We start from the raw sequence: 57,671 nt of genomic DNA, 5'->3' as shown, positions 1-57,671 counted from the left end.
TCCCCACCGCCGACCTGGCAGACACCGTCGAGTTCAGCGACGACGACACGAAGGTCACGATCACGCTCGACGAGCGCACGTGGTCGGACGGCGAGGCGGTCACGTCGGCCGACGTCGCGTTCTGGCTCGATCTCGTCAAGGCGAACAAGGACGTCTGGGGCAGTTACCGCGCCGGCGCGATGCCCGACCTCATCGAGTCGGTCGAGACGCCGGATGACAAGACCGTCGTCCTGAATTTCGACGGCTCCTACAACGAGGAGTGGCTGCTCGCCTCGCAGCTCACCCTGATCGTGCCCATCCCGGCGCACGCGTGGAGCATCACGGAGGACGGCGGCACCCCCGACCCCGAGCTCGCGAAGACCGAAGAGGGCGCGAAGCAGATCTGGGAGTACCTGATCGCGGAGGGCGAGGACCTCGGTGGCTACGCCGGCAACCCGCTCTTCGACACCACGAGCGGCCCGCTCGCGCTCGACAGCTTCAGCGACAGCGGCAAGGTGACCCTCGTCAAGAACGACGCCTACGACGGCGACGACGCCGCGCAGTCCGAGACGATCAACTTCCTGCCCTTCACCAGCGTCGATGCAGAGGTCGCCGCCGTGCGCTCAGGCGAGGTCGACTACGGCTACATTCCGACCAACGAACTCGACAACTCGGCTCAGTACGAAGACCTCGGCTATGACGTCGTGAACTGGGACGGCTGGGCCATCACGTACCTGCCGTACAACTTCAACAACCTCGAGATGGGTCCCGTCTACTCGCAGCTGTACGTGCGCCAGGCCCTGCAGCAGCTGATCGATCAGGACACGATCTCCGAGACGGTCTGGCACGGCGCCGCGAACCCGGGCTACGGCCCGGTGCCGCAGAACCCCGACAACAAGTTCCTGTCCGACGAGCAGCGCGAGAACCCGTACCCGTTCGATCCGGACGCCGCGACCGCTCTCCTCGAAGACAACGGTTGGACGCTCGGGTCCGACGGCATCTACGAGTGCGCCACCGGCGCCGACTGCGGTGACGGCATCGAGGATGGGCAGAAGCTCGCGATCACGATCCTCACTCAGAGCGGCAGCACCGAGACGGACAACATGTTCGCCACGATGAAGTCGACCTTCGAAGAGGCCGGCGTCGGCGTCACGATCGAAGAAGCCCCTCTGAACACGGTGCTCGGCTCGATCCCGTCGTGCGAGGCGGATTCGCCCGAGTGCACGTGGGAACTGCCCTTCTTCGGCACCGCGGGTTCGTGGTACTTCCCCGCCTACCCGACCGGTGAGCAGCTCTTCTCGACCAGCGGCGGCTCGAACTTCGGCTCGTACAGCGACGAGAAGATGGACGAGCTCATCGAAGCCACGCTCGCCGGTGGCGACGAGACCGCGATGCAGGAGTACTCGGCCTACGGCGCGACGCAGCTTCCTGTGATGTGGGTGCCGAACCCCGTCTACCAGGTGTCGGTCATCAGCCAGGGAATGACCGGCATTGAGCAGGACTCGCTGGGCAACTTCCACCCGCAGCGCTGGGGCTGGGAGAAGTAACCACCCGTGAGCTCGACTCCTGATTCGCTCCCCGCGACCGTCGCCGCGCAGGCGGCGGTCGCGGGCAAGCGGCCGCGCCGCCACCCGTTCCTGTTCTTCCTGCTGCGCCGCATCGCGCAGGCGCTCGTCGTGATCTTCGTGGTCACCATCGTCGTCTTCGTGCTGCTGCAGATGCTGCCGGGCGGCCCCGCGCGCGGCGTGCTCGGGGTGCAGGCCACGCCCGAGCAGATCGCGCAGTTCAACCACGAGCAGGGCTATGACCGCCCGCTGTGGGAGCAGTACTTCGCGTTCCTCGGCCGCCTGCTCACGGGCGATCTCGGGCAGTCGTTCCTGCTCAACATGTCGGTGGCCGACGCCATCAGCATGCGCCTTCCGAAGACGCTGCTGCTGACCGGGCTGTCACTGGTGATCGCGCTGGTCATCGCCATCCCCGTCGGCATCTTCCAGGCGGTGCGCCGCAACCGCGGCGCCGACTACACGCTCTCGACGCTGGCGATCATCGCCTACTCCACGCCGAGCTTCTTCCTCGGCATGCTGCTCATCATGATCTTCAGCCAGACGCTCGGCGTGCTGCCGGCGAATGCCCCGCAGGGCGAGACCGTCGCCGCCGTGCTGGCCGAGCCCGCGCGCCTGATCCTGCCGGTGCTCACGGGCGCGATCCCGCTCGTGGCCAACTTCAGCCGCTACATGCGCTCGTCCGCGCTCGATAACCTCAGCGAGGACTACATCCGCACGGCCCGTTCGAAGGGAACGCCGTTCCGTCGTGTGCTGTCGAAGCACCTCCTGCGCAACTCCCTGACGCCCGTGATCGCCATGCTCGGCTATCAGCTGCCGGTGATGTTCGGCGGCGCGCTCGTGATCGAGCAGCTCTTCAACTACCCGGGAATGGGCCTGCTGTTCTGGAGCGCCGCGCAGTCGAGCGACTTCCCCGTGCTGTTGGGCTGCGTGCTCGTCATCTCCGTCGCCACGGTCATCGGGTCTCTGCTGGCCGACATCATCCAGGCGGTCCTCGACCCGCGCATCCGGGGAGGCCTCGCATGAGCTTCATGAAGCGCTTCGCCCAGAACAAGTTGGCGGTCGTCGGGCTCGTCATTCTCGCACTGGCGGTGCTGTTCGTGACGATCGGGCCGCTGCTGTACCCGACGGATCAGGTGCACACCAACCTCGAGATCGCCGATCTGAAGCCCGGCGAGCAGGGGCATCCGCTCGGCACCGACGCGCTCGGCTACGACGTGCTCGGCCGCCTCATGATCGGCGGGCGCACCTCGCTGCTCGTCGGCATCTTCGCCGGCCTGCTGGCCACCGTGATCGGCACACTGTGGGGTGCGATCGCCGGCTACATCGGCGGGGTCGTCGACGCCGTGATGATGCGCATCGTCGATGCCGGAATCGCGATCCCGGCGATCTTCCTCCTGCTCGTGCTGTCGAGCATCGTGCAGCCGAGCGTCGGCATCATGATCGTCGTCATCGGGGTCGTCTCGTGGCTCGTGCCCGCCCGATTGGTGCGCGCCGAGGCCCTGTCGGTGAAGACCCGTGACTACGTGGTCGCCGCCCGCGCGATGGGGGCCTCCCACACACGCATCGTCGGCCGCCACATCGTTCCCAACACCGTCGGCACCGTCGTCGTCAATGCGACCTTCCAGGTGGCCGACGCGATCCTGCTCGTCGCCTACGTGAGCTTCCTCGGCATGGGCCTGCAGCCCCCGGCGACCGACTGGGGAGCGATGCTCAGCGACGGCCTCGGCCTCATCTACCAGAGCGCCTGGTGGCTCATCCTGCCGCCCGGTATCGCGATCGTGCTCGTCGTCTGTGCGCTGAACTTCATCGGCGACGGCCTGCGCGATGCCTTCGACGTGAAGGGAAAGACGGCATGACCGAGCCCGTTTCCGCGGTACTCCGCGTCGACGACCTGCGTGTGCGATTCGCCGGGCAGAAGGAGGATGCCGTCCGCGGCGTCACCCTCGACGTTCGTCCCGGCGAGGTCGTCGCCCTCGTCGGTGAGTCCGGGTCCGGCAAGTCGGTCACATCGTTCGCGGCGATGGGCCTGCTCCCGCGCACCGCCACCGCGAACGGATCGATCACCGTGGGCGGCGCCGAGGTGATCGGCACCGATGCGGCCACGATGGACTCGCTGCGCGGCCGCGTCGTCTCCATGGTGTTCCAGGAGCCGATGACGGCGCTCAACCCGACGATGACGCTGGGCGCCCAGATCGCCGAGGCCATCCGCAACCACACCTCTGCGACGAAGGCGGAAGCACGCGAGCGCGCGGTCGAGCTCATGGCCAAGGTGGGCATCCCCGAGCCGGAGCGGCGCGCCGCGCAGTTCCCGCACGAGCTCTCGGGCGGCCAGCGCCAGCGCGTTGTGATCGCCATCGCCCTCGCATGCGAGCCGAAGGTCATCATCGCCGACGAGCCCACCACGGCGCTCGACGTGACGGTGCAGGCCGAGATCCTCGACCTGCTGCGTCGGCTCGTGCAGGAGCGCGACACCGGGTTGCTGCTCATCACGCATAACATGGGCGTCGTCGCCGATCTCGCCGACCGCGTCTTCGTGATGCGGCACGGACGAGTCGTCGAATCCGGCACGGCGGCACAGGTGCTCACGGCACCGACGCACGATTACACGCAGAGCCTGCTCGCGGCGATCCCGGCGCTTCCGCCCGCGTCGTTCGGCGGGGTGGATGCCGCCGGGGCCGCACATGAGTTCGAGACGCCGGAATCGCCGGTCATCTCCCTCGCCGCCGTGACGGCCGGCTATCGCGTGGGCGGCCGGTACGTCCCGGCCGTGCACGACATCAGCTTCGCCATCGGTGCGGGCGAGTTCGTCGGCCTGGTCGGCGAATCCGGATCCGGCAAGTCGACGGTCAGCAAGCTCGCGCTGGGTCTGCTGCCAGCGGCATCCGGCGAGCTCACCCTGCTCGGCGAACAGATGCACCGCGTGCGCGGTCGTCGCGCTCGCCGCATGCTGCGCGACGTCGGCGTCGTGTTCCAGGACCCCGGCGGGTCCCTGGACCCCCGGATGACCGTGGGGGAGTCGATCGCCGAGCCGCTCGCGATCCACGAGCCGAGGATGTCGGGCCGCGACCGCCGCAAGCGCGTCGCCGAGCTGCTCGATGCCGTGCGTCTGCCCGCCGACTCGGCCGGCCGCTACCCGCACGAGTTCTCGGGCGGTCAGCGCCAGCGCGTCGGTCTGGCCCGCGCACTGGTGCTCAAGCCGCGCCTCCTGGTCGCCGATGAGCCGACCAGCGCGCTCGACGTGTCGGTGCAGGCGGAGGTGCTCGACGTGCTGCGTTCACTGCATGCCGAGCTCGGCTTCGGTTGCCTGTTCGTCAGCCATGACCTGGGTGTGATCAACGAGCTCACGGAGCGTGTCATCGTGATGCGGTCCGGCCGCATCGTCGAACAGGGGCGCACCGGCGACGTGCTGCGCGCCCCGCGCGAGCGCTACACGCAGGAACTCCTGGCATCCGTGCCTTCGCCCGACCCCGTTGCCCAGCGAGAGCGCCGTGCCGCGCGAGCCGGGCTCATGGAGATGTGACATGACCCTTCCCCGTATCGCCATCGTCGGCATCGCGATCGAGTCGAGCGCGTATGCGGCACACAAGGCCGACTACCGCGACTTCCCGGTGCTGACAGGAGACGCCCTGTTCGCACGGTATGCCTTCCTCACCGAGGGCGCGCCGCTGCGCGCGGCGGCCGAGTGGTTGCCGATCTTCATGGCGCGCGCCATCCCCGGCGGCGCCGTGCGTCGCGAGGTGTACGACGATTTCAAGCAGCGGATCGTGGCCGGTTTGCGTGAGGCCGGCCCCATCGACGGGGTGTACTTCGACATCCACGGTGCGATGAGCGTCGTCGGCATGGACGATGCCGAGGGAGACCTCGTCACCGCCGTGCGCGAGGTCGTCGGCGCCGATGCGCTGATCGCCGCGCCCATGGACCTGCACGGCAACATGTCGGAGACGCTCGCTCTCGCCCTGGACCTGCCGACCTGCTATCGCCTCGCGCCGCACGAGGACGCGTGGGAGACGAAGGAGCGCTCCGCCGCGCGTCTGGTCGAGTGGCTCGGCCGGGGCGAGAAACCGATGACGGCATGGGTGCGCGTGCCGATCCTGCTTCCCGGCGAGAAGACCTCGACGCGCGTCGAGCCCGCTCGATCCCTCTACGCGCAGCTCGACGACGTCGAGAAGAGGCCGGGCATCAGCGACCTCGGCCTTTGGATCGGCTACGCGTGGGCGGATGAACCGCGCTGCCACGCCACGGTCATGGTCACGGGCGACGACATCGACGTGATCACGGCGGAGGCCGAGCGGATCGCCGGCGAGGTGTGGGACGCCCGCGACGCGTTCGAGTTCGTCGGGCCCCCCGGCTCGCTCGACGAGGCGGTCGCATCGGCGCTGGCACATGAGGGTGAGAAGCCCTACCTGATCAGCGACTCCGGTGACAACCCCGGCGCAGGCGGATCGGGTGACGTGACGTGGACGCTCGCCCGGCTGCTCGAGAGGCCCGAGCTCACTGGCGACGATGCCCCCGTGACGTACGTCGCTTCGATCTTCGACCACGACGCCGTGCCGGCGCTCGCCTCGGTCGAGGTGGGGTCTGCGGTCGACATCACGGCTGGGGCCCGCGTCGACCATCGCGTTTCCGAGCCGGTGCGCATCACCGGTGTGCTCGAGTCGTTCCACGAGGGCGACCCCGCGGCCGGCCGCATCGCCGTGATCCGCGTCGGCGGCATCCGGGCGATCGTCACGGAGTTCCGCAAGGCTTTCCACGACGTCGCCGACTTCCAGGCGCTCGGGCTCGAGCCCGCCGAGGCCGACATCGTGGTTACGAAGATCGGGTACCTCGAGCCGACGCTGTACGACGTGGCCAAGGGCTGGACGCTCGCGCTGACGCCCGGGCCCGTCGACCAGGACCTCGAGCGGCTCGGTCACAGCCGCATCGCGCGCCCGATGTTCCCGTATGACGAGTTCGCCGAGCGGCCCGACCTCTCGGCTGCCGTGCTGCAGGGCCGCGACTACGTGCGCGGCTTCGAGGACGCATGAGACCTTCGGTACCGGAAACCGGCGGCCGGGCACTGAGCTTCGAACTGGCCGTGCAGGACGTGCGCGGCCTCGTCGTCGCGGCCGACGTCCGACCCGACCGGATGGAGCTGTGCACGGCGCTGTCGACCGGCGGCGTAACCCCGTCATCCGGTCTGATCGAAGCGGCTGTCGCCACGGGCGTGCCCGTGCACGTGCTCGTGCGGCCCCGCGAGGGCGGCTTCGAGTACGACGAACAGGAGAAGGCACTGATCGTGGCGGATTCAGCCAGGGCCGTTGCGCTCGGCGCTGCCGGCGTGGTCGTCGGCGGGCTCGCGGACGGTGCGATCGATGTGACGCTCACAACGCGGGTGAGCGAGGCCGTCGGGCACGCCGAAGTGACGTTCCACCGCGCGTTCGACCAACTCGCGGATCAGGGAGCAGGCGTTGACCTGCTCGCTGATCTGGGCGTGACGCGCGTTCTGACATCCGGCGGTGCTGCGTCGGCTCTCGAGGGGATCGGTACGCTTCGGCGGCTCGCGGGCCGTGCTCGCGGGCGCGTGCAGATCATGGCGGGCGCCGGCGTGACGTCGGCGAACGCGGGGGAGCTGGCCGAAACCGGCGTCGACGCCGTCCATGCGTCGGCGAAGAAGGCCGTCGTCGAACGGTTGGCGGTGGGTCTCGGAAGCGCGGCCAGCGCCGGAGAAGCCGTGTTCCACACCGCGGATGCCGACGAAGCCCGCGCGATCAAGGCCGTGCTGCGAGGAGAACGTTGAGCGCGCTGGGCATCGACTACGGCGGCACGCACACCAAGCTTCTGCTCGTCGATGACGGCGGCGCGGTGCTCGCGCGCGAGACCGTGCCGACGGGCACGCTGGCCGAACTCGGGGGTGCTGCGGGCCGCTTCATCGACGCGTCGCCAACGCCGGTGAGGTCGTTCGCTGTCACGGTGGCGGGCACGCTCGACCCGTCGAACGGCGTCGTGGGGCGCAGCGCGAACCTGCCGTGGCTCAACGGCGTCGCGCCGGCCGAGCTCCTGTCGGAGCAGCTCGCGATGCCGGGCGTCGCCGTGCAGGACGGCGAGGCGGGGGCGATCGCCGAGGCGCGTTTCGGTGCCGGCCGCGGCAGCGGCGACGTGTTCGTGATCGTGCTCGGCACGGGCATCGCAGGGGCTCACGTGCTGAAGGGTTCGGTGCATCGCGGCGCCCACGGCGGGGCCGGTGAGATCGGGCACGTGCCCGTCGCCGACAACGGCGTGAGGTGCTCGTGCGGTCAGCGGGGGTGCCTCGAGACGGCGATCGGCGGGCAGCAGCTGGGCCTTCGGTGGAGCGAGCGCGGCGCGGAGCGCCAGGACTCGAACGCGCGCGACGTCGTCGAGGCAGCGGATGCGGGCGACGAGGCGGCGGTGGCCGTGCTCGATGATGCGGCCCGCGCCCTCGGCCGCGCGATCCTCAACGTCAGCGCCGTGGTCGACCCGGCGCTGATCGTCGTCGGCGGCGGCGTCGCACGCTCACCCGAGTGGACCGTCGAGCCGGCCGTGGCGCATGCGCGCACCGAGGCGACATTCCACGTCCTGCCCGAGGTGAAGCTGGCATCCCTCGGCGTGTGGGCGGGAGCCCGCGGTGCGGCCGCTGTGGCGGCGGATGTGCTCGCTCGGGCGGGCGCGGCGGTGAACCGCGGCTGAGGCATGCGAACTACCGCAGCGAAGCGCCCTCGTGGTCGCCCGGTTCGGCAACGGCCGAGTGACCACGAGGGCGTCTTCTGCGGGTGTCGGGGAGACGACCCGTCGGCTGCTCACTCCTCCGCGCCGCTGGCGCCGAGGAGTTCGCGCACGCGTGCCGATACCCGGTGGAACTCCGGGGTCTCGAGCGTTTCCGCGTAGCCGCGACGCTTCGGCAGATCGACCGTGTGCTCTTCGATGATGCGGCCGGGGCGCGGGCTCATCACGATCACGCGGCTGGCCAGGTACACGGCCTCGGCAACCGAGTGCGTCACGAGCATGACCGTGGTGCCGGTCTCCGCCCAGATGCGGTTCAGCTCGATGTTCATCCGTTCCCGGGTGAGAGCATCGAGCGCGCCGAAGGGCTCGTCCATGAGCAGCACGCTCGGCTTGTGCAGCAGCGCTCGGCACAGAGAGACGCGCTGCTGCATGCCGCCCGACAGCTCGTGCGGCAGGGCCTTCTCGAACCCCGTCAGGCCCGTCATCTCGATGAGCTCGTCGGCGCGCTTGCGGGCGGCCGTCGAGTCCATTCCGCGCATCTCCGCCTGGAGGAGGATGTTGCCGCGTACGCTGCGCCATTCGAGCAGTGCGGCGCGCTGGAACACGTAGCCGATGTCCTGGCGCGGACCCTTCACCTGCTCGCCTCGCAGTTGAACGGAACCCGCCGAGGGCAGGGTGAGCCCGGCAACAGCCTTGAGGAGCGTCGACTTTCCGCAACCCGAGGGTCCGGCGATCGTGACGAACTCTCCCTGCTCGACGTGCAGGTTGATGTCCTGCAGGGCCGTCACCTTGCTGCGCTTCGAGGCGAAGGTGATGTCTACGTCGTCTACCGCGACGGCCGCGGTCTTCTGGGCAACTGCGCTCATCATCACTCCGGCTGGAACTCGTCGGTGTAGTACGTGTCAACCGTGGCGCCCTCGGCCGAGAGGCCTGCGCCCGAGAGCACTTCGATCGTCGACTCCCAGTCCTCCGCGGCGTTCGTGCCCGGCACCTGGCCGGCCGTGGCCTCGGTCTCGAGGAGCTTGATGGTCTCCTCCCACTGGCCCTGCAACACATCCGCCGAAGGCATCTGCGGATCCTTGCCCTCCATCGCCGCGACGGCGGCTGCCGGATCCTCGGCGGCCGCCGAGAAAGCCTCGCTGGTCGCCTGCATCAGCTCGTCGACGAGCTCCGGATTCGACTCGATCATGTCGTTCGACGCGATCATGCCGTTGCTGTAGAAGTTCAGGCCGGCATCCGAGTATCGGAGGTAGTTCATCTCCTTGCCGCTCTCCGCCGCGATCGTGGGCCCCTGGTCATGCGCGAAGCCGATCAGGCCATCGACCTGACCCGACAGCACGGCCGAGATCTTTCCTGCGGGGTCGAGATTCTGCTGCTTGACGTCGGATTCCTGCAGGCCCACCGCTTCGAGGTACAGCGGGAACGTCGTCGTCGGAGCGTCTCCGGCGGAGACGGCGATCGTCGTGCCCTTGAGGTCCTCGGGTGCTTCGATGCCCGAGTCTGCGAAGACCTGCACGGCCGACGGCGTGGTCTGGAGGAAGACGCCCGTGCTCTTGACCTGCACACCCTTGTCGATGTTCGCCATGACGGCGGGGCTGTCGGCCCAGCCGAAATCGACCTGGCCCTGGCCGACGGCCTGCGTGGTCTTTGTCGAGCCCTGGCCGGCCTCGATCGTGAGGTCGATGCCGTGCTCCTCGAAGATGCCCTGTTCGACGCCGTAGTAGAACGGAGCGTGCTCACCATAGGGGTACCAGTTGAGCATCAGGGTCACCGAAGCATTGCCCTCGGCGTTCTCTTCGACGGGAGCCCCCGAGCCGCCAGCGCAGCCTGCGAAGGCGAGCGCTCCGGCACCGGCGAGTGCGATGGGGGCGAGGATACGAGTCTTGCGGTTCATGATTGCCATCTCCTTCGATGGGTTGTCTTGAGTGCTATGCGCCCGCGCGGGCGACGGATGAGCCGGTGCCGCGCCGCGACGCGTGCCACGGGATGAGGAAGCGCTCGGCGATCTGGATGATCGCGAACAGCAGCACGCCCATGAGGGACATGATGATGAGCGCGGCGAAGAGCATCGCGGTGTCGAGGTTGCCGTTCGCCTGCAGGATGACGTAGCCGAGGCCCTCGTTCGCGCCGACGAACTCACCGACGACCGCGCCCGTGACCGCGAGCGTGGCCGCGACCTTGAGGCCGCCGAGCAGCTCGGGGAGAGCGGCGGGCAGGCGCACCTTGAGGAACGTCTTGATGCGGCCAGCGCCCATGGTCGACGTCAGCTGGAGGATCTCGGGGTCGACCGACCGCAGTCCCGAGAGTCCGGAGATCACCACGGGGAAGAACGCCATCAGCACGGCGACGAGGATCTTGGGCCCCATGCCGAAGCCGAGCCACACGATGAACAGCGGCGCGATCGCGATCTTCGGGATCACCTGGGCGAACAGGATGATCGGGTAGAGCGTCTTCTCCAGCCCGCTGGAGTAGACCATCACGACGGCGACGAGCAGGCCGAGGACGACGGCGATGACGAAGCCGATGACCGTCTCGTACGTCGTCACCCACGTGTTCTGCATGAGGTACGCCGGGCTGTTGGCGAACGCCGCCCAGGTGTCAGCAGGGGAGGGAAGGATGTACGGCGCCACCGCCCCCGATTCCGTCGCGATCCACCATGCGACGAAGAGCACGATCAGGAACACGACCGGGTGCCAGCTGTTGAGCCACCATCGGACGAGCAGAGGGGTCCGATTCGCCGGACGCGCGGCGGCTGTCGCCATGGCCTCAGTGGCGTTCTGTTGAGATGTCGTCATATGTGCTCCACATCGTCGTGAAGAGGCGGTGTCGTCGGCGGGATCCGACGCGGGAAAGCGTTATCCCGAGCCCATGCAAACATCGGGCAGAGGGAGTGTCAAATCGACTTCTGACCTACCCGAGCAGTTGCCCAGGGGGCGAGCTCGATCGGGAGCGGCGCGGATGCACGGGATCTCGGAATGCCCCTGCATCCGCGCCGCCTCGTCCGGTCGACTTCACTCAGCGGCTAGGTGAAGCACGCCGTCCACTCGGCGGGGGATGTCGGCACTGCCGTCGCGCAGCTCCTCTGGCAGGACCTCCTCGGGAGCGTCCTGCCAGGCGAGCGGGCGCAGGAAGCGGCGGACTGCCGTGACGCCGACCGATGTGTGCTGGGTGTTGGTCGCCGGCCACGGGCCGCCGTGGTTCATCGCCCACGCGACCCGCACGCCCGTCGGGTAGCCGTTGTACACGATGCGGCCGACGAGGTCTTCGACGGCGTCGGTGAGGGCCGCTCGTGTATCGACCTCGTCCGGTTCGGTGTGGATCGTCGCCGTGAGTGAGCGCGGTACAAGCTCGATGGCGCGGCGCACCTCGTCGATCTCTCGGTAGCGGACTAGGACGACGAGCGGGCCGAAGGCCTCCTCTGCGACGGCAGGGGTGACATCTGGCGCGTCGATCTCCAGCACGGCGGGGCTCAGAGAAAAGCCGGCGTCGCCCGTGCGGGGCGCGACCAGGCTGCGTGCACCGCCCTCGTCGATGAGTCGAGCGCGGATGTCGTCGAAGGCGCCGTGAATGCGCGAATTGAGCAGCGTCTGGGCTGCCGCGGACTCGGCGCGGGCGACGATGTCGGACACAACGGCATCGCCCGCAGGGCCCGCTGGCACGAACGCGATGCCGGGCTTCGTGCACAGCTGGCCGGCCGATCCCGTCACCGAGCCGAACAGTCCCTCGCCGATCGCCTCGGCGCGGGCGGCGACCGCGCCGCTCGAGGCGACGAGTGGGTTCAGGCTCGACAGTTCGCCGAAGAAGGGGATCGGGGTCGGGCGCTCGTCGATGATGCCCTGCAGGATCTTGCCCGTATGCAGGGATCCGGTGAATCCCACGGCCGTGATGTGCGGATCGGCGACCAGCGCCGAGCCCGCTTGCTGTCCGTACACGATGCCGAAGGTGCCGTTCGGCGCGCCGTACGCGTTCGCGGCCGCCGTGAGGGCGTCATAGGAGCGCTGCGAGGTCACGGGATGCGAGCTGTGCGCCTTGACGACGACGGGGTTGCCCGCTGCGATCGCCGACGCGGTGTCGCCGCCGACGACGGAGAAGGCGAACGGGAAGTTGCTTGCACCGAAGACGGCGATGGGGCCGATCGGAACCAGCATGCGGCGCACGTCGGGCCCCGGCCCGAGCGGAGTCTCACTCGCGTGGTCGATGATCGCCTCGAGGTAGCCGCCGTCCTCGACCGCGTCGGCGAATATCCGGAACTGGAAGGCGCTGCGCGACAGCTCGCCGTTCAGGCGGGCTTCGGCGAGGCCGGTTTCGCTCGCTGCCGCGCCGATAAGAGCCTCGCGGCGCTCCTCCAAGCCGTCGGCGAGCGCCCGGAGCAGGCCTGCGCGCCACTCGCGTGGGCGGGAGCGCAGATCGCGGAACGCTTCGCCCGAGCGAGCCGCGATCTGCGCGACCGTTTCCGCCGAGGTTGCCGTGATGTCAGTGTCGACGGTCACCCCAGTTCGGGGGTCTGTGGTGGTCAGGGTGGTCATGCTGTCGTCCTTTCGGGGCGGAGGAACGTGGTCGCCGCGCCTGGCGGGCAGGCGCCGGGCGCTCGGTCGGGGGACTGTGGGTGCAGGCTACCAGTGCAATTGCACCCGGGGATCACGGCCGGCGCCCACGGCCGAGCATGGAGCGTCCGTGGGCCAGGGGTGCGTGTTTCCGGCACGGAACGGCAGTGTAACGATGGTGTGATTGCACATTGCACTGTCACACCGCCGCTGTTACTGTCCCCGTATGCGACGAAGCTCAGCTGGTCCCAAGCGACCCACATCCCGTTTTCCGAAGGCGGCTCTGGCCGCCGTGACCGTCATCGGCTCTCTTGCTCTCGCCAGCTGCGGCGGCGGAGGAGGGGGCGGCGGTGAAGCCCCATCCGAGGGCGCCGGCAGCACGGGCACGCCCCAGGAAGGCGGCACCGTCCACATGCTGCAGAACACCGACTTCTCCTACCTCGACCCTGCGCGCGGTTGGGACGGCGGCGTGAACGCCTTCTACCGACTGATGTACCGCGGCCTCACGATGCAGGCAGCCGGTGACGCCGAAGACCCGAACGCGATCGTTCCCGACCTGGCGGAGTCGATGGGGACTCCGTCGGAAGACGGCCTCACCTGGACGTACACGCTCAAGGACGACATCTACTTCGATAACGGCGACCCGATCACCTCCGCCGAACTGAAGTTCGGGATCTCGCGCGCGTGGGACCCGCAGATCGGCATCGGGTCGCCCTACCTCAAGAACGTCATCGACGCGCCCGAGGGCTACGAGGGCCCGTACGTCAGCGGCGATCTGCCCACCATCGAGACCCCTGACGACAAGACGATCGTGTTCCACTTGAAGGCCCCGTACCCCGAGTTCGACAACGTGGTCGCTCAGGCGAACGCCGTGCCGTTCCCCGAGGGTTCCGGCGGCGGCGATGACTTCATCAACGACGTCATCGCGTCCGGGCCCTACACCCTCGAGTCGTACACGCCGGGCAGCTCGATCCACCTCGTTCGCAACGAGCACTGGGAACCCGAGAGCGACGACGTGCGCAAGGCGTACCCGGACGAGTGGGACTTCGAGATCGGCATCGACCCGGCCACGATCGACGAGCGCATGATTGCGGGCCAGGGCGCCGATCAGAACGCGATCGCGTCGAAGATCGGTACGGCAACGCTCGCGCGCATCCAGACGCCCGAGCTCCAGGAGCGGGCCATTACGGCGCCCGCGTACTGCACGACCTACATGGGGCTGAACACCTCGAAGGCGCCGTTCGACGACGTCAAGGTGCGCCAGGCGGTCAACTACGCGATCGACCGCGCGTCGGTGCAGAACGCCTCGGGTGGAACGCAGCTCGCCGACGTCGCAACGACGATCGTTCCGCCGAGCGTCACGGGTCACAAGGACTTCGACCTGTACCCGAGCGAGGACAACGCCGGCGACCCGGAGAAGGCGAAGGAGCTCCTCGCCGAAGCCGGGTACGAGGACGGCGTCGATTTCACGCTCGACATCCGGACCAACCCGGTCGCCCAGGCGCAGGCCGAGGCGGTGCAGGAGTCGCTCGCGGAAGCCGGCTTCGACGTGAATCTCAACGTGATCGACGCATCGATCTACTACGAGACGATCGCGACGCCGTCCGAACAGAACAACGCGGCGATCACCGGATGGTGCCCCGACTGGGCCTCCAGCGCCAGCACGTTCATCCCGCCGCTGTTCGACGGCCGGAACATCACCGACCGCGGCAACCAGAACCTCGCGCAGTTCGACGACGAGGCCGTCAACCAGCGGATCGACGAGATCATGGCGATGGGCCCCGGCGACGAGGCGAACGCGGCGTGGGGCGACCTCGACGAGCAGATCATGGAGAGCGCTCCGGTCGCTCCGCTCGTGCTCGAGAACGGCATCTTCGTGCCCGGCGAGAACATCGGCGGCTACTACCCCAACACCAACATGACCGACCTGACGATCGTTGGCCTGCTGGACCCCACGAAGGGCTGAGATGACGTCGGTCTCCTCTAGCCTGACCTCGGCTGCCCGCGACGACGGCTCTTCCTTCGAAGGGTTCGAGCCGTCGTCGCGGGCCCGCGGCCGCTTCGGTCGGGCGTTCGTCAAAGACGTGCCGGCCATGCTGTCGAGCGTCTTCATCCTGCTGATGGTTCTCATGGCGATCTTCGCCCCGCTGATCGTCAAGATCAGCGGTTGGGGTCCGTACGAATTCGATCAGGATGCGATCGACCCCAACATGGGCGCCATGCCGATCGGACCTCTGGGCGGGATCAGTGCCGAGCACTGGTTCGGCGTCGAACCAGGCAACGGGCGCGACATCTTCGCGCGCATCGTCTACGGCGCCCGCGTCTCGCTCACGGTCGCGCTCAGCGCCACCATCATCACCACCGTCCTCGGCGTCGTGTTCGGCATGCTCGCCGGATACTTCGGCGGCAAGGTCGACGCGTTCATCTCGCGGGTGATGGAATTCCTGATGGCGTTCCCTGCGCTCATCTTCATGATCGCGATCCTCTCGGCTCTGCCCGCGGACAACCGGGTCCTGCTGCTCGTGCTGGTGATCTCTCTGTTCGGGTGGCCGTATCTCGCGCGCATCGTGCGCTCGCAGACCCTGACGCTGAAGGAGCGAGAGTTCGTCGAGTCGGCCCGCGCATCCGGTGCAACCAACCTGCAGATCATCTTCCGCGAGATCCTGCCGAACCTGCAGTCGACGATCGTCGTCATGTCGGCGCTCGCGGTTCCCGGTTATGTCGGCACGGAGGCCGGCCTCTCGTTCCTCGGGGTCGGCGTCGTTCCCCCGACCCCCAGCTGGGGCCAGATGATCGCGTCTGCCGCCCCCTATTACGCGGTGGACCCCATGTACTTCGTCATCCCCGGCGCGTTCCTGTTGTTCCTCGTGATGTCGTTCACCACGCTCGGTGACCGGTTGCGAGCGATCGCCGAGGCGGGGGAGGTGCGCGGATGATCCGCCTGGCACTCAACCGCGTACTCGGCATGGTGATCGTGCTGTTCCTCGTCACGCTGTTCACGTACGTCATCTTCTTCGTGCTCTCGCCCGATCCGGCTGTACAGATCTGCGGCAAGAACTGCACGCCCGACCGGATCGACCAGATCCGGCACAGCCTCGGCCTGGACCTGCCGTTCTGGCAGCAGTTCTTCGACTACGTGCGCGGGCTGTTCGTGGGGCGCACCTTCATGATTGCCGGCGACGAGGTCGCGTGCGGTGCGCCGTGCCTCGGATACTCCTTCCAGACCAGCCAGTTGGTCGGCGACATGATCGTGCAGCGTCTCCCGATCTCGATCACGATCGCCCTCGGCGCGGCCGTGCTGTGGCTCCTCGGCGGGGTGACCGCCGGCGTGCTCAGCGCCGCGAAGGAGGGGAAGTTCCTCGACAAGTTCCTCGCAGGGCTCACGCTCGGAGCGATGTCGATTCCGAACTACGTCTTCGCCCTCATCCTGCAGTTCGTGCTGGTGGTCGCCCTCGGCTGGCTGCCGTTCCCGCAGGCGGTGCCGTTCGCTGACGACCCGGTGCAGTGGTTCCTGAACTTCCTGATGCCGTGGATCACGCTGTCGATCACCTATATGGCCGTGTACACCCGCCTTACGAGGGCGAACGTCATCGAGACGATGCAGGAGAACTTCGTGCGCACCGCGCGGGCGAAGGGACTCCGGCCGAGCCTCGTCTGGCGCCGCCATGCGCTGCGCCCGGCGCTCACGCCGATCGTCACGATGTTCGGCATGGATATCGCAGCGCTGCTCGGCGGCGCCCTGATCACCGAGAAGGTGTTCGGCCTCAACGGCGTCGGCAAACTCACGGCCGACTCGATCACGAGCAACGACCAGCCCGTCATCATGGCCGTCACCCTGTTGTCCGCCTTCTTCGTCATCATTGGAAACTTCGTCATCGACATGCTCTACTCAGTGATCGATCCGCGCGTGCGAACGGCGGCGCAGGCATGACCGCGCAGGCGGATGGGCCGCTGCTGTCGGTCGAAGAGCTCAGTGTCTCCTTCCGGACCGCCGCGGGCGAGACCGACGTCGTCCGCGACCTGTCGTTCGAGCTGCCCAGAGGCGGCTCCCTCGGCATCGTCGGTGAATCGGGGTCGGGCAAGTCGATGACGAGCCTCGCGGTCATGGGGCTGCTGCCGAAGGGCGGCACGAAGCGCGGAACGATCCGCTTCGACGGCATCGACCTCGGCACGTACTCGGAGCGGCAGATGCGCAGCTTCCGCGGCGACCGCGCAGCGATGATCTTCCAGGACCCGCTGTCGTCGCTGAACCCGTACTACAGAGTCGGCACGCAGATCGTCGAGGCGTACCGCTCGCACCGCGCGGGCGTCTCGCGCCGCGAGGCACGAAGGGTCGCGATCGAGGCCCTCGAACGGGTGCACATCCACGACGCGGCCAGCCGCGTCGACCACTACCCGCACCAGTTCTCCGGCGGCATGCGCCAGCGCATCATGATCGCCATGGCGCTCGCGATGGAGCCGGAACTGATCATCGCCGACGAGCCGACCACGGCGCTCGACGTCACGGTGCAGGCGCAGATCCTCGATCTCCTCGCCGAAGTGCAGTCGTCCACGGGAGCGAGCCTGATCCTGATCACGCACGACCTCGCGGTCGTGAGCGAGGTCACAGAGAACATCATCGTGATGAAAGAGGGCGAGATGGTCGAACACGGCACGACGGAGGGGATCTTCTGCGGGCCGCGGAACGACTACACGCGTCGGCTCCTCGACGCCGTGCCGCGCATCGACGACGTGATCGGGACGATGCGCACGACTGACACGATCGCGACCATGCCGGGAGACGACCGATGAGCGCCCACGAACCGCTGTGCCGCGTGACCGGCCTTGTCAAGGAGTTCCCCTCGCCCCGGCGCAGTCTCTTCGGTCGCGGGCCTGCGTTCCGCGCCGTGGACGATGTGTCTCTACAGGTCGACAGCGGGGAGACCCTAGCGATCGTCGGTGAATCCGGCTCGGGCAAGTCGACGACCGCGCGCCTCGTCGCACGGTTGATGGAGCCCACGGCCGGCACGATCGAGTTCGACGGCGTCGACGTGACGAAGCTCAAGAGCCGCCAGCTCCATGCGTTCCGAGGCGGCGTGCAGGTGATCTTCCAAGACCCGTTCTCGTCACTGAACCCGCGCCTGACGGTCGAGCAGCTGATCACGGGGCCGCTGATCTACCAGAAGCGGAAGATCCCCGGCGGCGCCCGTGCCTTCACGAGGCAGTTGATGGAGCGCGTCGGGCTGAACCCCGACCACTCCGACCGGCGCCCCGCACAGTTCTCGGGCGGCCAGGCTCAGCGCATCGGCATCGCTCGTGCCCTCGCCGTGAGCCCGCGTCTCGTCATCTGCGACGAGGCGGTCTCGGCGTTGGACGTCTCGGTCCAGGCACAGGTGATCAACTTGCTCCGCGACCTCCAGAGCGAGGAGGGTTTCGGATACCTCTTCATCGCGCACGACCTCGCCGTCGTCCGCCAGATCGCGACCCGCGTGGCCGTGATGACTCAGGGGCGGGTCGTCGAAACGGGCGACCGCGACGAGGTCTTCGGAAACCCGAAGCACCAGTACACGCGCACGCTTCTGCGGGCCTTGCCGCGCATCAACCCGGAGTGGGACGCACGTCGCCGCGCCGCGGAGCAGGCACGGACCGAGACCGAGCAGAACGGAGCCGGAGCCCGATGACGACCTACATGCTGCCCGGCATGCGAGTGGTCGAGCGGCGCGTGAATGCGCCGCTCGACTGGAGCGACCCGGAGCGCGAGAGCATTGAACTGTTCGTGCGCGAGTTGGTCGACCCCGAGAACGACCGCGACGATCTGCCACTGCTGACGTACCTGCAGGGCGGGCCGGGCGGCGAGGGGCCGCGCCCACTCCGCCGCGACGGCTGGATCGACGAAGCCCTCCGGTCGTATCGCGTCGTCCTCGTCGACCAGCGGGGGACCGGGGCGAGCACGCCGGTCGACGCGCAGGTCGTGTCCGAGCGAGGCGACGGAGCGGCGGGCGCCGAGTTCCTGTCGCACTTCCGTGCCGACTCGATCGTGCGCGACATGGAGCATGTCAGGAAGACGGTCTACGGTGGGCGCCGGTGGGCGACGCTCGCGCAGAGCTTCGGCGGCTGGATCACGCTGACATACCTGTCGTTCGCGCCGGAGGGCCTCGCCGCGAGTTGCATCTGCGGCGGTGTCCCAGGCACACCGCCGAAAGCGAGCGAGGTGTACCGGCGCACGTTCGACAGGGTCGCCGACAAGACGGGCGAGCTGTACCGGCGGTATCCGGATGACCGTGAGCGCGTCGCACAGATCGCTGACGCCCTCGCCGCGGGCGACGTGCGCCTCCCCGACGGCGACCGGCTCACCGTGCGGCGGTTCCAGTCGCTCGGCATCGACATGGGCATGAAGCCGGGCCACGAGCGCCTGCACTGGCTGATCGAGAATGCTTTCGTGCGACCAGGGCGCTTCTCGGAGAAGTTCCTGCACGATGTCATGGCGCTGACGTCCACGGCGGGGAACCCTCTGTTCTGGACCCTCCAGGAATCGATCTACGGCGACCCTGACCACGGGCCGACCGGGTGGGCCGCGCAGGCCGAGCGCGATCGCCGACCCGAGTTCGGCGAAGGCCGCCGGCCGCTGCTGTTCACGGGCGAGATGGCGTTCCCATGGATGTTCGATGAGATCCGTACGCTCCGGGGCTTTGCGCCCGCAGTCTCGGCGCTCGCGGAGAAATCCGACTGGTCCTCGCTTTACGACCTCGAGCGCTTGGCCGCGAACGAGGTCCCCGTAGCGGCGGCCGTGTACTTCGACGACATGTTCGTCGACGCCGGGCTCCAGCTGGACACACTGGGCAGGCTCGGCAACTCAGCGCGATGGGTGACGAACGAGTTCGAGCACGACGGCATCGGCTCGGGCCATACCTTTACGCGCCTGCGCGAGATCATCCGAGACCGAGGGGGAGAGATCCGATGACCGAAACCGACGCACGGCCGCCGTACGCCGGAACCCGCTACCCGCGCCTGGCCGAGGTCCCCGCATTCACCGAGTGGATCGCGCAGGGCTGGGGCGGATCGGCGCCGGCCCCCGACGTCGTTGACGGCACGGCCGAAGCGAGCGCAGACCACCGGCGACGGCTCAGCGAACGCTTCCCGGGTGCGACGCTCGTCCTCGCCGCAGGCACGGCGCCGACGCGCAACGACGATTGCGATTACGCCTTCCGCGCCGACAGCGCGTTCGTCTGGGCATCCGGGTGTCAGGCGGAAGACGCCGCGCTCGTGCTGCGCCCCCGACCCGGCGGGCATGACGCCGCGCTGTATGTGCCCGCGCCTTTCCGGCCTGGAGAGACCGGGTTCTTCGCGAACGCCACGCACGGAGAGTTGTGGGTCGGGCCGTCAGCGGGTCTTTCCGAGTGGAGCGAGGCGCTGGGCGTCGACGTCCGGCCGCGCACCGCGCTCGACGCAGAACTCGAGTCCGCAACCGACGTGCTGCGCTCCGGCGCGGCCGCCCGCGTGCTCGGCGGCACTGAGTCGGTCGAGCTCGAGCGCGAGTTGTCGCGGCTCCGAATGATCAAGGACGAGTGGGAGATCGGGCAGCTCCGACTCGCCGTCGACGCGACGGTGGCCGGATTCGCCGCGACCGTCGGCGAGGTGCCCCGTGCCATCTCTGACGGCCTCGGTGAACGGTGGCTGCAGGGCACGTTCGACCGCCACGCACGCACGTGGGGCAACGGCCCCGGCTACTCGACCATTGTGGGAGCAGGCACCCACGCGCCCACCCTGCACTGGGTGCGGTGCGACGGTACAGTGCGCCCGGACGAGCTGCTCCTCCTCGACATGGGAGTCGAGGCCCGCTCGCTCTATACCGCCGATGTGACGCGCACCATCCCGGCGGGGGGCACGTTCAGCGCCGCACAACGCGAAGTGCACGACCTCGTCGAGCGCGCCCACCGCGCCGGGCTCGACCAGGTGCGCCCCGGCGTGCAGTACCTCGACTTCCACTTCGCCGCCATGGAGGTCGTCGCGCAGGGCCTGCATGACTGGGGCCTCCTACCCGTCTCGGTCGACGAAGCCCTGTCGCCGAACGGCCAGCAGCACCGCCGGTACCTCGCGTGCGGCATCGGCCACCATCTCGGCCTCGACGTGCACGACTGCAGTCGGGCACACTACGAGGATTACATGGGTGCCGACCTCGAGCCGGGCGTCGTGATGACGGTCGAGCCGGGGCTGTACTTCCACGCCCACGACCTCACGCTCCCGCCGGAGCTGCGGGGCATCGGTGTGCGCCTCGAGGACGACGTGCTCGTCACGCCGACGGGGTCAGAGGTGCTCTCGGCGAGCCTGCCGATCTCGGCCGACGAGATCGAGCGCTGGGCGCGGGAGCACCTGGCATGAGGCACGCACCCGAGCTCGCCGCCTTCGCTCCGGGCGACGTGGAGCTTGGCGAGGGCAGCGTGTTCGCCCGCGCTAGGCGAGAGATGCTCCACCTGGCCCGCGCGTACCCCGCCGACCGGATCCTCGCCGTGTTCCGCAGGAACGCGGGCCTCGACACCCACGGCGCCGAGCCTCCGGGCGGCTGGGAGAACTTCGGTCATCCGGCTGAGGAACCCTGGGGCGAGCACGACTACCCCGGCGCAGAGGCCGCCCAGACAGCGAACCTCTTGCGCGGGCACTACGCGGGCCACTTCCTGTCGATGCTGTCGATCGCCGCCGCCGGCGAGCGCGATCCGGAGCTCGTCGTCAAGGTCGACCAGATCGTCGACGGCCTCGGCGAGGTGCAGGATGCGCTGGCGGCGACGGGCCGGTTCTCGCACCCCGGCTTCCTCGCCGCGTACGGCGAGTGGCAGTTCTCGCGCCTCGAGGGCTTCGCGCCCTACGGCGAGATCTGGGCGCCCTACTACACGTGCCACAAGATCATGGCCGGGCTGCTCGACGCGCACGAGCTGGTGGGCAGTGCGCGTGCGCTCGAGGTCGCCACGGCGATGGGGCACTGGGTCACCAATCGGCTCTCGCGCCTCGACCACGAGCACCGTCAGCGCATGTGGTCGCTCTACATCGCCGGAGAGTTCGGCGGCATGAACGAAACGCTCGCGCGGCTCAGCGCCGTCGCGGGCGAACCGACGTTCCTCGATGCGGCCCGGATGTTCGACATGGACGAGCTCATCGATGCAGGCGCGCGCGGCGAGGACGTGCTGACCGGGATGCACGCCAACCAGCACCTGCCCCAGCTCATCGGCTACGTGCACGAGTACGAGCTGACGGGCGAGCGCCGTTACCTCGACGCTGTGGTCGGGTTGTGGTCGCAGATCGTTCCCGGCCGCATGTTCGCCCACGGCGGCACGGGGGAGAGCGAGATCTGGGGGTCGCCGGGCACCGTCGCCGGCAACATCGGTCGGCGCAACGCTGAGACGTGCGCGAGCTACAACCTGATCAAGTTGGCGCGACTGCTCTTCCAGCACACGCAGGATCCGGCCTACCTCGACTACGCGGAGCGCGCTCTGCTGAACCACATCCTCGGTTCCCGTCGCGACGCCGCGTCCGACACCAGCCCTGAGGTGACCTACATGTTCCCGGTCGACCCCGGCGCTCTGCCCGAGTACGACAACATCGGCACGTGCTGCGGCGGCACGGGGCTCGAGAACCACGTGACCCACGAGGCTACGGCGTTCCTGGCCGCGGCTGATGGCTCGCCTCGCTTGTGGATCGCGATGCTGTCGCCCGCGCGGCTGCGCTGGCGGGAGCACGCCGCGAGTGTCATCGTGGAGTCGGACTACCCGTGGAGCGACACCGCCGTCGTCCGCGTCGAACCCGATGGCGAGGCGCTCGATGCGGAGCTGAGCATCCGGATCCCCTCGTGGGCCGCGGGCCCCGCCTCGGTGGCACTCAACGGCACGCCGGTCGAGACGGCAGCCGAGCCTGGCGGCGCCATCGTGGTCTCGCGCGCGTGGCGATCCGGCGATGCGCTGACGGTCGTGGTTCCGCGTGTGCTGCGCGCGGAACCGACCCCGGATGACCCGGACGTGCAGGCGCTGACCTACGGACCCGGAGTGCTTGCGGCGCGGGATGACCGGACCACGTTCCTGGACCTCCCCCTCGCCGGGCGCCGCATGCTCGACGGGCGGACAGCCGCCGATGGGCAGGCGGACGCCGGAACGGAACTGGCGCGCGAGGGCGAAGTCCGCATCGCAGGCACCCGCTTCGTTCCCGTGTGGGCGGGCGCCGAGGATCGGTACCACATGTACGTGCGTGCGACCGCGGGCGAGATCGCGTTCGCCGGTGAGCCGACGGGCGTTCCAGCGCGCGCGCGTGCGGACCGCGGGACGTTCTTGGACGACGTGTGGCGCGGGCCGGCACCCGCGACCGTAGCGGCGTTCCGCGACCGTGTCGCGGAAGCTGTCGTCTCGGCGCGGCTCGACGGACTGCTCACGCGCGACGAGACCGCCGTGGTGCTGGAGGCGGCGGCGCGTGCTTTCGCGCCGAACGTCGCGGCCGCGCCGGTGACTGAGGCCGACGTCGACGCGGCGTCGTGGCGCGAGCGCGAGGGCGTCGTCGAGTGGCGGCTCCCCGCCGGCCTCGGCGACGACCTCCCGCCGCTGGTCACGATCGAAACCACCGCCCCGCCCAGCACATCCGGATGGTTCACGAGCGCGCCTCTCGTGCGGGTCATCGCCCGCGACGCGACCGGTGAGTCGATCCCGGCGCTCGTGCGCATCGGCGGCGGCGAGTGGCGGGCGGTCGACGGTGAGCTCGCCGTACCGGGAGAGGGGCTCGTGCGCGTCGAGGCGCAGGCACGGGACGCTGGCGGTCGCATCGGGAGCGCGGCACGGGAACTGCCCGTCGACACCGTGCCGCCGGCGGTCGACGCGCGTGTGCGGGTGCTCGGTGGGAGCGCCGAGATCGACTTCAGAGCGCACGACGACGTCTCGGGTCTGGAGAGGATCCAGTGGGGAGGCGCCGGGACCTTCTGGGCGACGTTCCAAGAGGCTTTCTTGCGCACCCTCGCCGACGAGCCGCAGGCGATCGAATACACCGCGACCGACCGGGCGGGCAACGAATCCGTCCGCGGGCGCATCCTCCTGCCCGCGAAGGCAGAGGCCGCCGGATGAGGTCGCATCCGAGTGGACAAATCGATGGATCCCCATCTAATATTGCAATTGTACTCACGAAGACCGGCGCTCCGGCGCCTGAACAGGAGCTGTAATGCCCGACAAGAAGCCGTGGCACGGCGTAAATCTGGCCACGACGCTGCCCTTCAACGAAGACCTCTCTGTGGCGTACGACGCGTATGCCGAGCATGTGAAGTTCACGACCGACAACGGCGTGACCGGGATCATTCCGAACGGCTCGCTCGGTGAGTACCAGACGCTGACGGAGGATGAGCGCAAGCGCGTCTTCCTGACGGCGCAGGAGGCTGCTCCCGAGACGGCCGTCGTCATCCCGGGTGTCGGCGCATACGGCGCGCTCGAGAGCGTGCGTCTGGCCGAGCACGCGGCCGAGAACGGCGCGCCCGCCGTCATGCTGCTGCCCCCGAACGCTTACAAGGCGAGCGACGAAGAGGTGATGGACCACTTCCGCCGCGTGGCCGCGGTCGGACTGCCGATCCTCGCCTACAACAACCCGCTCGACACCAAGGTCGATCTGCACCCACAGCTGCTCGGCCGGCTCCACGCCGAGGGCCTGATCGTGTCCGTGAAGGAGTTCTCGGGTGACGTCCGCAACGCCTACGCGATGCGCGAGCAGGCGCCGGGTCTCGACATCTCGATCGGCTCCGACGACGTCGTGCTCGAGCTCGGCATCAACGGCGCCGTCGGCTGGGTCGCCGGCTACCCGAACGCGATCCCCTGTTCGACCGTGGAGCTGTACAACCTCGCCACTTCGGGCGATCCCGCCAGCTGGAAGCGTGCGCACGAGATGTACGTCGACCTGCATCCCCTGCTCCGGTGGGATTCGAAGCCGCTCTTCGTGCAGGCGATCAAGCTGTCGCAGGAGGTCGCCGGCGTCGCGCCGAAAGGCACGACGACCCGCCCGCCGCGCCTGCCGATCCCGGAGCCCATCCGGTCGCAGATCATCTCCGACACCGAGGCCGTGTTGGCCAAGGGGTACCGTTAGACAACCGCCGAGGAGGCAGCACCTGTGCGTACGAAGCACGTCTTCCATGCCGTCGACACCCATACGGAGGGCATGCCCACCCGTGTGATCGTCGGCGGCGTGGGGGTGCTGCCAGGCAGCACCATGGAGGAGCGCCGCCAGCGCTTCATGGTGAATCGCGACGGGCTCCGGACGTTGCTCATGACCGAGCCGCGCGGGCATGCTTCGATGAGCGGCGCCATCCTGCAACCGCCGACGCGCGAGGACGCCGACTACGGCGTGCTCTTCATCGAGGTCTCCGGTTGTCTGCCGATGTGCGGACACGGCACGATCGGCGTCGCCACAGCGCTCGTCGAGACCGGCATGGTCGAGGTCGTCGAACCCGTCACAACCATCCGGCTCGACACGCCCGCTGGTCTCGTCGTCGCGGAAGTCGCGGTCTCCGACGGCCACGCCGACAGCGTTACGCTGCGCAACGTGCCGTCGTACGTCGTCGGGCTCGACCGCACGGTGGACGTTCCCGGATACGGCACGGTGTCGTATGACCTCGCCTTCGGCGGCAACTTCTATGCTTTCGTGACGCTCGACTCCCTCGGGCTGCCGTTCGACCGCGCCCGGAAAGACGAGCTGCTGCGTGCCGGGCTCGCGATCATGGCTGCCATCGACGAGGCCGACGAGCCGGTGCACCCGCTCGACGCGGGAATCCGGAGCTGTCACCACGTCTACCTCGAAGCGCCAGGATCGACGGCGCGCCACTCGCGGCACGCCATGGCGATCCACCCCGGCTGGTTCGACCGGTCCCCGTGCGGCACAGGGACGAGTGCCCGGATGGCGCAGCTGCACGCGCGAGGTCTGCTCGCGCTCGACACGGACTTCATCAACGAGTCGTTCATCGGTTCGACCTTCACCGGGAGACTCGAGGGCGAGACCCGCGTCGCGGGCATCCCGGCCATTCTGCCCGTCATCACGGGCCGCGCCTGGGTCACGGGAACGGCGCAGTACATGCTCGACCCGTCCGACCCATTCCCTGAGGGGTTCCAGCTATGAGCGCCGGTATCCTGCGGGACGATGCGATGTCGGCGCCGGCGCGGAATCGGGCGCACCGAGACAGGGGGAAGAAATGACGGGCACGACGGAGTTCCGGGCGGTTCCGCTCGCGAAGCAGCCCAACATCCGCGACACGGTGAAGGAAGCGCTGCGTTCGGCGATCATCAGCGGCGAGATGCGACCGGGCACGGTGTACTCGGCGCCGAACCTCGCGAAGCAGTTCGGCGTCTCGGCGACGCCGATCCGCGAAGCGATGCTCGAGCTCGCACGTCAGGGCCTCGTGAGCGTCATGCCGAACCGCGGGTTCCGAGTCACGGAGGTATCGCGCCAGGATCTCGTGGAGGTCACGGAGCTGCGCCTCATGATCGAGCCGCCCGCGGTCGAAAGGGCGACTCCGCTCATCCCCGCCGATGCGCTGCGAGAGCTGCGCCAGCAGTGCGACCAACTCGTCGCCTACGCTGACGCCGGCGATCTCGTCGACTACCTGACGGCGGACAGCGAGTTCCACCTCGCGCTCATGCGCCACGGCGGCAACAGACGACTGCTCGACATCGTGGCGTCGCTGCGCTCCGAGACGCGTCTGTTCGGTCTGTCCCGGCTGTCGGAGGAGGGGCTCCTGCCGGCGTCGGCGCGCGAGCACGTCAAGATCCTTGACGCCGTCGAGGCCGGGGACGGGGCGCAGGCACGCGACCTCATCCACGCGCACATCGAGCACGTCCTCACCGACTGGTCCGATCCGGACCGCGCGTCCCAGAGCTCGGAGGGCTGACGTCGTTGGGAGAATCTGTCGACGTCGTCGTCATCGGTGCAGGAATCACGGGTGCGGCGGCCGCATACTTCGTTGCGTCCGCCGGGCTGAGCGTCACGGTGATCGAGCGCGGCTCGATCGCATCCGGAACGAGCAGCCACTGCGAGGGCAACATCCTCGTCTCGGACAAGGAGCTCGGCCCCGAGCTCGAGCTGGCACTGTACTCGCAGGACGTGTGGCGCAAAGACCTCGCCGAGCACGCTGCGACGTGGGAGTACGAGGCCAAGGGTGGCATCATGGTCGCCCCGGACGAGGCCTCCCTGACGAGCCTGCGCGCTCTTGCCGACCACCAGCGTTCGATGGGCATCCGGGTCGAAGACCTCGACGGGCCGGCGGCGCTGCGCGAACGCGAGCCGTATCTGAACCCGGCGCTCGCGGGCGGCGCAGCCTACCCGCAGGACGCGCAGGTGCAGCCGCTGCTGGCCACCCACCACCTGCTGAAGCTCGCACGTGAACGCGGCGCGACGATCATCACGCATACGCCCGTCACGCGGATCGACAGCTCCGGCGGCCGCGTCACGGGGGTGCGTACCCCCGACGGCGTTGTCTCCGCCGGCATCGTGCTGAACTGCGCGGGTCCGTGGGTCCGTGACGTCGCCCGTCTCGCGGGCGAGATCGACGTGCCCGTGATGCCGCGCCGCGGTTTCGTGCTCGTGAGCCAGCCGATCCCCGTGACGATCCGGCACAAAGTGTACTCGGCCAGCTACGTCGGCGATGTCGCCAGCGGTGACGCCGACCTGCAGGTCTCGCCCGTCGTCGAGGGGACTCCGAGCGGGACGATCCTGCTCGGGTCCAGCCGCGAGCGCGTCGGCTTCGACACGAGCTTCTCGCTCGACGCGGTCTCCAGGATCGCGCGCGCCGGTGTCGCGCTCTTCCCGGCGCTCGCTGACCTCCACCTGCTGCGCACCTACTCGGGGTTCCGGCCGTTCTGCCCCGATCACCTCCCCGTGATCGGCCCCGACTCGCGCATGCCGGGGCTCTGGCACGTCGGCGGACAGGAGGGGGCAGGCATCGGGCTGTCGGTCGGCATCGCGAAACTGTTGGCACAGGCGCTCACGGGGCAGGAGACGGATCTCGACCTCGCCCCGTTCCATCCGGACCGATTCCCTGAGGAGGCGGCGGCATGACGGACGAGGCAACAGCGGCGGGACGCGGTGCCCTCGCATTTGACGGGGAGCGCGTGCCGTTCCGCGCGGGCCAGAGCATCGGCGCCGCGCTGATGGCGCATGGCATCTCGTCCTGGCGCACGACGCGGCGCGAGGCCGCACCGCGCGGGCTGTTCTGCGGCATCGGCGTGTGCTTCGACTGCCTCGTCACCGTCGACGGCGAACGCGACCAGCGCGCGTGTCTCGTGCCCGCACGAGAGGACCAGGACGTGCGCACAGGAGACCCCGCTGAGCCGCTGCCGAACGCGGGGAGCAGTGATGACTGACGTCGATCTCGCGGTCGTGGGTGCGGGCCCTGCCGGGCTCAGCGCGGCCGCGGCGGCTTCTGAGTCAGGTCTCTCGGTGGCGCTCGTCGACGCCGGCAATCAGTTCGGCGGGCAGTTCTGGCGCCATCCGGACGAGGCCCAGCTGGCCGCGTTCGACGGCGACGAGTCGACGGGGCACCACCACTGGGCGAGATTCCGCGCGCTCCGCGACCGGGCTCGTCGCGCGGCGAGCCGCGGCCGCCTGCGGTACCTGCCGGGCCGACACGTGTGGCGGGCCGACGAGACGGGCGACGGCGTGAGGCTGCGCACCACTGTCGTGGCGGGAGCGGACGATCTCCGCCCCGAGGCCCGCGCAGTCTCGGCTCGTCGCTTGATCGTCGCGACGGGAGCGTACGACCGTCAGCTGCCGATCCCCGGCTGGACGACGCCGGGCGTGATGGCCGCCGGCGGCGTGCAGGCGCTGCTGAAGGCTCACCAGGTGAGCGCTGGCAGCCGTGCCGTCGTCGCCGGCACCGGTCCGTTCCTGATGTCGGTCGCCGCCGGTCTCGTGAACGCGGGCGTCGAGGTGGTCGCGATCTGCGAGGCCAATGCACTGACGCGCTGGGCCGCGACCCCGTGGCGCGCCGTGCAGGAGCCGGGCAAGCTGATCGAGGGCGTCGAGTACGCCGGCGCCTTCGTGAGGCATCGCGTGCCGCTCCGGACGCGCACCGCCGTGACGCGGATCGAGGGAGCGTCGCGTGTCGAACGCGTCGTCATGCAGAAGCTCGATCGCGACGGCGCGCCGCGGCCGGGGACGGAGCGGACGATCGACGTCGACCTCGTCGCGCTCGGCTGGGGCTTCACTCCGCAGCTCGAGCTGCCGATCGCGCTGGGCCTGGCCACGCGCGTCGACGTCGACGGTTCACTGGTCGTCGAGGTCGATGCGGACCAGCGGACGTCGTCACCGCGCGTGTACGCGGCGGGGGAGACGACGGGCATCGGCGGCGCCGTGCAGTCGTGCGCGGAAGGCGAGCTCGCCGCCGTGACGGCGTGCGCCGACCTCGGGCACCCGGTTCCCGGCGCGTCGGCCGCCCGGCTCAGGCGCCGGATCGCGCGCGGGCGGCGCTTCGCCGTCGGCATGCACCTGGCGAGCCCCGTGCCATCCGGATGGGACGCGTGGCTCGAGCCCTCGACGATCGTGTGCCGCTGCGAAGAGGTCACGGCCGCCGAGATCGACGAAACCGTCGGTGCCCTCGGTGCGGACGACGCCCGCGACGTTCGCGTGACGGCGCGCCCCGGCATGGGATGGTGCCAGGGCCGAGTGTGCGGCTTCCCGCTGTCCAAGCTGGTCGAGCGCCGCACCGGATGTGGCGCGCGGGCCGGCGACCTGGAGTCCCTGGCCAATCGCCCGCTCGCCTCGCCGATCAGGCTTGCGGAGATTGCGGATCTCGGGCCGCAGTAGGTCGCTTCGGGCAGGGTTCGTGCACGGAAGGCCTTGTGTCATATGTGAAATGTCACATACGATCCGATCATCGCGACGATGCGATTGTGAGGAGAAGGCGTGAAGAAGCGAAATCTGTACCTCGGAACGGTGGCAGCGGCGCTGATGGCGGCCTCGATCTCGATGCCGGCGACCGCGGCGGAGGCGGAAGCGGTCGACGTGGCCCCTGACGGCACCGTGGCAACGGACCCGTCCTTCGACGGGCCGCACGTGACGCAGGTCCGCGTCATCAACGAGGGCCAGTACCTCGAGATCTACTGGGACCGCTACGTCGACGAACTCGAGGCGGTCGATCCGGAGAACTTCACTCTGACGAGCGGAGGCGAAGAGGTCGAGCTCAAGCCGAAGCCGGAGACGGGGCCGACGGACACGATCTTCTTCGACCGCGAGAACCAGCAGATCGCGCAGACCGAGGCGAACAGCATGGCACGGCTCGACGAGAACCTGCACCTGTCGAGCATCGCCTATGCCGGCTCGATAAACCCGGACGCGCCGCTGGTGCTCACCATCGACGGCGGTGCGATCGTCGACCACGACGGCGCCGCGGCCAAGGACGCGGAGTACGTCGGCGTGCCGCTGTCGGACTTCTACACGCAGGAGGTGACGACCGGAACCGGGATCGTGGTGAAGGCGGGTCCGCGCGTCGAACCGCACGTGCTCGAGATGGCCGCCGAGCAGGTCGACGTCGAGCTCGGCAGACCGGAGACCGGCATCGCGGCGCGGATGGCCGAGTACGGGTGCTCGCTCGCGGTCTACGGCGCGTACGAGAACGCCTACATGGTGCCGGAGCACCGGGGCGGCTACGACCCCGAGATGTACGACGTCGAGGGCTACGGCGGCTCGACGCACAACGACTGCGTGTCGTCGATCTCATCGCGCAACGTCGAACGCACCGTCGACAGCGACAATGCTTTCGACAACACGAAGTATCCGAACGAGAACATCCTGGCGCACGAGTTCGGTCACGCGGTGCGCCTGGTCGGCATCGAGACCCTCGAAGACAGGACGCTGTCCGACGAACTGTGGGCCGTGTACGAGAACGCTTACAACACCGGCCTCTGGCCGAACACGTATGCGATCTCCAACATCGACGAGTACTTCGCGACGCTGACGACCATCTGGTTCGACAACATGGAGGAGATGCCCGACTGGTCGGACGGCGTTCGGAGCCCGATCAACACGCGTGAGGAGCTGAAAGCGTACGACCCACGGGCATACGAGTTCTTCGCGAAGATCTACGACCCGGTCGCGATGCCTGCGCCGTGGGATGAGCCGGGTCCGGATGTCCACCACGGCGACTTCACGCAGCCGCCGGAGCTCCCCGGGCGGGTGACGGCCGACGAAGTCGACTTCGGCGGAGATGCGTTCCGCATCGTCACAGACAGCCTCGGTGTCGAGTATCAGATCGATCAGTACGCGGGCGATGGCGAGCATCCGGACCGCGACATGGTGGTCTGGCCCAAGTGGGGAGAGGGCGTCTGGAGCATCGACTACGCCGACGGGTCCTACTCGATCACCACGCGCGACGGTTCCGCGGCACTCACGGCGATCAGCGATGAGGAGGTCCGCTACGAGGGGCAGTCGCCGAGCCCGGACGATGCGGCGCAGCGGTGGGAGTTCCGTCCGGACGTGGGCACCGAGGCCAACTACTATGACGGAGTGTTCGTGAACGCCGACAACGGCTTGGCGCTGACGCTCGACGGCCGCGCAGACACGGCTCAGTCGCTGACGCTCGCGGAGCCCGAGGACGCGACGCGGTGGGTCGTCGAGGACACGACGCGGACGTCGGCGCAGGGCGAGTCCGCGTACATCCTGCCGGTTGCCGTCGCGTTCAGTTCCGACGGCGAGGAGACGGTACGGTCGAGCGTGGCGCAGCAGGGCTTCGAGCTCCCCGCCATCGAGGCGGTGGCCGGCAACGACTGGTCGCGCGCGGACGCGGAGTTCGCGGGTTGGCGGATCATCGGCGACGAGGACGTTCTCGGCGACGACTGGCAGATCGAGGACGGCCGATCGGGGATCGAACTCGAAGCCGTGTGGAGCGAGCGCGTCGCCGTCGCCGCCACGCGCTGCCTCGGCCCTAACGCCGCGGTCGCCGTCACCGCGACGAACACCGGTGACAGCGCGACCAGCATCGCGGTCGAGACGGAGTACGGCACGCGCGCGTTCCCGCGCGTGCAGCCGGGTGCCTCGAAGTCGACGGCATTCAACGCCCACGAGTCGGAGATTCCGGCGGGTGAGGCGACGGTCATCGTCGGCGGCAAGGAGACCACCGCGTCCTATGAGGCGGTCGCCTGCGGCTGATCGGTTGCAGAGCCCGTGCCCATCGCGACAATTCGCCGTGGTGGGCACGGGCTCTCCGCTGAGCGGAGGAACGTCGATGGTCTTCGCCAGGCGGTGCCGAGAGGTGCCTATCGGTTCCAAGAACTCCTCTCGCAGCTCTTCGCCCGGAACGATCGGTGGGGGCGCCTTGTCGCTCATCATGTCCGCCTCAGCGGTGGTCGCGTCCAGCCCCTACGCTGGAGGCGACCACACCAATGATCGGCGGGGGAGCGCATGGGCCTGTTCGGACGGAAGAAGAAAACCGCAGCGGCGGAGGCGGCGGGGCAGCATTCGCCAGATCTCCTCGTGCCGCTCCTCGTCGGCGACGCGTGGCTGAGTGCGAACGAGGAGATGTTCGCACAGATCCCAGACTTCCCGGATGCTGCCAAGCCCTACGCGCGCCCGATCGCGAACGGACTGTGGGCGACATACGCATCGGACGCCAACGGGTCATGGGATCTCGTGCAGCGCGGCCAGCTCGACGAGGTCGGAGGGGAAGATGCCCTGCACGAGCTCGCTCTGACGAACCTCCCGCGCCGCGCCGGCGGTCTCCAGGTCGGGGGCGGCGACGGGCGATACGCGATCGAGGCGGAGGCCGAGCCCGACCTCACGGCGTCGCTGATCCTGGTTCCGGACCTCTGGCGTCGCACGATCGACATCCCGGGAGCGCTCACCGTGGCGATTCCGACACGGGTCGAGTTCTTCCTGTGCGCGGCCGCCGATGCCGACACGGCGGATGTCCTCCGCAAGGGTGCGCCCGCGCTCTTCGATGCCGCGCGGGCGAAGCCCATCACACCGGCGCTTTACACCATCGACGACGACGGTATCCGCCCGGCCGCCTGACCGGGCCCCGCGCACTCGACTGATCGGCGCTCGTTCATCGAGTGGAGCGCGAATCGATCATTGCGTACGGTGAGCGCCGCGACCTACGCTCCGCGGGGCGGCCGTCGAGCAGTGTTTGCGCGCGCCCGCCCGAACCGCACAGCGGCTGCCGCCCCGACCGCGCCGACGCCGACGAGCACGAGGGCCGCGCCGGCCATCCCGATCGCCGCGCCGATGACGCCGGCGAGCGGGTAGGTGACGAGGAAGCATGCGTGCGAGAGCGAGAACTGGGCGGCGAACACGGCGGGGCGGTCGCGCTCCGTGCTGTTCCGTCGCAGGAGGCGGGCGGATGGCGTGAGGATCGCGGAGGTCGCGGCGCCGAGCATCGCCCACAGCGCCAGGAGAGCGGCCCATCGGGCGGCGCCGTCGAGCCAGGCGATGGCGCCTGCCGCGGCCAGGAGGATCGCCGGCAGCACAACGCCGCCTGCGATCATGACCCTGCGGTCGGGCAGCGTGTCGAGCAGCCTGGGCATGCCGAGCGCGACCAGCATCGAGCCGCCGCCGTAGGCCGCGAGCAGCAGCGCGGCATCGGTCTGCGGCCTGCCGAGTTCGCCCTGCACGAGCACGACCGTGTTCACGATGACCATCGCCGTCGTCGACGCGACCACGAGGTTGAGCCCCATCAGGCCGCGCAGCTCCGGCTGGGCCCAGAACGCCCGGACGCCGCGGGTGAGGCGGTCGAAGAACGGCGCGGGCGGGGGCGTCTCGATGCGCGGGAAGCGCGTGGCGACGACCAGCAGGGCCGAGGCGAGGAAGCCCGCGACCGTGCCGACGAAGAGGTTGTGGAAGGTGAGCACGGTCAGCAGGGCCGCGGCGAGCATCGGGCTCACGAGCGACTCGAGATCGTAGGCCAGGCGCGACAGCGACAGCGCGCGCGTGTAGTCGCGCTCATCTGGGAGCACCGACGGGATCACCGCCTGGAACGCGGGAGTGAACGTCGCCGACGCGGACTGCAGCAGGAAGATGAGCACGTAGATCTGCCATGCCTCGCCCACGAACGGCAGCGAGACGGCGACGCCGGCCCGGATGAGGTCGGCACCGATCAGCACGGGTTTGCGCGGCAGCCGCGCGGTCAGCGCGGTCGCGATGGGTGAGATGACGACATAGGCGACCATCTTGATCGTCATGGCGACGCCCATCACGACGCCCGCGTCGCCGCCCGCGATCTCGAACGCGAGCAGCCCGAGCGCGACGGTGAGCAGGCCGGTGCCGAGTAGGGCGACGACCTGCGCCGCGAACAGCTTCGCGTAAGCCGGGTTCCGGAGAACGGCGAGCATGCCGCTACCCCCGCGGCGCGTGGTGGTGGGGCGGTATCTGCCCGTTCGCGACGGCGTGCTCGGCCTGTTTGATCGCCTCGACGACGAGCTTCGCCGCGTGCTCATCGGTCAGGCGGTAGAGCACCCGCGTACCCTCCTGCCGGGTCGTCACCATCCGGACCATCCGCATCCGCGCGAGGTGCTGCGACACCCCGGAGGGCTTCTTCCCGACCGCTTCCGCGAGCGCGTTCACGGGCAGCTCCTCCGCCTGCCGCAGCGCGAGCACGATCCGGATGCGGGTGGGGTCGCTCAGGATGCCGAGCACCTCGGCCGCGAGGTCGACGTACTCCGACGCGGGGTCCAGTCCGCAAGTCTGCTTATCCGCATCCATACGCAGATAGTAACAGTCGAACCGTTAGGCTGGGCGTGCTCGTTCCGTGCTCGCGGCGCCGAGCCGGTGTCGCGGCGGGCGATCGCCGTCGGGTGGGGACGCGGTGGGGTGCGCGGGCGCTCTCGTTGCGCCTATGCGCGTGTGTGCTGCCGCTCCCGCGCCGGCGTGCCGGTGGCGGTCGTCGACGCGGCCCGATCCCGCCCCGCCGCCTTCGCGACGCGGTCGAGCCATCCGGCGCGCGTCGCCTCGCTCGCGTGGCGCACGTTCGTGAACCGCATCACCCGGATGGGGCGGATGCCGCAGAACCGCAGGGTGTTGGCCGCGACCTGCTTCGCCGCCGTGTCGCCCGTGAACGGGAGGAGCCAGCGGGGCGTGTCGCTCGTGATGATCACGCGGCCGGCGCGCCCGCGGAGCAGGCCCTCCGGCAGGCCGTTCGACCGGTAGCGATAGGTGACCTTCGGCAGCAGGAGGCGATCGAAGAACCCCTTCAGCAGCGCCGGCGTCGACGCCCACCACGTCGGGGTGGCGACGACGATGCGATCGGCGGCGAACACGGCCGCGAGCGCGTCGGCGAGGTCGGGCTCGAGCGGCTGCTCGCCGCGGTAGCCGAAGTAGCTGATCGGGTCGAAGTCGAGGTCGCGCAGGGCGAGCAGTCGGGCGTCGCCGTGCTCCTCGGCGTACCGGCGCGCCAGCGCGGCGGTGAGGGAATCGGGGTTCGGGTGGCCGTCGATGACGAGCGCGGACATGGGGTCTCCTCTGGTCGATCTTGACACTGCCCACAATCTGGGCAATGTCAGGATTAACTAGAATCTTGCTCATGTCAAGATCGTCGGCGGGCTATCACCACGGCAATCTCCGCGCCGCGCTGCTCGACGCGGCCGACGCGATGCTGGCCGAGAGCGGGTCGGCGTCGCTGAGCCTGCGCGAGGTCGCGCGGCGGGCCGACGTGAGCCACAACGCCCCGTACCACCACTTCGCCGACCGCAGGGCGCTGCTGAAGGCCCTCGCCGAGCGCCACATGTCGCGCCTGCTCGACGCGCAGCGCGCGGCCGCCGCCGCGTCGGAGCCGGCGACGCGCCTGCGCGAGGTCGGCCGCGCCTACGTCGGCTACGCCATCGCCCACCCGCAGGCCTTCGGTGTCGTGTTCGACCCGGAGGTGTGCGTGCCCGGCCACCCGACCGAGACGATGGCGCCGCTCATCCGGGCGAACGAGGAACTCCTCGCGGACGTCATCCGCGAGGCCGCCCCCGAGCTCGAGCCGGATGCCCGTGCGAGCGCGGAGGCGGGCCTGTGGGCCTTCGTGCACGGGCTGGCGGAGCTCATCATCGCCGGCCACCTGCCGCCCGAGGTCGCGGAGTCGGCCGCCGACGGGCTCGCGGCGGTCATCGCCCGCTGAGCCGCGGCGCCGAGCGTAGGTGAAATCCTCGGTTGTAGGCGGAACCGGGCGGGTTCTTCCTCATCTCGGCGATTCTGCCTGACCTCGGCGCGGTGCTCCGCTCCGCCGAGGGCGGGGCCGCCCGCGCTACGCCGCCGTCGCCAGCGACTCGAAACGCACCGGGTGGGCCAGCTCCTCGCCCACCGCGATGCGGCGCAGCTCCGCGACCTGCGCGTCGATCATCCGGTCGACCTCGGTTCCGACCGAGCCCGCGATGTGCGGCGTGAGCAGCACGTTGGGGTGGTCGTAGAGCGGGTCGTCCGAGGGCAGGGCCCAGGGCACCGTGACGTCGAGGACGGCGTTGAGGTCGCCGCCCACGACCCGCGCGGTCAGGGCCGCCTGGTCGATGACGTCGCCGCGCGAGGTGTTGATCAGGGTCGCGCCCGGCCGGATCGACGCGATCAGCTGCGCATCGATCAGGTTCCGGGTCGACGGGAGGGACGGGGCGTGGACGGAGACGACGTCGCACCCGGCGCACAGCTCGGCCAGGCTCGCCGGCGTCGCCCCGAGCGCCCGGATGTCGTCGTCGGCGAGCGTCGGGTCGTTCAGCACGACCTCGACGTCGAAGGGGCGCAGCAGCTCGATCACCCGGCGCCCGATGCGGGAGGCGCCGACGATGCCGACGCGGCGGCGGTAGTTGCCGATCACGCCGAGCTCGGCCTGGTCGATCAGCTCCCGGCGCTCGCGGTACTCGCGCGCGATCTGCACGACGCGCTTGTTCGACATCAGGATGGCCGCGAGCGTGTACTCGGCCACGGGGATCGCGTTCGCGTCGACGGCCGAGCTGACCCCGATGCCGCGGCGCCAGACCTCGTCGTCGAGCTTCTCCTTCACGGAGCCGGCGACGTGCAGGATGTGCGTCAGGTTCGGTGCGCGGTCGAGCACCTCCGCGTCGATGCGCGGGGAGCGCCATCCGGTCACGAGCACCTCGGCAGCCGCGAGCATCCGAAGCTCGTCCGCGGTCCGGAAGGCGTCGACCGTGCCGAGCAGGTCGCCGTGCCCGGCGAGCTCCCGGGCGAGGTGGGCGGCCGACAGGGGCGCGAGCGCGCCGGTGCCGACGGCGCTGAGCACGCGCGGGCGGCGTGCGGGGGAGGCGGTCATGCGGGGTCCTTCCGGACGTCGGTTCAGGCTTCGACGGGCTTCAGCGCCGGCTGCAGCGTGTGCCGCGCCCCCGCCCACACCACGTACAGGCAGGCGGCGGCCGTCACGCCGATGCCGAGCGCGGGCGCGGCCACGACGACGGCGGCCTGCACGCCGATCACGGCGAACGAGGCGAGCGTGAAGGGCAGGCGGCGCACGGCCAGCAGCAGCGAGATCCGGATGACGTCGCGCAGGCGGGCGCTCGGGTCCTCCGTGAGCGCCGTGAGGCCGACGAAGCCGACGGCGACGGCCAGCAGGGCGATCACGACGAGGAGCGGCGCGAGCACGGCGCCGGCCCCGGTCGGCACGAGCACGAACACGTCGACGGCGGCGACCACCACGGCCGTCACGACGGCGCACGAGAGCGCGAGCGCCTTGAGCCCCGTGGCGCGCAGCTGCCGGATGAACGTGCGGAAGACCGAGCGCTCGCCGGAGGCGTGCTCGCGGAACGTGCCGAAGGCGGCGGCGATGCCGGCGCCCGCCGGGATCGCCGCCAGCGCCAGCAGCGGCCACGACAGCGACGGATCGGTCGTGACGAGCAACGCGATGAACGGCGAGGCGACGACGGCCAGCATCAGATTGACGCCGAGGGCGAGGTGCACGACGCCGAACAGCGTCGCGTACATGCCGTGCGAGATGCGCTTCACGATCAGCCCTTCATCCCGCTCGTCGCGATGCCCTCGACGAAGTACCGCTGGCCGAGCATGAAGATGATCGCGATCGGCACGACCGAGATCACGAGGCCCGCGAACAGCACGCCGTAGTCGGTGTCGTACAGGCTCGAGACGAAGTTGTTCAGGCCGAGCTGCATCGTCCACAGGCTCGGGTCGCGCAGGTAGATGAGCGGCCCGAGGTAGTCGTTCCACGTGTTCACGAACGTCAGCAGCGCCAGGCTCGCGACGGCCGGGATCGACAGGGGCACCATGATGCGCCACCAGATGCCGTACTCGCTCAGGCCGTCGAGGCGGGCGGCCTCCGAGAGCTCCTCGGGGATCGTCTCGTAGAACTGCTTCATCAGGAACACGCCGAACGCACCGAACGCCTGCAGCAGCATGATCGACCAGAGCGTGTTCGCGAGCCCCGCGTTCGACAGCATGATGAACTGCGGGATCATGTACGACTGCCACGGCACGGCGATCGTGCCGACGTAGAGCAGGAACAGCATGTTGCGGCCGGGGAACCGGATGCGCGCGAAGCCGTACGCGGCGAACGAACCGGTGATCACCTGCAGGGCCGTGACCGAAAGCGAGATGATCACGGTGTTCTTGATCCAGGTGCCGATGTCGCTGCTCTCCCAGATCTCGACGTAGTTCGACCAGACGAACACCTCGGGGATCCAGCGGACGGGGACCGAGAACACCGAGTTGGCGTCCTTCAGCGAGCTCATCACCATCCAGAAGAACGGGGTCAGCATCGCGGCCGCGGCTACGATCAGCACGATGTAGAGCACCGCGCGGCCGATGGTCCGGCCACCGCGGCCCGCGGGCCGCGAGCGGTAGCCCGGCTCGAGCGACGTGCGCTTCTTGCGCGCCGGGGGCGTGACGAGCGCCATTGTCTCGCTCATTTGGCGTCCTTCCGCTGGTTCCACGTGAACTGCACGATCGTCACGATGAGGCACAGGAAGAAGAGCACGACGGAGGCGGCCGACGCGTAGCCGAACTCGTTCTCCTCGAAGCCCTTCCGGTAGATGAACTGGCTGATCACGGTCGTCGACTGGCCGGGGCCGCCGTTCGTGAGCACCAGGATGAGGTCGAAGATCTTCAGCGAGTTGATCGTGAGCATCACGGTCACGAAGAACATCGTGGGGCGCAGGCACGGGAGCGTCACGTTCCAGAAGCGCTGGAAGACGTTCGCTCCGTCCATCCGGGCGGCCTCGTGCAGCTCGCGCGGCACCGTCTGCAGCGCGGCGAGGAAGAGGACCATGTAGTAGCCCATGTCCTTCCACGTCGCGATGATCACGACCGCCGGCATCGACCACTCGGTCGACGTGAGCCATCCGGGCGGGTTGTCGATGCCGATGAAGCGGAGGAACTCGTTGATGGGGCCGTACTCGGGGCTGAACAGCAAGTTCCACACGAGCGCGATCGCGACGATCGACGTGATGTACGGGAAGAACGCGGCGGTGCGGAAGAACGCGACGCCGCGGAGCTTGTTGTTCAGCAGCAGCGCGATGCCGAGCGACGCGATGATCGTCAGCGGGATGTGGAGCACCGAGTAGTAGATCGTGTTCCAGAACGAGACGCGGAAGCTGCCGTCGCCGAGCAGGCGCGTGTAGTTGTCGAGCCCGACGAACTGCGACGAGCCGAAGATGTTCCAGTTGGTCAGCGACATGTAGAACAGCACGATCACCGGGATGAGCGTGAGGATCGCGAAACCGAGGAAGTTCGGCAGGATGAAGCTCCACCCGAGCAGGGTGTTGCGGGTCCGCAGCGCGGAACGCCGGCGTTTCGGCGTCGCGGTGGTGGTCATGATGCTCCTCAGGAAGGTCCCGGGCCCCTCGCGGGGCCCGGGACGGTTGTGCTGCGGGTCAGCCGACCTCGTTCGCGACGCGGCCCTCGGCGTCCGCGATCGCGTCGTCGACCGACGTGGACTCGGAGAGGATCGCCGAGTGCATGTCGTTCAGGATGTTCTGCACGGCCGCCGTCTTGTCCGACGTCGGGTTCTCGGGCAGGGTCTCGTGCGTCTGCACCGCGAACGTCGACAGCTCGTCCTCCGGCGCGCCCTCGGCGCTGAAGTACGCCTCGACGACCGGGTCGGTCAGCAGGGCCGGCGTGATGCCGATCTCGGCGAGGGCCGTGGCGGCCTCCTCGCTCGCGGCGAACTCGAGGAACTCCTTGGCGGCGTCGACCTTGCCCTCCGCGATGCCGGCGTTGATGCCGAAGCCCGTCGGGTCGCCGAACGTGACGGGCGTGCCGTCGGTACCAGTGGTGGACTCGTCCAGCTGCGGCGCCGGGGCGATGCCCCACTCGAAGTCGTCGGCCTCGCCGGACTCCTGCTGCGCGACGAGCGTCGCGACGTACCAGGTGCCCATCGGCATCATCGCGGCCTTCTGCGTGCCGAACTCGCCCTGGTAGGTGAGCTGGTTCGCGCCGACGGTGTTGAACGACTCCTGCAGGCCGTCATCCTGCAGCCCGAGCGAGAGCTCGTACGCCTCCTTGAGGTGGCTGTAGTCGCCGTCGAGGATGTCGGCGCCGTTCTGCGCGTTCGCGAAGCCCTGCACGACCGACTGCCAGCTGTGCTGGTAGGCGCCCTTGGCGCCGTCGAGGCCGTCGGTCAGGTCGGCCGCGGCCGCACGGTAGTCCTCCCAGGTCCACGAGCCGTCGGGCTCCTCGACGCCCGCCTGCGCGAAGAGGTCCTTGTTGTAGTAGAGCACCCACGAGTCCTGGCGGTACGGCGTCGCGTACGCCGCGCCGTCGACCTCGTACGAGTCGGCGCCGCCGATCCCATCGGGGAGCGCGACGTCCGAAACGTCGAGCAGCTGGCCGCCGCTCTGGAAGGTCGTGACGTACTTGACCTCCTTCTGCGTGATGATGTCGGGGCCCTTGCCCGCGGCGAGGTCCGCCGTCACGAGCGTGTTGTACTCGTTCGGGTCGTAGTCGACGATCTCGACCGTGACATCCGGGTTCTTCTCGTGGAACGCGTCGGCGAGCAGCTGGAACTCGGGCGTCGTGTCGATGCTCCACCCCGACATCGTCAGGGTGATCGAGCCGTCCTCGGCGACGCCGTCGTCGGCGCTGCCGCCGCCGCTGCAACCGGCGAGGGCGAGGGCCGCGACGGCCGTGCCTGCCGTGGCGATGATGATTCGTTTCATGGGGTGCTGCTCCTTCGCTGCAAGGGGTGGGGTTCAGGCTGCGGGCGACGCCCGCGGAGGTCTCAGGGGAGGTCGACGCGGGTCGTCCGGCCGTCGGGCCACGTGATCTCGGCCGCGCCGCCGGCCAGGGCGACCGCGGCGGAGGCCGCGTCGGGTTCGCGCGCGAGAACGAGCTCGCAGGCGATCCACTCGGGCACGGCGTCGGTTGTGAGGGCGGGGACCGCGGCGTCGGGGCCGAGCGGGCTCGCGTCGCGGCGGGGGATCACCGCCGGGGCGCCGCCGGCGGTGAGGGGCCGGATGACGGAGGCGACGGGCGCCGCGGGCGAACCGGCGGGAGGGGCGGTCGCGGCGGCGGCCTCGGCGCCGCGCACGGTGCCGGTCACGGCGTCGCCGGCGACGGGCCAGCCGCCCCAGCGCAGGTGCCATCCCGGCCGCGCGCCGTCGACGCGGGCGAGGCGCACCTCGCGCTCGCCGCGCACGACCGAGACGGCGGTGATGCGGCCGGCGGCCTCGGTGCGGCCCGTCAGGCCCGAGCCATGGCGCTTCTGGTCGTCCTCGAACGCCACCGTGTGGGCGTCCCAGCTCGACGCGGCGATCGCGGTGTCGCCGGCGACGCGCACGCCGAGCGGGCTCATGCCGGTGCGGTGCGTGGCCTCGCCGGCCGGGCCCACGAGGGCGAGCGACTGCTCGAGCGGCTCGCGCCAGCCCCGCTCGTCGAGCAGCGGGCTCGTCGCGGTCGAGTAGCCGAGGCGGGCGTAGAGCGGAGAGTCGGCGGCCGCCTCGCCCGGCTCGGCGTGGTCGGTGCCGTGGTTGACGACGCGCACGATGCCGTCGGCGCGCGTGCCCGACACGATCCATCCGGGGCTGGGGATCGCCCGCACGAAGTCGCCCCGCTCGATCGGCAGGGGCTCGGCTGGCGCCTTCCAGACCGGGTGGTCCGCCGGGAGGGCGAGCCCGATGAGGCCCTTCGACGCCCAGTACGGGGAGCCGGGGCCCGAGTACGCCTGGGCGAGTGCGCGCCACTCGCGGTGCCACCCGAGCGTGAGAAGGTCGTCGTCGTCGGGGGCGCCGTTCGCCTCGAAGTGCGCGACGATGCGGTTCGCGGCGTGCCGCAGGGCGCCGGGCGAGAGCGAGGGGACCTCGGCGAAGACGCCGGCCCAGAACGGCGCGGCGGCGGCGAAGCGGTAGATCAGGCTGCGGCCCTGCACGAGCGGCGAGCCGTCGCCGCCGACGAGGTGGATCGCGTCCTGCAGGTAGCGGTCGAGGGCGGCGACGTCGCGCGCGTGCCGGTCGCCGGCCAGCTCGGCGGCCCCGGTCATCCGGTGCCACAGAACGGGGTAGAGGTGCAGCGCCCAGCCGACGTAGTGGTCGTACGAGCGGCCGGCGCCGTCGGTCATCCAGCCCGCCTCCCGCGCGAAGCTGTCGTGCAGCGCGAGGTCAGCCGCGACGTCGTCGGGCGACCAGGGGCCGCCGACCGAGCGCAGGAAGGTCTGCACGACGACGCGGAACCAGAGCCAGTTCGTGCGCGGGTAGGTGTCGTCGCCGACGGCGGGCGCGAGGTAGTCGATCACGCGCGCCCGCGTGGTCTCGTCGAGCTGGTCCCAGATCCACGGGCGCGTCATGTCGAGGATGAGCGCGAGCGATGCCGCCTCGACCTTGGCCTGGGCGTGCTCCTCGAGCCGCACCCAGCGGTCGGGCGCCGCCGGGTCGACGCCCGTGCGGATGCCGTCGCAGAAGAACTCGATCAGGTCGTCGACGCCCTCGCCCCGTTCGCCCGCGATGCGGAACCCCGCCAGCAGGAACGTGCGCGCGAAGCCCTCGAGGCCGTCGACGTCGCGGCCGTAGCCGCCCTCGGCGCCCGGCGGGATGATGCGCCCGCGGCCGGGGGAGGCGTGCGCCATCGCGCCATCGAGCAGGCGGTCGGCGAACGCGGCCCACTGCGCCCGCGACCAATCGGCCTGGGGCGTGCGGGGTGCGTCGTCGGCAGTCACGGAGGTTCTCCTTCGAAGATCCGTCGGGGGTGACGTACAGGAGCGTAGCAATCAGGAACGTTCGTGCCAACACCTTTTTGAAGCAACATGATCGGTTATGATCGCTCTGTCGCCGACGACACCGAGGAGGATGCTGTGCCGGATCCCGAACTCCCCCTGACGGGTGCGCTCGCCGCGCTCGCCGGGGTCTCCGCCGCGTCCCTCCCCGCCGAGCTCGCGCGGCGGGTGGCGGCCGCTTCGGCGGGCGGGGCCGCGCCGGGCCTGCCTGCCATCGACCTCTCGCACGCCGACGCCGCGGCCCTCGCGCTCATCCGGGAGCGCGCCGGGCGTGCGCTGGGCACACCGTGGCCGCAGCCCCTCGCGAGCGATGCCGCGCGCTTCCACCGCGACGGCGACCGCGTCGCGTGGGAGACCCCCGCGTTCGCGCGGCAGCAGCGGCTGACGGACGCCGCCGTGCTCGCGGCCGCGACGGGTGACGAGCGGTGGCTCGCCGAGGTGCTCGACGGGGCGACGCTGCTCTGCGAGCAGTCGACGTGGTGCTGGCCCGCGCACGACGACGCGCGCGAGCGCCACGGCTCGGTGCTCGGGGTCGTCACCGACCCGTACGTCGACCTCGGCGCCGGCGAGGCGGCGGGGCAGCTCGCGTGGCTCGACCACGCCGTCGGCGCACGTGTCGAGGCGGCGTACCCGGGTTTCCGCGCCCGCCTGCGGTACGAGGTGCGCGCCAGGGTGATCGAACCGTTCCTGGCGCGCGACTGGTGGCGGTGGGTCGACTTCGACGGCCGGGTCAACAATTGGAACCCGTGGATCCACGGCAACCTCCTCGCGGCCGGCCTGCAGTTCTCCGGCGGCGACGAGCTCGCCCGCCTCCTCGCGCGCATCGTCGCGGGCCTCGACGTCTACGTCGCCGCTCTCCCGGCCGACGGCGCCGTCGACGAGGGCTACGCGTACTGGTGGAACGGCCCGTGCCGCCTGCTCGAGGCCCTCGACCTCCTCGCGCACGCGACGGGGCTCGACGCGGCGCGCGAGATCCCGTCGCTGCGCGAGACCGTCGCGTTCCCGCACCGGATGCACCTGGGCGGCGACTGGTACGTCAACGTCGCCGACGGCCAGGCCCGCCCCCGCGAGGCGCAGCCGTGGCACGCGCTGCACCGCGCGGCCCGCCGCCTCGGCGACCCGGACGCGGCCGCGTTCGCCGCGCGGCACAGGGCCGAGGCCGCCGTGCCGCCGCGCGACGGCCTCGGCCGCACGCTGCGCGGCCTCGCCGACGCCGAGTGGGCGGCCGCCGAGGGCGGCGACCCTCTGCCCCGGCGCACCTGGCTGCCGTCGACGCAGATGATGATCCTGCGCGAGCGCGCGGGCTCGGCATCCGGTCTCGCGGTCGCCGCCAAGGGCGGCCACAACGGCGAGAACCACAACCACAACGACGTCGGCTCGGTGATCGTCGCCTCGGGCGGTGTTCCCGTGATCGTCGATGCGGGCCGGCCCACCTACGATGCCAGGACCTTCGGCCCGGGCCGGTACGAGCAGTGGCCCATGCAGAGCGCGTGGCACAGCGCGCCGTTCGTGCGCGGGGCGGGCCAGCCGGACGGCGAGGCCTGGGCGGCCGAGGTCGTGGCCGCCGGCGGCGCGGAGCTGACGCTCGAGCTCGCCGGCGCATACGACGCGCCCGCGCTCGAGACCTGGCTCCGCACCGTCGCGCACGAGGGCGACGACGGCATCCGGATCAGCGACCGGTGGCGGTTCTCGGGCGATGCGTCGGGTTCCCCGACCGAGATCCGCTTCCTCATCGCCGGCGACGTCGAGCTCGCACCCGGCCGTGCGCGGATCACACCGCTGGCGGGCGCGCCGGCGATCGAGCTCACGTGGAACGAGGCGGCGCTTGCAGTGCTGACGCCCCGCGACCTCGACGACCCGATGCTGTCGGAGATCTGGGGCGCGCGCCTCGTCCGGCTCGATATCGATATCGCCGGCCTGACGGCACTGGATGTGCGCGTCCGTCAGAATGAACGAATCGGAGGGACCCACTCATGACCGACCAGACAGCTCGCCTCGCGGCGTCGCGGCGCGACGCGATCCTCGACGCCCTCGCCCGCACGGGCTCGGTCAGGGCCTCGGAGATGACCGCAGAGCTCGGCGTCTCGCCCGTCACGCTGCGGCGCGACCTGCAGCAGCTCGAGGAGGAGGGCCTCCTGCAGCGGGTGCACGGCGGTGCCGTCGCCCCCGCCGGGGGCGTCCCCGCGCGGCAGGCCCCCGCGGGGACGGCGACGATCGGCGTGCTCGTGCCGTCGCTCGATTACTACTGGCCGCAGGTCGTGCGCTCGCTCGAGGCGGAGTCGCGCGCCAGGGGCATCTCGGTGCTGCTGCGCGGAACCTCCTACGAGCTGCAGGACGAGCGGCCCGCGCTCGAGCGCATCGTGGCGCAGGGCGATGTCTCGGGGCTCATCGTCGCGCCCAACACCGACACCGAGTTCGCACCCGACGTGATCGACTGGCTCACGGCATCCGGTCTGCCGTTCGTCCTGGCCGAGCGCGACGCCGTGCGCCGGCCGAGCGGCGACCCCGTCGACTCCGTCACGACCGACCACGCCCTCGGTGCCGTGCTCGCGGCGCGGCACCTCGCCCAGCTCGGGCACCGCAAGGTCGGGCTCCTGATCTCGCGCAACTCGCCCACCTCGCGCAAGATCATCGCCGGCTGGACGACCGCGTGCCGCGAGCTCGGCCTGACGCCGGCCGACCACGTCGAGCGGGTGCTGCCCGACCGGGGCGACCCCGGCTTCTCGGCGGCCGTCAACGGCGTGCTCGACTCCGTGCTGGGGGCGGGCGTCACGGCGCTGCTCATCCACGCCGACCGCGAGGCCATGGCGATCGTCGACCTCGCGCTCGCGCGCGGCGTCAGCGTGCCGGGCGACCTGTCGGTCATCGCGTACGACGACGAGTTCGCCGAGCTGTTCACGCCGGCGCTCACGGGCGTCGCTCCGCCGCGGGCCGCGCTCGGCCGCGCAGCGCTCGAGTCGCTGCTCGCGCGCATGGACGACCCGTCGCGCCCCGCGCACCGCGTCACGATCAGCCCGAAGCTGAACGTGCGCGCGTCGACGACGGCGCCGAAGTGAGCCGGCTCCCGGATGCCGACATCCGGGAATGAACGGTTGTGAACGGTCTGCAAAGAGTGAACCTTGACGACCGTTTGCGAATGGCTATTGACTGAGTCGCGCAGTGCTCCACTGCACGCGCCCACCGCCGGGCGCGCCCCTCGAACGGCATCGCCGCCGCTTCCCGATGGAGATTCGCGACATGACTCTGAAACGACGTTCCTCCCTGCCCTCCGACAGACGCTCGCGCGGCCGCACCGCCGCGATCGGCGTCGCGGCCGCGCTGACGGCGGGGGCCATCGCCGCGCCCGCGGCCGCGAGCGCCGCGCCCGCCGACCCCGTCGAGGTCACGGTGTCGGGCGACGCGGTCGCCGCGGCGGCCGAGAGCCGCAACGGCCTCACCTTCAAGGGCTTCGGCGTGCTCTCCGCCAACTCGACGAGCTCGCTGCTGATGGACTACAAGGCCGAGCACCCCGAGAAGTACTGGGAACTCCTGACGACGCTCTACGGCGGCGACCACCCGATCATGACGACCGTCAAGATCGAGATGGGGAACGACCGCAACACCTCGACGGGGCCGAACGCGGCCACGATGCGCAGCCGCGACGAGTACCCGAACGTGATGCGCGAGCCGGGCTTCCAGCTCGCGGCCGACGCGCAACGGGTCGCGGAGGGCGACGTGCACCTCAGCATCCTGCGCTGGCGGACCCCTGCCTGGGTCGCCGACAAGGCCGATGAGTACCTCTGGTTCAAGAACACGGCGCTCGCCGCCTACCGCGAGTACGGCATCATGGTCGACTCGATCAACCCCGACTACAACGAGACGCACGACCCCGACGAGGGCGCGATCATCGACTTCTCGGCGAAGCTCGCCGCCGACGAGTCGGGCTACGAGGGCGCGACGGCCGACGACCCGAACAACGGCTTCGCGTCGGAGGAGGAGCGCGAGCTGTTCCATGCCATCCGGACCGTCGCGGGCGACACCGTCGGGACCCCGCCGACGAGCTTCGGCGACCAGCTGACGAACCCGGATGACCCGGCGCTGCGCGACGCCGTCGACATCGTCGGCTTCCACTACTCCAGCGCCGACGACGCGAACGGCAACATGACCAGGGCCGCCGAGGAGCTCGACCTCGAGGTCTGGAACTCGGAGGGGCAGGCGACGTTCTCGAACTCCGCCGACCGACCGCACAACACGAACGACGACGGCGCCGGCGGCGCGGGCACCGACATCGGAGGTGTGAACAGCGCCCTCGAGATGGCGAACTGGATCACGACGGGCTTCGACGCCTCGCGCCGCACGCTCACGATCTACCAGCCCGCGATCGGCTCGTTCTACGACGGCTTCCAGTACTCGTCGAAGGAGCTCGTCAGCGCGCGCGACCCGTGGTCGGGCTGGCTCTACTACGACGCCGGCCTCGGCGTGCTGCAGCACTTCACGCAGTTCGCGGAGATCGGCTGGGAGAACCCGACGGGCGACCCGGATGCCGAGGGCATCTGGCGCGCGATCCCCGAGGCGTCCGGCAGCACGCTCGGGCGCGGCAACCCGCCGAGCGGCGCCCGCGAGGGCGGTGACTCGTACACGACCCTCGCGGCTCCCGACGCGAGCGACTTCTCGACCGTGATCGTCAACGACAGCTCGTACGAGCGGACCTACGAGATCACGGCGGACGACCTCGCGATCGGCGACGACGCGACCATGGAGGTCTGGGAGACCAGGGCCGCCGACGCGGGCGAGGCGTACGACGCGAACTACCTCGCGCCGGTCGGCGAGATCGCGCCGTCCGGCGGCACCTACACCGTCACGGTCGCGCCGTGGTCGGCCGTGACCGCGACGACGCTCGACCTCGCCGAGGCCGGCGACGACGGTGCGCTCGCCCCGCGCGAGGGTGCGGGCAACAAGCTGCCCACCTCGCCCGAGCCCACCGCGGAGGGCGGCGGCCGCGATGTTCTCGACACCGACGACACCGGCCGGGGCAACGGCGCAACGGGCGACGGCGTGCTCTATGCCGACGACTTCGACTACGCGGGCGCCCCCGACATCCGGACCTACGACCCGGAGACGGGCGAGCTCGTCGACTCCGGCGAGGGGTACCTCGACTCCCGCGGGGCGAAGGCGAAGCCTGATGGAACGCCGGCCGCGCGGGCGGAGGACGCCGGCGCGACGCCGCGCTACACGAACGACACGAACGGCGCGTTCGAGTCGGTCGACACCGGCGACGCCGAGCGCGGCCGCGTGCTGCGCCAGCAGGTCGGGCCCGACATGGTCGGCAGCGCCTGGACCTCCGGCGACCCGATGACGACGATCGGCGACGCGCGCTGGGCCAACTACACCGCATCCGTCGACGTTCTGTTCGAACCAGGGTCCGGCAGGTACGCCTCGATCGGCGCGCGCGAGCAGGGCGGCACCTCGAACGGCCAGAACGTCTCGGCCGCCGAGCTGCGCGTCGACCCCGAGGGCGCCTGGTCGCTGCGGCGCTACGGCGATGTCGTCGCGAGCGGCGCGGCCTCCGAGGTTCCCGAGACGGGCTTCCGCACGGGCTCGGACGTCTGGAACACGATCGCCGTGCGCGTTGCGGGCGACACGTACACGGCGCTGATCAACGGGGCCGAGGTCGGCGAGTACGTCGACCCGTCGCCGCAGGCCGCCGGCCGCGTGCAGCTCGGGTCGTCGTTCGCGTTCACGCAGTTCGACGACCTGAGGATCGAGACCATCGACGGGTACACGCCGTACTACACCCACATCGTCGACGGCATGCACCAGTCGAGCTGGGCCGATTCGTCCCAGCCCGTGCTCGAGTTCGACGACCGGTGGCGCCACCTGAACGGCCGCGGCATGTACGAATGGCAGCGGTCGAGCAGCTTCAGCACGGGCGAGGGTGCGAGCCTGAGCTACACGTTCTCGGGCACGGGGCTCGACATCATCGGCAGCAACGGCGGCGAGGCGACCCTCGACGTCACGGTCGACGGTGAGCCAGTGCTGCTCGGCGCCCCGACCCTCGCGGCCGGCACCGAGACGACGGCGTTCCCGCTGCGCGGCCTTGCCGACGGCGAGCACACCGTGACGTTCGCGACCGCGAACGCCGCCGAGTTCAACGTCGACGCCGTGGGCGTCGTCGAGGCGAACGCCGACGCGGCGGAGCTCGACCTGGCGCCCCTCGAAGCGGCGATCGCGCGCGGTGAGGAGCAGAAGCGGGGCGGCAGCGACCCGGATGAGTGGGCCGTCGTCGAGGCGACGCTCGCGCAGGCGAAGGCCGCCGTCGCCGACGCCGGCGCGTACGGCCTGGACGCCGAGGGCGCGGCGGGGCTGACGCAGCGCCTCGACCGCGCCGTCGAGCAGCTGACGGCGCTCGACGTCGAGGAGGTCGGCCTGGCGGGCGCCGTCGACACGGAGCAGGAGCTGCCGGCGACCGTGGTCGTCGACGGCGAGGAGCGCGAGGTGACGTGGGACGAGGAGTCGGTCGGCGCCGAGCGCACCCCGTACGAGACGCTCGCGGTGCGCGGCGTGCTCGACGCACGCACCGCCGTCGAGGCCGAGTTCGAGGTCGTGCCCACGGGCATCCGGTACTACATCGACGCGGGCACGGGCGGTGAGGACTCCCCGCAGTACGCCGCCGTGAGCGGTGCTTTCCCGGGGCTGCTCAACGACGCGGTCGACCGGGCGTCGGGAGCGGAGGGCCAGTGGGGCCACCTCGCGGAGGGCGTGAACCGGAAGGACGGCACCGACCTCGCCGACAAGTACTCGACGGGGAATTGGCAGGCCGGGCCCGATCTGCGCTACCGGCTGCCGCTCGAGGCGGGCACGTACACGCTGACGGCCGGCTTCACCGAGTGGTGGAGCACGACGCGGCCCCTGGCGCAGTCGGTCTCCGTCGGCGGCGAGGAGCTGGCCTCGGGGGCGATCGACCTCTCGGGCGCCAACAGCCGGGTCTCGGGTGATCTGACGTTCACGCTCGAGGAGGACGCGACCGTCGACTACCTCGTCACCCGAGAGGGCGTCGGGTCGTCCGACCCCGTGATCTCGTGGCTCGCCGTCGCGGGCGAGGCGGACTCCGAGCGGCTCGTACTCGAGCCGGAGGCCACGACCCGGATGATCGGCAAGAGCGTCGCGCTCGTGGCGACGGTCGCCAACGCCGACGACACGGTCGCCGACATCACGGTCGAGACGGAGTACGGCTCGAAGACGTTCGAGAACGTCAAGCCGGGCCGCACGGTGTCGGCGGCGTTCAGCACGCGCCAGCCCGAGATGCCGGCCGGCGAGATGACGGTCACCGGCACGGGCGACGACGGCGCGACGTATGAGGGGGTCGTCGCTTACGACGCCGCGGGGTGACGGCGCCGCGTCGCCCACGGGCGGTGAGCCCGCGACCCGCGCGAAGCGGGGCGCGGGCTCGCCGCCCGTCTCGGGGCCTGCCGCCGACACGAGGCGCTCAGTATCCCGGGGATAGCATCGTCGACGGTGTGTTTCCGGCCAGCGGCGAATGAGGCGAGACGATGACGGCGCAGTGGGTGCATGCGGATTGGCAGCTGATCGAGGACGACGAGCCGGACGCACCCGCGTTCATCGGGGTCAGCTGGGGCATCGGCGTGATCGACGAGCCGCTCGAGCGCGTCGGCGCCCTCGGCACGGCGCTCGGCGCGCTGCGCGACGAGCTCGCGCGCCCCGTCGAGCTCGGGCCGGGCCTGACGGGGCTCCCCGAGATCGTCGTCGACCTCGACACGGACACGTGCGCCCTGAGCATCCGGGGCAGGGCGGACGTCGTGCGCAGCGCCTGGGCGCGCATGGGAACGCTGTTCGCGGCCGACATCGTCGGCGAGGGGGCGACCGAGGTGCCGGCGCCGCAGCTGCCGTGGGCGACGGACCTCGCCTTCCGCACGGGCGTGAACTCGGCGCCGTTGGCGCAGATCCACGCGCGCCGCCCCGACCTGCACGAGCGCGCCGCAGACGTCCTGCGCCGCCTCGACCCGGGGGCGGGCGACGTGCCGCGCGCCTTCTGCACGAACCGTGCGGAGCTCGTCGGGCTCGCGTACGGCACGGGGGCGGCCCCGCGCGCCGATGCGCGCGCGTGGCCGGACGGCTCGCCGTACCCGGTGCTCGGCGGCGCGGGCGGCGATGCGCAGCGCCCCGGCGTCATCCCCGACACCGACACGTCCGCGCTGTGCTCGTTCCTCGTGCCCCGCACGTCCGACGGGTTCGGGGCGGCGCAGCTGCTGCGCAATCAGATGCTGGAGGCCTTCCGCGCGGCCGGCGTGCAGACGCCCCAGGTGGGCGTCGCGATGCGCGGGATGGGGCCGGCGCTGCACGTGACGATCATGAGCGACCCGCAGCCGAGCGACGAATTCCGGTACCAGGTGCTGTCGCGCTTCGCGCACCGGGCGACGATGATCCCGGATACGTGGGTCGACGAGGTCGCCGGCGGCACGCTCGGTGACTGGCCCCGCCGCGATGCCGTCGTGCGCGGCACGGCCGACGACGCGCCGGCGACGCCCCACGGCGTGCGGCTCGCGCTCGTCGATGCCGCGGCCACGATGCACCTCGCGCTCGACCCGAAGACCGCGCCCGACGGCGACGAGGGGGCGCGGCGCCTGCTCGCCGACTACCCGCCGCTGTTCGAGCTCGCGCAGCGCGTGCACGGGAAGATGTTCCGCGCCTGGCGGCTCGACGCGCCCGGCGACCACCCGACGCTGCAGGTCAACCACGTGCGGGTCGGCGCGCACACGCTGTCGTGCAGCGTCGTGGCTGGCGGGCTGTCGTACACGTACGTCGCGAACGTCTCCGAGCTCGTCGCGGTCGTCGAGGATCCGTCGGGCGGCCTGCGGATCGTCGACCGCGCCCTGAACATGGTCAGCCTCAACCCCGAGCTGTTCCGGGGGCGCCGCCGGCTGCTGAAGCGGCTCGACCGCGCGCTCGCCGGGGTGCCGCGGCTGAGCACGCCGGTCGCGCCGCTGTCGCGCGAGGAGTTGCGCACGTGGACCCGCAAGGCGAGGCGCGGCACGAGCGGCCGCGTCACCGCCCTCGTCCTGCTGGTGCTGCTCATCGCGGGGTGGAACATCGTCCCGCGCCTCCTGGAGGACGCCGCCGACCCGGTGCGCGCGATGGGCGAGACCGTGGGCCTCGCCGGCGGCGCGACCATGAGCGTCTCCGACGCCGACGCGCGGGCTGCGGGCGACGGCGTCGTCGGTTACCAGGTGCGCGTCGAGTTCTGCGGCGGCCCTGCCGCGAGCAACGTCGGCCCCGGCGACTTCCTCCCGAGGCTCGCCGACGAGACGGTGCCGCGGGTGGCCCCCGTCGACGGCGATCTCGAGCGGGCCGCCGTCGCGGCGGGCGAATGCGTCGACGGCACGCTGACGTACGGCACGGAGGGCGACAGCGTGCAGGACTTCACGGTGCTCTACACCGACACCGAGGGCGCGCAGGTCACCTGGAGCTCGGCCGAGTAGTCGGCACCGCCCGGATGGCGCGACCGGCGTCGGGCGACCCGTGCGCCGCTCCGCGGAGACCCGCGCGCCGAGCCGCCGCCGGTGGGGCCGTGCTCCGACAGCGACGTGCCCGCCGCGACATCGCGTCACGGCGGGCACGTCGTCATGCGGGAGGCCTCAGCGTCGGGCGACCGCCACCCCGCGCGGCGGGAGCGCCGCGCCGCCCAGCAGGTAGTCGCCCTCCGGGAGCCGCACCTCGTCGTCGCCGCGGTTGATGTAGAAGTCGAAGCGGCCGTTCGCGCCCGTGCGCGAGACGAGCTCGACCCTGCCCCGCAGCGCCTCGGGCAGCTCAGGATGCACGCCCGCGTGCGCCAGGACATCCGGGACCAGCGCCGCCAGGCCGTCGGTTCCCAGACGCGTGGAGACGTAGGTCGCGGAACCATCGCCGACGGTGCGACGCGTGACGGCGGCGCCGAGCTCCTCGTGCTCGTACGAGGCGAGCACCTCGACGCCGTCGGCGGTGACGTCGACGGGCTCGCTCCAGATCGTTCCGGCCGCGCCGTTCGAGAGGGCGACCTTCTCGTCCTTCCACAGCGGGCGGAACTCCTCGACGCGCACGCCGAGGAGCTCGCGCAGGGCGCCGGGGTAGCCGCCGAGCCACACGTGGTCGTTCTCGTCGACGATGCCGGAGAAGTACGTCGCCACGAGGTGGCCGCCGCCCGCGACGAACGCCTCGAGCGCCTCCCGCAGCGGCGCAGGCACGCTGTAGAGCACCGGGGCGACCACCAGGCGGTAGCCCGCGAGGTCGGCGTCGGCCGGCACGACGTCGACGCGCACGCCGGCATCGGTGAGGGCCGTCCACCACTCGAGCGCCTCGCGGCGGTACCGCAGCAGCTCGGTCGGGTGCGAGTCGAGCTCGGCGCCCCACCACGACTCCCAGTCGAACAGGATGGCGACCTCGGCCTGCGCGCGGTCGGAACCGGCGACGGCGTCGAGCCGGCGCAGGGCAGAGCCGAGCGCGACGACGTCGCGGAACAGCCGGGAGTCCTCGCCCGCGTGCGGAACCATCGCCGAGTGGTACTTCTCGGCCCCCGCCGCCGACTGGCGCCACTGGAAGAAGCAGACCGCGTCGGCGCCGTGGGCGACGTGGGTCAGCGAGTCGCGGGCCAGCTCGCCCTGCCGCTTCGGCCGGTTGACGGGCTGCCAGTTCACGGCGCTCGTCGAGTGCTCCATCAGGAACCACGGCCGGTGCCGCGCGACGCCGCTCGTGATCGCCGCCGAGAACGCCAGCTCGTCGCGATCGACCGTGACGTAGTGGTCGTTCGAGACGAAGTCGATCTCGCGCGCCATCTTCGCGTAGTCGGCGTGGCGGGTGTCGCCCACGATCATGAAGTTCGTCGTCACGGGGACATCCGGCGTGATCCGGTTCAGGATCTCGCGCTCGGCCACGAGGTGATCGGTGAGGGCGTCGGACGAGAAGCGCAGGAAGTCGAGCTGCTGCGTCGGGTTCGGGAAGCTGGCGGCGACCCGCGGAGGCAGCACCTCGTCGAACGAGCCGTAGCGCTGCGCCCAGAAGGCCGTGCCCCACGCGTCGTTCAGGCCGTCGACCGTGCCGTAGCGCTCGGCGAGCCAGGCGCGGAACGCGCGGGCCGCGTCGTCGGAGTAGTCGTACGCGTTGTGGCAGCCGAGCTCGTTGTTGACGTGCCAGGCGACGATCGCCGGATGGTCGGCGTAGCGCTCCGCGAGCTTCGTCACGAGCTCGAGGGCGTAGCGGCGGAAGACCGGCGAGGTCGGGCGCCAGTGCTGGCGGCCGCCCTGCGAGAGCACGGTGCCGTCGGCCGTGACGGGCAGCACCTCGGGGTGCGCGATCGTCAGCCACGGCGGCGGCGAGGCCGTCGCGGTCGCGAGGTCGACGCCGATGCCGCTCTCGTGCAGCAGGTCGATGACGTCGTCGAGCCAGGCGAAATCCCACTCGCCGGGGGCCGGCTGCAGCTTCGCCCACGAGAAGATCGCGATCGAGACGACGTCGACGCCCGCCTCCTTCATCAGGCGCACGTCTTCGTCCCACACCTCCCGCGGCCACTGGTCGGGGTTGTAGTCGGCGCCGTACGAGATGCGGGGCGCGGTTCCTTCTGGCGTGCGGAGCCAGCGGTGAGTCTGCATGGGGTCCTTCGTGTCGATGTGCGGGCCGGACGTTCGCCGGCGCCCGTTCCGGTGACGCGGATCGACGGACGATCGCGGGGCCGGGGCGACCTGCGTCACCGGAACGGCGGGGTGGGCGGGGGTTACTCGACCGTGAAGCCCTGGTCGTTGCCGTAGGTCACGAGCGCGTCCTGCCACGCCGTGAGGCCCTCGGCGATCGTGCCGTCGCCGTTGTAGGCGGAGCCGACGGCGTCGTTGAAGACGCTGTTCGCGTACACCTGGTACGGCAGGTACTGCCAGCCTTCGACGACGTTCGCCGACGATTCCGACAGGATCTCGTTGGCCTTCTGGCCGCCGAAGTACTCGAACTCCTTTGCGAGGAACTCCTCCGACTCGAGCTCGGCGACGGTCGACGGGAAGCCGCCGCCGTCGATCCGGATCTGCACGCCGTCACCGTTCGCCGCGAACTCGAGGAAGTCGTAGGCGAGCGCCTTGCTCTCGCTCGCCTCCATGACGCTCATCGCGCTGCCGCCGTTCTCGGCGGTCGCCGTGCCGCCCTCCTCCCACTGCGGCATCGGCGCGACCCGCCAGTCGCCGGCGGCGTCGGCGACGCCGGTGGAGAAGTTGCCGGGCATCCACGCGCCGATCGTGAGCGTCGCGATCGTGCCGTCGCCGAGACCCTGGTACCACTCGTCGCTCCACGATGAGATCGGTGCCACGAGGTCCTCCTCGAGGAGCTGCTGCCAGAACTCGGCGAACTCGGCCGAACCGGCGTCCTCGAGGTCGATCGCGACGTCGGTGCCCTCGGACTGGAACGGCTGACCGCCGGCCTGCCAGATCATCGACGTCGTGAACCCGGCGTCGCCGGTGTCGTTCGTGATGTACATGTCGGGGTCGGCCTCGTGCAGCGTGCGCGCCGCCTCGAGGTACGCCTCCCAGGTCGTCGGCACCTCGATGCCGTGCTCGTCGAAGACGGCCTTGTTGTAGAAGAGCGCCATGGGGCCGGAGTCGAGGGGCAGGCCCCAGACTCCGTTGCCGCCGTAGGTGACGGCGCCCCACGGGCCCGGCGCGAAGGCGTCGCCGATGCCGTCCGCGCCGAACTCGGTCAGGTCGGCCAACGACTCGCCGATCGCGAACTGGGGGAGCGCGTAGTACTCGACCTGCGCGAGGTCGGGCACGCCGGATCCGGCCGTGATCGCGTTCTGCAGCGCCGTGTACTGGTCGTTGCCGGTTCCGGCGTTGACGACCTCGATCGTGACGTCGGGGTTCGCCTCCTCGTACGCCGCGGCGATCGTCTCGACCGTCGGGTCCCACGCCCAGACGGTCAGCTCGCCGCCCTCGGCGGCCGCGTCATCCGGGTTCTCGCCCGTCGGCTCGCCCCCGCCGGAGCATCCGGCGAGCGCGAGCGCCGCGACGCCCGCGAATGCGGTGCCCGCGAGAACGCGGCGGGCGGTTCTGCTGCTGAAGATGGTCATGTTCACTCCGTTGTGTGGTGGTGCGGATGGATGGGGCGGGTCGTCATTCCTTCACGGATCCGGCAGCCAGCCCCGACTGCCAGAAGCGCTGCATGAACAGGAACGCGACGATCAGGGGTGCGATCGTGAGGAGCGAGCCGGTGAGCACGAGGTTGAAGATCGCCTCGCCTCCCGCCGTCGCGGCCTGCGCGTTCCACTGGTTGAGGCCGAGGATGAGCGGATACCAGTCGGCATCGCGCAGCATGATCAGCGGCAGGAAGTAGTTGTTCCAGGTCGCCACCATCGTGAACAGCAGGACCGTGATGGTGCCGGGCGCGAGCAGCGGCATGCAGACCTGCCAGAAGGTGCGGAACTCGCTGGCGCCGTCGATCCGGGCGGCCTCCATCAGCTCATCCGGAATCGCCTCGCGCGCGAAGGTCCACATCAGGTAGAGCCCGAACGGCGAGATGAGCGACGGGATGAGCACCGACCACGGCGTGTTGGTGATGCCCATCTGGCTGAACATGAGGAACGTCGGCACAGCGAGGGCGGTCGGCGGCACGGCGACGGCGCCGATGACGACGGCGAACACGATCTTCTTGCCGGGGAACTCGAACTTCGCCAGGGCGTAGCCGCCGAGCACGGCGAGCAGCGTCGCGCCGCCCGCGCCGACGATGACGTACAGGAGCGTGTTGCCGAACCACCGCAGGAAGATGCCGTCGTCGTAGGTGAGGGTGCTCGCGATGTTCTCGAACAGGGCGAACTCGCCGCCGAACCAGAGCCCGAAGGTCGAGAACAGGTCGGACTGGGTCTTCGTCGAGTTGATGAACAGCCAGACGAGGGGCACGAGCGAGTACACCAGCACGACGCCCGTGAGGATCGTGAGCGTGAGGCTGCGGCGGGGCCGATCGATCGTGCCGAGGCGGCCGCGGCGCTGCGTGCGGGTCGCACCCGTGCGCAGCGTGATGAGGGAGGTCGTGGTCATGTCAGGCGTCCTTCCGCATCCCGCGCAGCTGCACGACGTAGGCGATGATCATCGTGATGACGCCCATGATGATCGCGACGGTCGCCGAGTAGTTGAGCTGCTGGCCCTGGAAGGCGAGCGAATAGGCGTAGAGGTTGGGCGTGAACGACGTCGTGATCGAGTTCGGCGCGAGCGATTGCAGGATGCTCGGCTCGTTGAACAGCTGGAAGCTGCCGATGATCGAGAAGATCGTCGCGATGACGAGCGCGCCCCGGATGGCGGGGAGCTTGATCGCCCGGATCACCTGGAACTGGTTCGCGCCGTCGATCGCGGCCGCCTCATACAGCGACGACGGAATGACGCGCAGCGCCGAGTAGAAGATGAGCATGTTGTAGCCCATGAACTCCCACGTGACGATGTTGCCGATCGACGCGAGGATCAGCTCGGGCGAGAGCAGGTTCGGCAGGTCGATGCCGAAGAAGGTCTCGAGGTTGCTGACGAGGCCGAAGCGGTCGCCGTACATGAAGCCCCACATGAACGAGGCGACGACGGCCGGGACGGCGTAGGGCAGGAAGATCGACAGGCGGAAGAAGTTGCGGCCGTACAGGCGGGCGCTGTCGATCGAGAGCGCGACCAGCAGCGACAGGAACAGCATGATCGGCACCTGGATCGCGAGGAACAGCGCGACCCGGCCGATGCCCTGCCAGAGCAGCGGGTCGGTGAAGGCATCGGCGTAGTTGTCGAGCCC

General features: G+C 70.3%; 45 protein-coding genes (2 of these 45 only partly in view). 28 read left to right on the top strand and 17 right to left on the bottom strand.

All coding sequences use genetic code 11. The features are described 5' to 3' along the window. The 7 genes in view from C0010_RS03485 to C0010_RS03455 are tightly spaced (at most 6 nt apart) and all read left to right on the top strand, a layout consistent with a single transcriptional unit that may run on beyond the window. Positions 1-1,526, top strand: the 3' portion of a protein-coding gene (locus C0010_RS03485) for a peptide ABC transporter substrate-binding protein (protein ID WP_105565675.1). Its footprint begins 286 nt before the window's first position; only the last 1,526 of its 1,812 coding nucleotides appear in the window; its start codon lies beyond the left edge, outside the window; its stop codon occupies positions 1,524-1,526. Between the two features lie 6 nt (positions 1,527-1,532). After that, positions 1,533-2,567: an ABC transporter permease gene (locus C0010_RS03480; RefSeq protein WP_456299255.1), complete on the top strand. Its 1,035-nt coding sequence runs from the start codon at positions 1,533-1,535 to the stop codon at positions 2,565-2,567. Further along, on the top strand, positions 2,564-3,400 hold the full coding sequence (locus C0010_RS03475; RefSeq protein ID WP_105565674.1) for an ABC transporter permease: 837 nt from the start codon (positions 2,564-2,566) through the stop codon (positions 3,398-3,400). Before C0010_RS03480 ends, C0010_RS03475 begins: the two co-directional genes overlap by 4 nt. Then, positions 3,397-5,064, top strand: coding sequence for a dipeptide ABC transporter ATP-binding protein (locus C0010_RS03470; protein ID WP_105565673.1), 1,668 nt, complete (start codon positions 3,397-3,399; stop codon positions 5,062-5,064). Before C0010_RS03475 ends, C0010_RS03470 begins: the two co-directional genes overlap by 4 nt. A 1-nt stretch (position 5,065) precedes the next feature. Beyond that, a complete protein-coding gene (locus C0010_RS03465) occupies positions 5,066-6,568 on the top strand; it encodes a M81 family metallopeptidase (protein ID WP_105565672.1) in 1,503 nt (500 codons plus the stop codon). Next, entirely contained in the window at positions 6,565-7,320 is a 756-nt protein-coding gene (locus C0010_RS03460) for a copper homeostasis protein CutC (RefSeq protein ID WP_105565671.1), read from the top strand. The genes C0010_RS03465 and C0010_RS03460 overlap by 4 nt, the downstream gene beginning before the upstream one ends. Further along, positions 7,317-8,228, top strand: coding sequence for an ROK family protein (locus tag C0010_RS03455; RefSeq protein ID WP_105565670.1), 912 nt, complete (start codon positions 7,317-7,319; stop codon positions 8,226-8,228). The genes C0010_RS03460 and C0010_RS03455 overlap by 4 nt, the downstream gene beginning before the upstream one ends. A 110-nt stretch (positions 8,229-8,338) precedes the next feature. Here C0010_RS03455 and C0010_RS03450 read toward each other — a convergent pair whose 3' ends face one another. The 4 genes from C0010_RS03450 to C0010_RS03435 form a co-directional block, all read right to left on the bottom strand. Further along, positions 8,339-9,130, bottom strand: a complete 792-nt coding sequence (locus tag C0010_RS03450; RefSeq protein WP_232531706.1) for an ABC transporter ATP-binding protein — start codon at positions 9,128-9,130, stop codon at positions 8,339-8,341. Positions 9,131-9,132: 2 nt separating this feature from the next. Next, positions 9,133-10,158, bottom strand: a complete 1,026-nt coding sequence (locus tag C0010_RS03445) for an ABC transporter substrate-binding protein (protein WP_105565668.1) — start codon at positions 10,156-10,158, stop codon at positions 9,133-9,135. A gap of 34 nt (positions 10,159-10,192) precedes the next feature. Beyond that, entirely contained in the window at positions 10,193-11,026 is an 834-nt protein-coding gene (locus C0010_RS03440) for an ABC transporter permease (RefSeq protein WP_105565916.1), read from the bottom strand. A 249-nt stretch (positions 11,027-11,275) separates the two neighbouring features. Then, positions 11,276-12,790 carry an aldehyde dehydrogenase (NADP(+)) gene (locus C0010_RS03435; RefSeq protein WP_105565667.1) on the bottom strand — a complete coding sequence of 505 codons (1,515 nt, stop codon included), beginning with the start codon at positions 12,788-12,790 and terminating at the stop codon, positions 11,276-11,278. A 430-nt stretch (positions 12,791-13,220) separates the two neighbouring features. On the opposite strand from C0010_RS03435, the gene C0010_RS03430 reads away from it, so the two are divergent. The 16 genes from C0010_RS03430 (at position 13,221) to C0010_RS03350 (ending at position 32,788) form a co-directional block, all read left to right on the top strand. Continuing rightward, complete coding sequence (locus tag C0010_RS03430; RefSeq protein ID WP_232531705.1) at positions 13,221-14,774, top strand: ABC transporter substrate-binding protein; 1,554 nt, start codon at positions 13,221-13,223, stop codon at positions 14,772-14,774. Between the two features lies 1 nt (position 14,775). Further along, on the top strand, positions 14,776-15,744 hold the full coding sequence (locus C0010_RS03425) for an ABC transporter permease (RefSeq protein ID WP_105565665.1): 969 nt from the start codon (positions 14,776-14,778) through the stop codon (positions 15,742-15,744). Next, positions 15,741-16,739, top strand: a complete 999-nt coding sequence (locus C0010_RS03420; protein WP_105565664.1) for an ABC transporter permease — start codon at positions 15,741-15,743, stop codon at positions 16,737-16,739. Before C0010_RS03425 ends, C0010_RS03420 begins: the two co-directional genes overlap by 4 nt. Then, positions 16,736-17,599 carry an ABC transporter ATP-binding protein gene (locus C0010_RS03415; RefSeq protein ID WP_105565663.1) on the top strand — a complete coding sequence of 288 codons (864 nt, stop codon included), beginning with the start codon at positions 16,736-16,738 and terminating at the stop codon, positions 17,597-17,599. The genes C0010_RS03420 and C0010_RS03415 overlap by 4 nt, the downstream gene beginning before the upstream one ends. Further along, the gene (locus C0010_RS03410; RefSeq protein WP_105565662.1) at positions 17,596-18,468 is read left to right on the top strand and encodes an ATP-binding cassette domain-containing protein; all 873 of its coding nucleotides are present in this window, start codon (positions 17,596-17,598) and stop codon (positions 18,466-18,468) included. Before C0010_RS03415 ends, C0010_RS03410 begins: the two co-directional genes overlap by 4 nt. Continuing rightward, a complete protein-coding gene (locus C0010_RS03405) occupies positions 18,465-19,748 on the top strand; it encodes an alpha/beta fold hydrolase (RefSeq protein ID WP_105565661.1) in 1,284 nt (427 codons plus the stop codon). Before C0010_RS03410 ends, C0010_RS03405 begins: the two co-directional genes overlap by 4 nt. After that, positions 19,745-21,166 carry an aminopeptidase P family protein gene (locus C0010_RS03400; RefSeq protein ID WP_105565660.1) on the top strand — a complete coding sequence of 474 codons (1,422 nt, stop codon included), beginning with the start codon at positions 19,745-19,747 and terminating at the stop codon, positions 21,164-21,166. The genes C0010_RS03405 and C0010_RS03400 overlap by 4 nt, the downstream gene beginning before the upstream one ends. After that, positions 21,163-23,877 carry a beta-L-arabinofuranosidase domain-containing protein gene (locus C0010_RS03395; RefSeq protein ID WP_105565659.1) on the top strand — a complete coding sequence of 905 codons (2,715 nt, stop codon included), beginning with the start codon at positions 21,163-21,165 and terminating at the stop codon, positions 23,875-23,877. Before C0010_RS03400 ends, C0010_RS03395 begins: the two co-directional genes overlap by 4 nt. A gap of 94 nt (positions 23,878-23,971) precedes the next feature. Then, positions 23,972-24,880: a dihydrodipicolinate synthase family protein gene (locus tag C0010_RS03390; RefSeq protein ID WP_105565658.1), complete on the top strand. Its 909-nt coding sequence runs from the start codon at positions 23,972-23,974 to the stop codon at positions 24,878-24,880. Between the two features lie 24 nt (positions 24,881-24,904). After that, on the top strand, positions 24,905-25,906 hold the full coding sequence (locus C0010_RS03385; RefSeq protein ID WP_105565657.1) for a proline racemase family protein: 1,002 nt from the start codon (positions 24,905-24,907) through the stop codon (positions 25,904-25,906). Positions 25,907-25,979: 73 nt separating this feature from the next. Then, the gene (locus C0010_RS03380; RefSeq protein ID WP_105565656.1) at positions 25,980-26,675 is read left to right on the top strand and encodes a GntR family transcriptional regulator; all 696 of its coding nucleotides are present in this window, start codon (positions 25,980-25,982) and stop codon (positions 26,673-26,675) included. A 5-nt stretch (positions 26,676-26,680) separates the two neighbouring features. Next, positions 26,681-27,841 carry an NAD(P)/FAD-dependent oxidoreductase gene (locus C0010_RS03375; RefSeq protein ID WP_232531704.1) on the top strand — a complete coding sequence of 387 codons (1,161 nt, stop codon included), beginning with the start codon at positions 26,681-26,683 and terminating at the stop codon, positions 27,839-27,841. Then, entirely contained in the window at positions 27,838-28,146 is a 309-nt protein-coding gene (locus C0010_RS03370) for a (2Fe-2S)-binding protein (protein WP_105565654.1), read from the top strand. The genes C0010_RS03375 and C0010_RS03370 overlap by 4 nt, the downstream gene beginning before the upstream one ends. Beyond that, a complete protein-coding gene (locus C0010_RS03365) occupies positions 28,139-29,587 on the top strand; it encodes an FAD/NAD(P)-dependent oxidoreductase (protein WP_105565915.1) in 1,449 nt (482 codons plus the stop codon). Before C0010_RS03370 ends, C0010_RS03365 begins: the two co-directional genes overlap by 8 nt. A 99-nt stretch (positions 29,588-29,686) precedes the next feature. After that, positions 29,687-31,927, top strand: a complete 2,241-nt coding sequence (locus tag C0010_RS03360) for a hypothetical protein (protein ID WP_105565653.1) — start codon at positions 29,687-29,689, stop codon at positions 31,925-31,927. A 252-nt stretch (positions 31,928-32,179) separates the two neighbouring features. Then, positions 32,180-32,788 (top strand): DUF1444 domain-containing protein, encoded by a 609-nt coding sequence (locus tag C0010_RS03350; protein ID WP_105565652.1) that lies wholly within the window; start codon positions 32,180-32,182, stop codon positions 32,786-32,788. A gap of 83 nt (positions 32,789-32,871) precedes the next feature. On the opposite strand, the gene C0010_RS03345 is transcribed toward C0010_RS03350, so the two are convergent. The 3 genes from C0010_RS03345 to C0010_RS03335 form a co-directional block, all read right to left on the bottom strand. Then, positions 32,872-34,104 (bottom strand): MFS transporter, encoded by a 1,233-nt coding sequence (locus C0010_RS03345; RefSeq protein ID WP_105565651.1) that lies wholly within the window; start codon positions 34,102-34,104, stop codon positions 32,872-32,874. Positions 34,105-34,108: 4 nt separating this feature from the next. Further along, complete coding sequence (locus C0010_RS03340) at positions 34,109-34,474, bottom strand: ArsR/SmtB family transcription factor (protein WP_105565650.1); 366 nt, start codon at positions 34,472-34,474, stop codon at positions 34,109-34,111. 131 nt (positions 34,475-34,605) lie between these two features. Beyond that, positions 34,606-35,220: an NAD(P)H-dependent oxidoreductase gene (locus C0010_RS03335; RefSeq protein ID WP_105565649.1), complete on the bottom strand. Its 615-nt coding sequence runs from the start codon at positions 35,218-35,220 to the stop codon at positions 34,606-34,608. A gap of 71 nt (positions 35,221-35,291) precedes the next feature. Here C0010_RS03335 and C0010_RS03330 point away from each other — a divergent pair, with 71 nt between their 5' ends. Further along, complete coding sequence (locus tag C0010_RS03330; protein ID WP_105565648.1) at positions 35,292-35,870, top strand: TetR/AcrR family transcriptional regulator; 579 nt, start codon at positions 35,292-35,294, stop codon at positions 35,868-35,870. Positions 35,871-35,996: 126 nt separating this feature from the next. Here the strand turns inward: C0010_RS03330 and C0010_RS03325 are convergent, their stop codons facing one another. From C0010_RS03325 to C0010_RS03300, 6 genes are all read right to left on the bottom strand, one after another. Next, positions 35,997-37,010, bottom strand: a complete 1,014-nt coding sequence (locus C0010_RS03325) for a hydroxyacid dehydrogenase (RefSeq protein WP_105565647.1) — start codon at positions 37,008-37,010, stop codon at positions 35,997-35,999. A gap of 23 nt (positions 37,011-37,033) precedes the next feature. Further along, complete coding sequence (locus C0010_RS03320; RefSeq protein WP_232531703.1) at positions 37,034-37,696, bottom strand: ferredoxin-NADPH reductase; 663 nt, start codon at positions 37,694-37,696, stop codon at positions 37,034-37,036. A gap of 2 nt (positions 37,697-37,698) precedes the next feature. Beyond that, positions 37,699-38,613 carry a carbohydrate ABC transporter permease gene (locus tag C0010_RS03315; protein ID WP_198410790.1) on the bottom strand — a complete coding sequence of 305 codons (915 nt, stop codon included), beginning with the start codon at positions 38,611-38,613 and terminating at the stop codon, positions 37,699-37,701. Then, the gene (locus C0010_RS03310) at positions 38,610-39,518 is read right to left on the bottom strand and encodes a carbohydrate ABC transporter permease (RefSeq protein ID WP_105565645.1); all 909 of its coding nucleotides are present in this window, start codon (positions 39,516-39,518) and stop codon (positions 38,610-38,612) included. The genes C0010_RS03315 and C0010_RS03310 overlap by 4 nt, the downstream gene beginning before the upstream one ends. Positions 39,519-39,576: 58 nt before the next feature. Beyond that, entirely contained in the window at positions 39,577-40,860 is a 1,284-nt protein-coding gene (locus C0010_RS03305; protein WP_105565644.1) for an ABC transporter substrate-binding protein, read from the bottom strand. Positions 40,861-40,922: 62 nt separating this feature from the next. Continuing rightward, positions 40,923-42,851: a DUF2264 domain-containing protein gene (locus C0010_RS03300; protein WP_105565643.1), complete on the bottom strand. Its 1,929-nt coding sequence runs from the start codon at positions 42,849-42,851 to the stop codon at positions 40,923-40,925. 135 nt (positions 42,852-42,986) lie between these two features. On the opposite strand from C0010_RS03300, the gene C0010_RS03295 reads away from it, so the two are divergent. The 4 genes from C0010_RS03295 (at position 42,987) to C0010_RS03280 (ending at position 52,384) form a co-directional block, all read left to right on the top strand. Then, a complete protein-coding gene (locus tag C0010_RS03295) occupies positions 42,987-44,885 on the top strand; it encodes a heparinase II/III domain-containing protein (RefSeq protein ID WP_158685250.1) in 1,899 nt (632 codons plus the stop codon). Further along, entirely contained in the window at positions 44,882-45,964 is a 1,083-nt protein-coding gene (locus C0010_RS03290; protein WP_105565641.1) for a substrate-binding domain-containing protein, read from the top strand. Before C0010_RS03295 ends, C0010_RS03290 begins: the two co-directional genes overlap by 4 nt. A 181-nt stretch (positions 45,965-46,145) precedes the next feature. Then, positions 46,146-50,276 (top strand): family 16 glycoside hydrolase, encoded by a 4,131-nt coding sequence (locus C0010_RS03285; protein ID WP_158685248.1) that lies wholly within the window; start codon positions 46,146-46,148, stop codon positions 50,274-50,276. A gap of 161 nt (positions 50,277-50,437) precedes the next feature. After that, on the top strand, positions 50,438-52,384 hold the full coding sequence (locus C0010_RS03280; protein ID WP_105565639.1) for a hypothetical protein: 1,947 nt from the start codon (positions 50,438-50,440) through the stop codon (positions 52,382-52,384). A gap of 156 nt (positions 52,385-52,540) precedes the next feature. On the opposite strand, the gene C0010_RS03275 is transcribed toward C0010_RS03280, so the two are convergent. The 4 genes from C0010_RS03275 to C0010_RS03260 form a co-directional block, all read right to left on the bottom strand. Next, positions 52,541-54,526: a beta-galactosidase gene (locus tag C0010_RS03275; RefSeq protein ID WP_105565913.1), complete on the bottom strand. Its 1,986-nt coding sequence runs from the start codon at positions 54,524-54,526 to the stop codon at positions 52,541-52,543. 122 nt (positions 54,527-54,648) lie between these two features. Then, a complete protein-coding gene (locus C0010_RS03270; protein WP_105565638.1) occupies positions 54,649-55,980 on the bottom strand; it encodes an ABC transporter substrate-binding protein in 1,332 nt (443 codons plus the stop codon). 43 nt (positions 55,981-56,023) lie between these two features. Continuing rightward, positions 56,024-56,944 carry a carbohydrate ABC transporter permease gene (locus C0010_RS03265; protein ID WP_105565637.1) on the bottom strand — a complete coding sequence of 307 codons (921 nt, stop codon included), beginning with the start codon at positions 56,942-56,944 and terminating at the stop codon, positions 56,024-56,026. Position 56,945: 1 nt separating this feature from the next. Then, positions 56,946-57,671: the 3' portion of a carbohydrate ABC transporter permease gene (locus C0010_RS03260; RefSeq protein ID WP_105565636.1), read on the bottom strand. The gene runs 180 nt beyond the window's last position; the window shows 726 of its 906 coding nt (coding positions 181-906); its start codon lies off the right edge, out of view; its stop codon occupies positions 56,946-56,948.

The sequence above is a fragment of the Microbacterium halophytorum genome (assembly GCF_002970975.1).
In the GTDB taxonomy this organism is placed as follows: domain Bacteria; phylum Actinomycetota; class Actinomycetes; order Actinomycetales; family Microbacteriaceae; genus Microbacterium; species Microbacterium halophytorum.
The sequence above is the reverse complement of the archived record's forward strand: the minus strand, read 5'-3'. Positions and strand labels throughout refer to the sequence as shown.

What these genes read in the sequence shown, in the direction of transcription:
- C0010_RS03475 (WP_105565674.1), top strand. Translation starts at nt 2,564, where the DNA reads ATGAGCTTCATGAAGCGCTTCGCCCAGAACAAGTTGGCGGTCGTCGGG.
- C0010_RS03470 (WP_105565673.1), top strand. Translation starts at nt 3,397, where the DNA reads ATGACCGAGCCCGTTTCCGCGGTACTCCGCGTCGACGACCTGCGTGTG.
- C0010_RS03465 (WP_105565672.1), top strand. Translation starts at nt 5,066, where the DNA reads ATGACCCTTCCCCGTATCGCCATCGTCGGCATCGCGATCGAGTCGAGC.
- C0010_RS03460 (WP_105565671.1), top strand. Translation starts at nt 6,565, where the DNA reads ATGAGACCTTCGGTACCGGAAACCGGCGGCCGGGCACTGAGCTTCGAA.
- C0010_RS03450 (WP_232531706.1), bottom strand. Translation starts at nt 9,130, where the DNA reads ATGAGCGCAGTTGCCCAGAAGACCGCGGCCGTCGCGGTAGACGACGTA.
- C0010_RS03445 (WP_105565668.1), bottom strand. Translation starts at nt 10,158, where the DNA reads ATGAACCGCAAGACTCGTATCCTCGCCCCCATCGCACTCGCCGGTGCC.
- C0010_RS03440 (WP_105565916.1), bottom strand. Translation starts at nt 11,026, where the DNA reads ATGGCGACAGCCGCCGCGCGTCCGGCGAATCGGACCCCTCTGCTCGTC.
- C0010_RS03435 (WP_105565667.1), bottom strand. Translation starts at nt 12,790, where the DNA reads ATGACCACCCTGACCACCACAGACCCCCGAACTGGGGTGACCGTCGAC.
- C0010_RS03430 (WP_232531705.1), top strand. Translation starts at nt 13,221, where the DNA reads ATGCTGCAGAACACCGACTTCTCCTACCTCGACCCTGCGCGCGGTTGG.
- C0010_RS03425 (WP_105565665.1), top strand. Translation starts at nt 14,776, where the DNA reads ATGACGTCGGTCTCCTCTAGCCTGACCTCGGCTGCCCGCGACGACGGC.
- C0010_RS03420 (WP_105565664.1), top strand. Translation starts at nt 15,741, where the DNA reads ATGATCCGCCTGGCACTCAACCGCGTACTCGGCATGGTGATCGTGCTG.
- C0010_RS03415 (WP_105565663.1), top strand. Translation starts at nt 16,736, where the DNA reads ATGACCGCGCAGGCGGATGGGCCGCTGCTGTCGGTCGAAGAGCTCAGT.
- C0010_RS03410 (WP_105565662.1), top strand. Translation starts at nt 17,596, where the DNA reads ATGAGCGCCCACGAACCGCTGTGCCGCGTGACCGGCCTTGTCAAGGAG.
- C0010_RS03405 (WP_105565661.1), top strand. Translation starts at nt 18,465, where the DNA reads ATGACGACCTACATGCTGCCCGGCATGCGAGTGGTCGAGCGGCGCGTG.
- C0010_RS03400 (WP_105565660.1), top strand. Translation starts at nt 19,745, where the DNA reads ATGACCGAAACCGACGCACGGCCGCCGTACGCCGGAACCCGCTACCCG.
- C0010_RS03395 (WP_105565659.1), top strand. Translation starts at nt 21,163, where the DNA reads ATGAGGCACGCACCCGAGCTCGCCGCCTTCGCTCCGGGCGACGTGGAG.
- C0010_RS03390 (WP_105565658.1), top strand. Translation starts at nt 23,972, where the DNA reads ATGCCCGACAAGAAGCCGTGGCACGGCGTAAATCTGGCCACGACGCTG.
- C0010_RS03380 (WP_105565656.1), top strand. Translation starts at nt 25,980, where the DNA reads ATGACGGGCACGACGGAGTTCCGGGCGGTTCCGCTCGCGAAGCAGCCC.
- C0010_RS03370 (WP_105565654.1), top strand. Translation starts at nt 27,838, where the DNA reads ATGACGGACGAGGCAACAGCGGCGGGACGCGGTGCCCTCGCATTTGAC.
- C0010_RS03365 (WP_105565915.1), top strand. Translation starts at nt 28,139, where the DNA reads ATGACTGACGTCGATCTCGCGGTCGTGGGTGCGGGCCCTGCCGGGCTC.
- C0010_RS03350 (WP_105565652.1), top strand. Translation starts at nt 32,180, where the DNA reads ATGGGCCTGTTCGGACGGAAGAAGAAAACCGCAGCGGCGGAGGCGGCG.
- C0010_RS03345 (WP_105565651.1), bottom strand. Translation starts at nt 34,104, where the DNA reads ATGCTCGCCGTTCTCCGGAACCCGGCTTACGCGAAGCTGTTCGCGGCG.
- C0010_RS03340 (WP_105565650.1), bottom strand. Translation starts at nt 34,474, where the DNA reads ATGGATGCGGATAAGCAGACTTGCGGACTGGACCCCGCGTCGGAGTAC.
- C0010_RS03335 (WP_105565649.1), bottom strand. Translation starts at nt 35,220, where the DNA reads ATGTCCGCGCTCGTCATCGACGGCCACCCGAACCCCGATTCCCTCACC.
- C0010_RS03330 (WP_105565648.1), top strand. Translation starts at nt 35,292, where the DNA reads ATGTCAAGATCGTCGGCGGGCTATCACCACGGCAATCTCCGCGCCGCG.
- C0010_RS03325 (WP_105565647.1), bottom strand. Translation starts at nt 37,010, where the DNA reads ATGACCGCCTCCCCCGCACGCCGCCCGCGCGTGCTCAGCGCCGTCGGC.
- C0010_RS03315 (WP_198410790.1), bottom strand. Translation starts at nt 38,613, where the DNA reads ATGAGCGAGACAATGGCGCTCGTCACGCCCCCGGCGCGCAAGAAGCGC.
- C0010_RS03310 (WP_105565645.1), bottom strand. Translation starts at nt 39,518, where the DNA reads ATGACCACCACCGCGACGCCGAAACGCCGGCGTTCCGCGCTGCGGACC.
- C0010_RS03305 (WP_105565644.1), bottom strand. Translation starts at nt 40,860, where the DNA reads ATGAAACGAATCATCATCGCCACGGCAGGCACGGCCGTCGCGGCCCTC.
- C0010_RS03290 (WP_105565641.1), top strand. Translation starts at nt 44,882, where the DNA reads ATGACCGACCAGACAGCTCGCCTCGCGGCGTCGCGGCGCGACGCGATC.
- C0010_RS03285 (WP_158685248.1), top strand. Translation starts at nt 46,146, where the DNA reads ATGACTCTGAAACGACGTTCCTCCCTGCCCTCCGACAGACGCTCGCGC.
- C0010_RS03280 (WP_105565639.1), top strand. Translation starts at nt 50,438, where the DNA reads ATGACGGCGCAGTGGGTGCATGCGGATTGGCAGCTGATCGAGGACGAC.
- C0010_RS03275 (WP_105565913.1), bottom strand. Translation starts at nt 54,526, where the DNA reads ATGCAGACTCACCGCTGGCTCCGCACGCCAGAAGGAACCGCGCCCCGC.
- C0010_RS03270 (WP_105565638.1), bottom strand. Translation starts at nt 55,980, where the DNA reads ATGACCATCTTCAGCAGCAGAACCGCCCGCCGCGTTCTCGCGGGCACC.
- C0010_RS03265 (WP_105565637.1), bottom strand. Translation starts at nt 56,944, where the DNA reads ATGACCACGACCTCCCTCATCACGCTGCGCACGGGTGCGACCCGCACG.